Source organism: Stenotrophomonas sp. UBA7606 (genome assembly GCF_002477705.1).
Taxonomy (GTDB): Bacteria; Pseudomonadota; Gammaproteobacteria; order Xanthomonadales; family Xanthomonadaceae; genus Stenotrophomonas.
Genome location: NZ_DLJW01000084.1, coordinates 1 through 49,640 on the forward strand (window position 1 = coordinate 1; position 49,640 = coordinate 49,640).

The 49,640-nt window shown below is 65.8% G+C and carries 35 protein-coding genes; 24 read left to right on the plus strand and 11 right to left on the minus strand.

Going from position 1 to position 49,640, the window contains the following annotated elements; all coding sequences use genetic code 11:
* From B2527_RS10560 to B2527_RS10590, 7 genes are all read left to right on the plus strand, one after another.
* Window positions 1-321 (plus strand): TRAP transporter large permease subunit (locus B2527_RS10560; RefSeq protein WP_293711716.1); only part of this gene is annotated, 321 nt, incomplete at its 5' end.
* A gap of 88 nt (window positions 322-409) precedes the next feature.
* A complete protein-coding gene (locus B2527_RS10565) occupies window positions 410-1,987 on the plus strand; it encodes a family 43 glycosylhydrolase (protein ID WP_414717068.1) in 1,578 nt (525 codons plus the stop codon).
* Between the two features lie 42 nt (window positions 1,988-2,029).
* A complete protein-coding gene (locus B2527_RS10570) occupies window positions 2,030-3,088 on the plus strand; it encodes a LacI family DNA-binding transcriptional regulator (protein ID WP_293711807.1) in 1,059 nt (352 codons plus the stop codon).
* 219 nt (window positions 3,089-3,307) lie between these two features.
* Window positions 3,308-4,063 (plus strand): 2-dehydro-3-deoxy-D-gluconate 5-dehydrogenase KduD, encoded by a 756-nt coding sequence (kduD, locus tag B2527_RS10575; protein ID WP_293711722.1) that lies wholly within the window; start codon window positions 3,308-3,310, stop codon window positions 4,061-4,063.
* Between the two features lie 418 nt (window positions 4,064-4,481).
* Complete coding sequence (locus tag B2527_RS10580) at window positions 4,482-5,120, plus strand: RpiB/LacA/LacB family sugar-phosphate isomerase (protein WP_293711724.1); 639 nt, start codon at window positions 4,482-4,484, stop codon at window positions 5,118-5,120.
* Window positions 5,121-5,474: 354 nt separating this feature from the next.
* A complete protein-coding gene (locus B2527_RS10585; RefSeq protein WP_293711727.1) occupies window positions 5,475-6,659 on the plus strand; it encodes a GDSL-type esterase/lipase family protein in 1,185 nt (394 codons plus the stop codon).
* A gap of 237 nt (window positions 6,660-6,896) precedes the next feature.
* The gene (locus B2527_RS10590; RefSeq protein WP_293711730.1) at window positions 6,897-7,628 is read left to right on the plus strand and encodes an outer membrane beta-barrel protein; all 732 of its coding nucleotides are present in this window, start codon (window positions 6,897-6,899) and stop codon (window positions 7,626-7,628) included.
* Between the two features lie 49 nt (window positions 7,629-7,677).
* Here B2527_RS10590 and B2527_RS10595 read toward each other — a convergent pair whose 3' ends face one another.
* Window positions 7,678-8,592, minus strand: coding sequence for a LysR family transcriptional regulator (locus B2527_RS10595; RefSeq protein ID WP_293711733.1), 915 nt, complete (start codon window positions 8,590-8,592; stop codon window positions 7,678-7,680).
* 139 nt (window positions 8,593-8,731) lie between these two features.
* Here B2527_RS10595 and B2527_RS10600 point away from each other — a divergent pair, with 139 nt between their 5' ends.
* Window positions 8,732-9,442 (plus strand): pirin family protein, encoded by a 711-nt coding sequence (locus tag B2527_RS10600; protein ID WP_293711736.1) that lies wholly within the window; start codon window positions 8,732-8,734, stop codon window positions 9,440-9,442.
* A gap of 387 nt (window positions 9,443-9,829) precedes the next feature.
* On the opposite strand, the gene B2527_RS10605 is transcribed toward B2527_RS10600, so the two are convergent.
* The 3 genes from B2527_RS10605 to hemH form a co-directional block, all read right to left on the minus strand.
* Entirely contained in the window at window positions 9,830-11,638 is a 1,809-nt protein-coding gene (locus B2527_RS10605) for a methyl-accepting chemotaxis protein (protein WP_293711738.1), read from the minus strand.
* A gap of 314 nt (window positions 11,639-11,952) precedes the next feature.
* The gene (locus tag B2527_RS10610; RefSeq protein WP_293711740.1) at window positions 11,953-12,822 is read right to left on the minus strand and encodes an alpha/beta fold hydrolase; all 870 of its coding nucleotides are present in this window, start codon (window positions 12,820-12,822) and stop codon (window positions 11,953-11,955) included.
* Window positions 12,819-13,781 (minus strand): ferrochelatase, encoded by a 963-nt coding sequence (gene hemH / locus B2527_RS10615; RefSeq protein ID WP_293711743.1) that lies wholly within the window; start codon window positions 13,779-13,781, stop codon window positions 12,819-12,821. The genes B2527_RS10610 and hemH overlap by 4 nt, the downstream gene beginning before the upstream one ends.
* Window positions 13,782-13,936: 155 nt before the next feature.
* On the opposite strand from hemH, the gene B2527_RS10620 reads away from it, so the two are divergent.
* From B2527_RS10620 to B2527_RS10655, 8 genes are all read left to right on the plus strand, one after another.
* Window positions 13,937-14,836, plus strand: coding sequence for a lipid-binding SYLF domain-containing protein (locus B2527_RS10620; RefSeq protein ID WP_293711746.1), 900 nt, complete (start codon window positions 13,937-13,939; stop codon window positions 14,834-14,836).
* Window positions 14,837-14,909: 73 nt separating this feature from the next.
* On the plus strand, window positions 14,910-15,137 hold the full coding sequence (gene tatA / locus B2527_RS10625) for a Sec-independent protein translocase subunit TatA (RefSeq protein WP_293711749.1): 228 nt from the start codon (window positions 14,910-14,912) through the stop codon (window positions 15,135-15,137).
* A gap of 15 nt (window positions 15,138-15,152) precedes the next feature.
* Window positions 15,153-15,617: a Sec-independent protein translocase protein TatB gene (gene tatB / locus B2527_RS10630; RefSeq protein ID WP_293711752.1), complete on the plus strand. Its 465-nt coding sequence runs from the start codon at window positions 15,153-15,155 to the stop codon at window positions 15,615-15,617.
* On the plus strand, window positions 15,614-16,363 hold the full coding sequence (gene tatC / locus B2527_RS10635; protein WP_293711755.1) for a twin-arginine translocase subunit TatC: 750 nt from the start codon (window positions 15,614-15,616) through the stop codon (window positions 16,361-16,363). Before tatB ends, tatC begins: the two co-directional genes overlap by 4 nt.
* Before the next feature lie 102 nt (window positions 16,364-16,465).
* The gene (locus B2527_RS10640) at window positions 16,466-20,068 is read left to right on the plus strand and encodes a response regulator (RefSeq protein ID WP_293711758.1); all 3,603 of its coding nucleotides are present in this window, start codon (window positions 16,466-16,468) and stop codon (window positions 20,066-20,068) included.
* The gene (locus tag B2527_RS10645; protein ID WP_293711761.1) at window positions 20,053-20,919 is read left to right on the plus strand and encodes a CheR family methyltransferase; all 867 of its coding nucleotides are present in this window, start codon (window positions 20,053-20,055) and stop codon (window positions 20,917-20,919) included. Before B2527_RS10640 ends, B2527_RS10645 begins: the two co-directional genes overlap by 16 nt.
* Window positions 20,916-21,497, plus strand: a complete 582-nt coding sequence (locus tag B2527_RS10650; RefSeq protein ID WP_293711764.1) for a chemotaxis protein CheB — start codon at window positions 20,916-20,918, stop codon at window positions 21,495-21,497. The genes B2527_RS10645 and B2527_RS10650 overlap by 4 nt, the downstream gene beginning before the upstream one ends.
* Window positions 21,488-22,492, plus strand: a complete 1,005-nt coding sequence (locus B2527_RS10655; protein WP_293711767.1) for a diguanylate cyclase domain-containing protein — start codon at window positions 21,488-21,490, stop codon at window positions 22,490-22,492. The genes B2527_RS10650 and B2527_RS10655 overlap by 10 nt, the downstream gene beginning before the upstream one ends.
* Window positions 22,493-22,607: 115 nt before the next feature.
* Here the strand turns inward: B2527_RS10655 and B2527_RS10660 are convergent, their stop codons facing one another.
* The 4 genes from B2527_RS10660 to B2527_RS10675 form a co-directional block, all read right to left on the minus strand.
* Window positions 22,608-23,510: a BPSS1780 family membrane protein gene (locus B2527_RS10660; protein ID WP_293711770.1), complete on the minus strand. Its 903-nt coding sequence runs from the start codon at window positions 23,508-23,510 to the stop codon at window positions 22,608-22,610.
* Window positions 23,511-24,040: 530 nt separating this feature from the next.
* Window positions 24,041-24,574, minus strand: a complete 534-nt coding sequence (locus B2527_RS10665; RefSeq protein WP_293711773.1) for a 2'-5' RNA ligase family protein — start codon at window positions 24,572-24,574, stop codon at window positions 24,041-24,043.
* Window positions 24,575-25,300, minus strand: a complete 726-nt coding sequence (locus B2527_RS10670; protein WP_293711776.1) for a glutamine amidotransferase — start codon at window positions 25,298-25,300, stop codon at window positions 24,575-24,577.
* Window positions 25,297-27,081 (minus strand): GspE/PulE family protein, encoded by a 1,785-nt coding sequence (locus B2527_RS10675; protein WP_293711809.1) that lies wholly within the window; start codon window positions 27,079-27,081, stop codon window positions 25,297-25,299. The genes B2527_RS10670 and B2527_RS10675 overlap by 4 nt, the downstream gene beginning before the upstream one ends.
* Window positions 27,082-27,194: 113 nt before the next feature.
* Here B2527_RS10675 and glyQ point away from each other — a divergent pair, with 113 nt between their 5' ends.
* From glyQ to B2527_RS10690, 3 genes are read left to right on the plus strand one after another with little or no spacing between them, the layout of a single operon-like run.
* Window positions 27,195-28,106, plus strand: a complete 912-nt coding sequence (gene glyQ, locus B2527_RS10680; RefSeq protein WP_293711779.1) for a glycine--tRNA ligase subunit alpha — start codon at window positions 27,195-27,197, stop codon at window positions 28,104-28,106.
* Window positions 28,103-30,175: a glycine--tRNA ligase subunit beta gene (glyS, locus tag B2527_RS10685; RefSeq protein WP_293711781.1), complete on the plus strand. Its 2,073-nt coding sequence runs from the start codon at window positions 28,103-28,105 to the stop codon at window positions 30,173-30,175. Before glyQ ends, glyS begins: the two co-directional genes overlap by 4 nt.
* Before the next feature lie 3 nt (window positions 30,176-30,178).
* Entirely contained in the window at window positions 30,179-31,741 is a 1,563-nt protein-coding gene (locus B2527_RS10690; RefSeq protein ID WP_293711784.1) for a tetratricopeptide repeat-containing sulfotransferase family protein, read from the plus strand.
* Between the two features lie 47 nt (window positions 31,742-31,788).
* Here B2527_RS10690 and B2527_RS10695 read toward each other — a convergent pair whose 3' ends face one another.
* Window positions 31,789-34,563, minus strand: a complete 2,775-nt coding sequence (locus B2527_RS10695; RefSeq protein WP_293711787.1) for a TonB-dependent receptor — start codon at window positions 34,561-34,563, stop codon at window positions 31,789-31,791.
* Window positions 34,564-34,909: 346 nt separating this feature from the next.
* On the opposite strand from B2527_RS10695, the gene B2527_RS10700 reads away from it, so the two are divergent.
* Both B2527_RS10700 and B2527_RS10705 read left to right on the plus strand, forming a co-directional pair.
* A complete protein-coding gene (locus B2527_RS10700; RefSeq protein ID WP_293711790.1) occupies window positions 34,910-36,709 on the plus strand; it encodes an autotransporter assembly complex protein TamA in 1,800 nt (599 codons plus the stop codon).
* A 77-nt stretch (window positions 36,710-36,786) separates the two neighbouring features.
* Window positions 36,787-40,566 (plus strand): translocation/assembly module TamB domain-containing protein, encoded by a 3,780-nt coding sequence (locus B2527_RS10705; RefSeq protein WP_293711812.1) that lies wholly within the window; start codon window positions 36,787-36,789, stop codon window positions 40,564-40,566.
* Between the two features lie 28 nt (window positions 40,567-40,594).
* On the opposite strand, the gene B2527_RS10710 is transcribed toward B2527_RS10705, so the two are convergent.
* Both B2527_RS10710 and B2527_RS10715 read right to left on the minus strand, forming a co-directional pair.
* On the minus strand, window positions 40,595-41,977 hold the full coding sequence (locus B2527_RS10710; RefSeq protein ID WP_293711792.1) for a hypothetical protein: 1,383 nt from the start codon (window positions 41,975-41,977) through the stop codon (window positions 40,595-40,597).
* On the minus strand, window positions 41,974-43,659 hold the full coding sequence (locus tag B2527_RS10715) for an Hsp70 family protein (protein ID WP_293711794.1): 1,686 nt from the start codon (window positions 43,657-43,659) through the stop codon (window positions 41,974-41,976). Before B2527_RS10715 ends, B2527_RS10710 begins: the two co-directional genes overlap by 4 nt.
* 155 nt (window positions 43,660-43,814) lie before the next feature.
* On the opposite strand from B2527_RS10715, the gene B2527_RS10720 reads away from it, so the two are divergent.
* The 3 genes from B2527_RS10720 to B2527_RS10730 form a co-directional block, all read left to right on the plus strand.
* On the plus strand, window positions 43,815-45,959 hold the full coding sequence (locus B2527_RS10720; RefSeq protein WP_293711798.1) for a S46 family peptidase: 2,145 nt from the start codon (window positions 43,815-43,817) through the stop codon (window positions 45,957-45,959).
* A 149-nt stretch (window positions 45,960-46,108) separates the two neighbouring features.
* The gene (locus B2527_RS10725) at window positions 46,109-46,840 is read left to right on the plus strand and encodes a winged helix-turn-helix domain-containing protein (RefSeq protein ID WP_293711801.1); all 732 of its coding nucleotides are present in this window, start codon (window positions 46,109-46,111) and stop codon (window positions 46,838-46,840) included.
* A 329-nt stretch (window positions 46,841-47,169) separates the two neighbouring features.
* Window positions 47,170-49,640 (plus strand): hypothetical protein (locus B2527_RS10730; protein WP_293711804.1); only part of this gene is annotated, 2,471 nt, incomplete at its 3' end.

The following is a 49,640-nucleotide window of genomic DNA, read 5'->3' on the forward strand; positions in this document are numbered from 1 at the left end:
GTGATGCTGCTGTTGCTGGGTACCTTCATGGACCTGGCACCGATGATCCTGATCTGCACGCCGATCTTCCTGCCGGTGGCCAAGGCCTATGGCATCGACCCGATCCACTTCGGCCTGGTGCTGGTGCTGACCGGTGGCCTGGGCCTGGTCACGCCGCCGGTGGGCTCGGTGCTGTTCATCGGCACCGCCATCGGCAAGATCAGCGTGGCCGAGAGCATGAAGACGATCTGGCCGTTCTGGCTGGCCGGCCTGGCCGTGCTGCTGGCGGTGACCTTCTTCCCGGGCATGTCGTTGTGGTTGCCCACCCTGCTGCGTAGTTGATGGATACCGGCGTGGGCGGGCCCGGCCTGCCCACGCCCTGGATACCGCGACGGCGCCTGCGCCGGTCGCCTTCACTGTGGAGATGATGATGAACGTGACCCGTACCCTGGCCGCGCTGGCCACCGCATGCCTGCTGGCAGCCGCACCGGCCTGGGCGGCCGACGCACCGGTCCTCGCCAAGCGCGGCATCGAGCACCAGCGCATGGCCGACCTGGGCAATGGCAGCTACCTCAACCCGGTCCTGGCCGGCGATCACCCGGACCCGTCGGTGCTCAAGGACGGTGACGATTACTACCTCACCCTGTCCTCGTTCGATGCCTACCCGGGTCTGCCGATCTGGCACTCGCGCGATCTGGTCAACTGGCAGCCGCTGGGCCACGCCATCACCACCAATGTCGGTGCGATCTGGGCGCCGGACATCATCAAGCACAAGGGTCGCTACTTCATCTACTTCCCGGCCCGCACCGCCGAGGCGCGCAGCAACTTCGTGGTCTGGGCCGACGACATCAAGGGCCCGTGGAGCGAGCCCATCGACATGGGCCTGGCCGGCTACATCGACCCCGGCCATGCCGTGGGCGAGGACGGCAAGCGCTACCTGTTCCTGTCCGGTGGCGACTATGTACAGATCAGCGACGACGGCCTGAGCGTGGTGGGCACGCCCAGGCATGTCTATGACGGCTGGCGTTACCCGGAAAGCTGGGACGTGGAGGCCTACGCCCAGGAAGGCCCGAAGATCAGCCAGCGCAACGGCTGGTACTACATGACCACCGCCGTTGGCGGCACCGCCGGCCCGCCGACCGGGCACATGGTGATCACCGCGCGCTCGCGGTCGATCCATGGCCCGTGGGAAAACGCACCCAACAACCCCATCACCCGCACCGTGAATCGTGACGAGCCGTGGTGGTCGCGTGGCCACGCCACCCTGATCGAAGGTACCGATGGCCGCGCCTGGATGATGTACCACGGGTACGAGAACGGTTATTGGACGCTGGGCCGGCAGATGCTGCTGGAGCCGATCGAGTGGACCGACGATGGTTGGTTTGTCGCCAAGGGCGGCGACCTCGGCCAGCCGCTGGCCAAGCCGTCGGGCCAGGCCGTGGCGCATGGCATGGCGCTGTCCGATGACTTCAAGGGCGGCAAGCTGGGCCCGCAGTGGTCGTTCTTCAACCCGACCCGCGAGGAATACCAGCGCCTGTCCTTCGGCAGTGACGGCATGACCCTGCAGGGCAAGGGCAGCACCCCGCGCGATGCCTCGCCGCTGACCGCTATTGCCGGCGACGTGGCCTATGAGTTCGAGGTGGAGATGGACATCGAGCCGGGTGCCTTCGGCGGCGCCCTGCTGTTCTACAGCGACCGCCTGTATGCCGGCGTGGGCAGCAACGGCGAGCAGTTCATCCTGCACCGCTACGGCGAGGAGCGCCCCACCCGGCCCCAGCCCAGCGCCACCGGTGGCAAGCTGTGGCTGCGGGTGACCAACAACCGTCACATCCTCACCGTACACACGTCCAAGGATGGCAGCAGCTGGCAGAAGTACCCCGTTCAGATGGAAGTGTCCGGCTACCATCACAATGTGGCGGGGAAATTCCTTGCGCTGAAGCCGGCCATCTATGCCGCTGGCAATGGCAAGGTGCATTTCCGCCAGTTCCGCTACCGCGCGCTGGATTGAGCGCGGCCCGATAGAATGCACGTAATGAACGGTTTCAAGGACATGCCCTTGCGCAAGAAAGCCGACGCCGCCGCCACGCCCCAGTCGCTGGGGCGGCCCGCCACCATCAACGACATCGCGCGGCTGTCGGGGGTCTCCAAGAAGACGGTCTCGCGGATCATCAACAACTCGCCGCTGGTGCGCAAAGACACCCGCGACAAGGTTGAGGCCCTGATGCGCGAGGTCGGCTACACGCCCGACCCGCTGGCCCGCGGGCTGGCGTTCCGGCGCTCGTTCCTGATCGGCATGGTCTACGACAACCCCACCGCGCAATACGTGGTGGACATGCAGAACGGTGCACTGGACGCCCTGCGTGGCTCCAGCTTCGAGCTGGTGGTGCACCCCTGCGATACCCGCAGCCCGGGCTACATCGAGGGCGTGAAGCGCTTCGTGCAGCAGCAGAAGCTGCACGGCGTGATCCTGGTGCCGCGTGCCTCCGAAGACCAGGCGCTGGCCGACATGCTGGACGAGATCGGCTGCCGCTTCACCCGCATCGCCTCGCTGCCGCTGGATGAAACCTCGCAGATGGTGATCACCCACGACCGTGACGGTGCTGCCGAGGCGGCCGATTACCTGCTGTCGCTGGGCCACCGCGATATCGCCCTGATCACCGGCCCCACCGCTTACCGCTCGGCCCACGAGCGTACCGCCGGCTTCATCGATGCCCTGCAGCGGCGCGGCATCGAGCTGCCCAGCGAGCGCATCATCGAGGCCGGTTACACCTTTGAGTCCGGTGTGGCCGCGGCCGAGAAGCTGCTGCTGGGCAAGCAGCGGCCCACCGCCATCTTCACCGGTAACGACGAAATGGCGGCCGGCGTCTACAAGGTGGCCATGCGCGCCGGCATCAACATCCCGCGCGAGTTGTCGGTGGTCGGTTACGACGACAGCCCGCTGGCCTCGCGGCTGTGGCCATCGCTGACTTCGGTGCGTCGCAATACCCGTGACACCGGGAGAACAGCGGCTGCCATGCTGATCCAGCCGGAGGGCAAGAACGCCCTGCCCCTGGCCAGCGTGCGCCCGCATCTGATCGTGCGCGATTCCTGCCAGCCGCCGCAGGACTGAAGAAACCCAAGTTTTTGTTTTGCAAAGAAAACCGGATATCTTGCAGTGCAAAATGACACCGGTTTCCATAATTGGCTATCATCGCCCGGCAGGCCCGCACTGCAAACCTGGCGGGCCACTGGACAGATGTGTTGACCGGGCCTGACCCGGCGCCATCGCACCGCTGCGGCGCCAACCGCTGACAGCACCATCGAACTACCGCTCTGGGAGAGGAACAGCATGACGAATCCATTCAGTCTCGAAGGCAAGGTCGCCCTGGTAACCGGTGCCAATACCGGTCTGGGCCAGGGCATCGCGCTGGCGCTGGCCGCCGCCGGTGCCGACATTGCCGGCGCCGGCATCGTCCCGGCCGACGAGACCGCCGAGAAGGTGCGCGCACTGGGCCGCCGCTTCCTCAACATCGAAGCGAACCTGATCAGCATCGAGCCGGTTGAGCGTGTGGTTGCCGAAACCATTGCCGGCTTGGGTCGCCTGGACGTCCTGGTCAACAACGCCGGCCTGATCCGTCGCGCCGATGCCGTGGATTTCAGCGAGAAGGACTGGGACGACGTGATGAACGTCAACATCAAGTCCGCGTTCTTCATGAGCCAGGCCGCCGGCAAGCATTTCATCGCCCAGGGCAGCGGCAAGATCATCAACATCGCCTCGATGCTGTCCTTCCAGGGCGGCGTGCGGGTGCCGTCGTATACCGCTTCCAAGAGCGGCATCGCCGGCATCACCCGCCTGCTGGCCAATGAGTGGGCCGGCAAGGGCGTGACCATCAACGCCATCGCCCCGGGTTACATGGCCACCGACAACACCGCACAGCTGCGTGCTGACGAAGACCGCAACAAGGCGATCCTGGACCGCATTCCGGCCGGCCGCTGGGGCAAGCCGGAAGACCTGGGCGGCACCGCGGTGTTCCTGGCCTCGAGCGCGTCGGATTACGTCAACGGCGCGATCATTCCGGTCGATGGTGGCTGGTTGGCGCGTTAAGGATCGAAGGTGGTGAGGCGGAAGCTGAAAGGCAGGTACGAAGCGTAAAGCTGAAAAGCCAGAAGCGCCCTCACCCCTACCCCTCTCCCGCGTGCGGGAGAGGGGAAAGCAAGAGCCGAGGCAGGAGCAGAAGCAACAGCCGAAGCCGAAGCAACAGTCGAAGCAACAGCCGAAGCAAAGGCCAAAGCAAAGGCCAAAGCAAAGGCAGATGCAAAGGCAGATGCAAAGGCAGATGCAAAGGCAAAGGCAGATGCGACAGCCAAAGCGATAGCGAGCGCAGGCAGCCAAGCTGCAGTCGCGAGCAGCACAAATTTCCCTTCTCCCGCATGCGGGAGAAGGTGCCCCGACGGGGCGGATGAGGGGAGCTCTTGCTCCACCCCATCAACAACAACGTTTCCCCCTAATCGAGAGTCACGCAATGAAAATCGCATTGATGCAGGAGTTCAGCCAGGCCGCCAAGAACCCGGTGGTGCTGGAACAGCTCAACACCGTCGCCGCTGCACAGGGCCACGACGTGTTCAACGTCGGCATGGACGGTGACAACGATCACCGCCTGACCTACATCCACCTGGGCATCTGCGCAGCGCTGCTGCTCAACGCCAAGGCCGTGGACTTCGTGGTGGCCGGTTGCGGCACCGGGCAGGGCGCGATGATGTCGCTCAATGCATGGCCGGGCGTGTTCTGCGGCTACTGCATCGAGCCGACCGACGCCTTCCTGTTCGCCCAGGTCAACAGCGGCAATGCGCTGGCCCTGCCGTTCGCCAAGGGCTTTGGCTGGGGCGCGGAAATCAACATCCGCTACATCTTCGAGAAGGCATTTGCCGGTGAGCGCGGCCAGGGTTACCCGGCCGAGCGCAAGGAATCGCAGATGGCCAACGCCGGCATCCTGGCGCAGGTCAAGCAGGGCGCTTCGAAGGACTTCGTTGAAGGCCTGAAGTCCATCGACCAGGAACTGGTCAAGCAGGCTGTCGGCGGCGAGCGCTTCCAGAAGGCGTTCTTCGACAATGCCAAGGACGACGCCATCGTCGCTTACGTGAAGAGTGTGCTGGGCAAGTAAGCCCACGCATGCGGTAGCGCCCTTGCGGGCAGACAAGGGCGCCTGCGGGCGCCTTTGTTGTTTGCGGATATCGATGCACTCGACGACGCATTTGTAATGCCGGATACCGGCCCTTCTCCCCTTGCGGAATGACAACCCGGCAGGATTGCCGGGTTGCACGGCGAAGCCGCCCGCAGTGTGAGGCACATGGATGTGCCGAATGCAGGTGCCCCGAAGGGGCGGAAGAGGGAAGGCGTGCATCGCACGCATGCTTCCTGGTGCTGGAACCCATCAAGCCAGCGATCTTCGATCGCGTCTCCTCTCCCCCAACTCCTCCCCGCAAGGGGAAAGTGGTTTCAAGGCACACAGCAGAGCATGAAGATCCCAGCGCTTTTCCTCATCGTCCTTTGCGCTCTCTTTTCCAGCGCCCACGCCAACGAACCCACCCACCGCGTCTTCATCGCCGCAGACTCCACGGCAGCCAGCTATGGCCCGGAGCGTGCGCCACAAGCCGGCTGGGGCCAGGTGTTGCAGAGCTGGCTCGATGAAAGCCAATGGCAGGTACGCAACCACGCCGTCGGCGGCCGCAGCACCCGCAGCTTCATCAACGAAGGTCGGCTTGCCGCGATCGAAAAGGAATTGCAGCCCGGCGACGTGCTGCTGATCCAGTTCGGCCACAACGATGCCAAGCAGGAAGACGCCACGCGTTACACCGATCCGGACAGTGACTACCCGGCATTCCTCTCACGCTACATCGCCAGCGCACGCGCGAAAGGCGCAACGCCCATCCTGATCACGCCGGTGGCGCGCCTGCTCTATGACTTCGGTGCGCTGCTGGATACGCACGGCCGCTACACGCAGGCGATGAAGCAGGTGGCCACGGAACAGAACGTACAGCTGATCGACCTCAACGCCAGCTCGATGGCATGGATACGCGCGCTGGGCGAGCAGGGCGCCAAGCCCTATTTCATGTTCGTGCCCGAGCAGAACAAGGCTGACGGCACCCACTTCAGCGTGGCCGGCGCAACCGCGGTGGCGTGCCTGGTGATGCGTGGCTGGGTCGGGATCACGCCGCAGCTCAAACCCACGCTCAAGCGCGATATCGACTGCGGTGCGATAGGGGCAGGGCAGGGTGCGGTAGCCGCCACGCCCAGCGCCGCCGCCCCGGCGGTTGCCAGCGCAAAAGCGCAAGCCGGCAATACGCACGGCTCGCAGGTCATCCGCGAGCAGGACATCGGTCGCCAGCAACCGGGCCCACACGGCGGCGCCGGACCGACCACCGCCTACTCGTTCTTTGCCGACGTAAGCGATCTACCCTTCGTCATGCGCAAGCGCGTGCTGCACAAGGGCGCCGGCATCGGCCTGCATCCGCAGCACAAGGACGAGATCTATTACATCGTCAGCGGGCGTGGTCTGTACGTGCTTGATGGCACGCAGTACGAAGTCGGCCCGGGCCACGCCCTGCTGACCCGTAGCGGCAGCACCCACGCCCTGCAGCAGAGCGGCGAAGAGGACCTGGTGGTGATGCTGGCGTATCCGGCGGCAGCCGGCGCACGCTGAGCCTGTTCCGTATGGCCTTGGCGACAGGCAAGGTCGGATCTGCGGGACAGTTGACAGCCCTTCCTGCTGCCCGCAATGTGCCGCCCACAGGGGGGCACGTAGCGCGGATTCCGTCGGCAGTTGGCCGGGGATCGGGAAGGCTGCGGGCAAGTGATGCGGGCGCCGGCAGGTGCCATGTGCACGGCAACTCCTGCGGAATGCACCAAGGATGTTCCGTATCACTTCAAGGGAATGCTCATGAACAAGTTGACGGCAGTTGCCGTATCCGTTTTGTTGCTCAGTGCTGCGCCGGCACAGGCGCAGTCGATACCTGGCTGGAAGGCCTACCGTGCCCAGCAGACCGGGCAGCAGGCCGCGCCTGCGGCCAATGCCGGGCAGGCTCCGGCTGCACCACCGCAGGCGACCGACCCGCAGCCTGCAGCGCTGCCGCAGCCGGCTTACCAGACCGCTGCTGCGCCCTATGCCACGCGCCCGGCGCCCAAGCCGGCGCCGAATGGCGGGCTTTTCGTGGGTGTGCAGGGAGGCAGCGGCTGGGTCTATGAGGATGTCGACCAGCGTGCGGTAGCGGTCAGCGCCGGCTATCGCTGGCAGGCCGGTGACTACAGCCAGGTTGGTATCGAGCTGGGCGCTGGTCGGCTGGACGAAACCACCTGGCGCGACTACGGAATTCCCGAGGTCAAGTTCAACACCATCGGCGCCAACGCGCGCTTCAACTTCGGCAACAGCCCGTGGTTCGGTGTTGCCCGGTTGGGTTACTGGCATGCCCGTAGCCGGGACGGCTGGGACCGCAAGGTCACCGCCGACGGTGCCTACGGCAGTCTGGGCGTAGGCGTGGATCTGGGTCGCCACTTCAACCTGCAGCTGATGTACACCGGCTACACCTATGCGGTGGACAGCTACTACGGCGACGATGAGTACGACATCAATCGTGCCGACACTGTCACCCTCGGCGCCGAAGTCCGCTTCTGAGCACTGATGCCGGTGAAGGCCCAGGTGCCCGCACCGGTGGCGCAGGTCCTCAGGCCACTGCCCATGGCTCCTTCTCCAGGCGCAGGGCCAGGTAGTCGATCAGTGCCTGCACCCGCGCCGGCCGGTGCAGGCCGGGTGGGGTGATGATGTTCAGTGCCAGCGGCTCCACCTTCCAGTCGTCCAGCGCGGTCTGCAGCGTGCCGTCCCGCAGCTGTTCCCAGACCAGGAACTCCGGCTGCAGGGCCAGCCCCAGCCCGGCCTGCAGGGCGGCATCGAAGACCTCAGCGTTATTGGCCTGCAATTGGCGCGGTACGGTCTGCGCGAACTCGCCGTGGCGCGGGTGGCGGAAGCGCCAGGTGTTGCCGCCACGGGTATAGCTGTACTGGAAGCCGCGGTGCCGGGCCAGGTCGCGCGGGTGTTCCGGCCGGCCATGCTGCTGGAAGTAGGACGGCGCCCCCACCAGCAGGATGCGCACCTGGCACAGGCGGCGGGCACGCAGGCTGGAGTCGGCCAGGGTGGAGATGCGCAGTGCCATGTCGAAGCGCTCGGCGACAAGGTCCACCATGCCGTCGCTGAGCTGCAGGTCCAGTTCGACATCGGGATGGTCCAGCATGAAGCCGGGCAGCAGCGGCGCCAGCCGCGACACCCCGAACGACATCGGTGCCGCCAGCCGGATGAGGCCGCGCAGCGCCGCCGAGCGATCGGCCACTTCGGCCTCCACCGCCTCGCCTTCGTCAAGGATGCGCGACGCGCGTTCCAGTGCGGCCTCGCCAGCGGCGGTCAGCGACATGCGCCGCGAGGTGCGGTGGAACAGGCTGGTACCGATGCGTGTCTCCAAGCGGGTGATGGCCTTGGACACCGTGGCCTGTGACAACTGCAGTTCTTCGGCGGCGCGGGCAAACGAGCCGGCTTCGGCCACCTTGGCAAAGATGGCCCAGGCTTCCAGGTCAGGCAGGCGGTTCATGCGGGGCACGCTGGGCAGGGGATGAGGCTCAATCATGTCACATATGGAATGAAAGAATTTCCATTGTTTCCATTCTCAACATGCAAGCCCAAGCCTAGACTGGCCCCCATCGAAACCCCACCCGCACCAGGAGAACGCCATGATTGAACGTCGCCCGTTTGCCAGCCTTGGTGGAGCCAATCATGGTTGGCTCGATGCCAAGCACCATTTTTCCTTTGCCGAGTACCACGACCCCAAGCGCATGAACTGGGGCGCGATGCGGGTCTGGAATGACGACACCATCCAGCCCGGCACCGGCTTCCCGCCGCACCCGCACGCCGAGATGGAAATCATCACCTATGTGCGTGAGGGCGCCATCAGCCACAAGGACGACCAGGGCAACCAGGGCCGTACCGAGGCCGGCGACGTGCAGGTGATGAGCGCCGGCACCGGCATCCGTCATGCCGAATACAATCTGGAGCCGGGTGTCACCCGCATCTTCCAGATCTGGATCTTCCCCGACCAGCGCGGTGGCAAGCCGTCCTGGGGCACCAAGCCCTTCCCCAAGGGCGAGCGCTCGGGCCGCTTCATCACCTTGGCCAGCGGCATGGCGGGCGATGACGATGCCCTGCCGATCCGTGCCAATGCACGTGTTTCCGGTGCCACCCTGAAGGCCGGCGAGAGCACCGAGTACCGCTTCACTGATTCCAGCCGCCACGGCTACCTGGTGCCGAACACCGGCAAGGTGGAAGTGGACGGTGTGCTGCTGGAGGCCCGCGATGGCGCCGCCATCACCGGCGTGGACAGCATCCGCATCACCGCGCTGGAAGACTCGGAGCTGGTGCTGGTCGATACGGCGGCCCTGCAGTAAGCAGAGCCGGGGTCGGCTTCTGGATCCAGCCTGATCTGACCCTTGAGCGGCGAAGGCGCGATTTTTCGCGCCTTTGTCGTCTGCCGGTTGCGCGCACAAACACGCCTGGATGCGGTCCACCGCTGATCAGGTGCCGGCATGGCCGGCAGCGGACGAGGCGATATTGGCCACCGAGCCGCCGTGGTCGGCACTGTTACCTGGACGCACCGCACGGAACGCGTGCTTCATGTCCAATGCGGTGCCGATGATGTTGGACGCGCACACAAGGCGCAGACCGTCGGGCTCACCGCCCTCGTGTAACGCAGGCGCGCTGCCGGGCGTATGCCCGGCGCGGCCAGGGATTCACCGGTTCGCGGCACAGCTACTGGAGCAGGCCGCCGGCCGGGCTCAACCGTAGCGCTGCAGCTGTACAGCTGGCACGTTGCTCCCGCTGTAGCGGAACACCGAGACAGCACTGGCCAGGGCATCGGCCTGTTGCTCCATGGACCGTGCCGCCGCGCTGGCTTCTTCCACCAGCGCGGCGTTCTGCTGGGTGGTTTCGTCCATCTGCACCACGGTGTGGTTGACCTGCTCGATGCCGGCGGACTGTTCCTGCGAGGCGGCAGCGATGCGCGCCATGATCTCGGTGACCTGGCGTACCGAGCGGACGATCTCGTCCATTGTGCTGCCAGCTTCGCCAACCAGGCGGGTGCCGTTGCCTACCTTGTCCACCGAATCACTTATCAGCGCCTTGATCTCCTGCGCGGCGGTGGCCGAGCGCTGTGCCAGCGTGCGCACTTCCGATGCCACCACCGCAAAGCCGCGGCCCTGCTCACCGGCGCGCGCAGCTTCCACCGCGGCGTTCAAGGCCAGGATGTTGGTCTGGAAGGCGATGCCGTCGATCACGCTGATGATTTCGGCGATGCGCTGCGAGGACTGTTCGATGGCGCGCATGGTGTCCACAACATGGTGGACCACCTCGCCTCCGCGTGCGGCGACATCGGCCGCGCCAATCGCCAGCTGGTTGGCATGACGGGCGGAGTCCGCATTCTCCCGCACGGTCGAGGTGAGCTCTTCCATGGACGCGGCGGTTTCCTCCAGGCTGGCGGCCTGCTGCTCGGTGCGGCGCGACAGGTCGTCGTTGCCGCTGGCAATCTCGCGTGCGGCGGTGGTGATGGCCTGGGAACAGTGCTGGATCTGTTCGACGATGCTGGCCAGGCGCTCGGCAGTGAGGTTGGCATCCTGCTTCATCGCCTCGAAATCACCCGCATAGCTGCCTTGCATGCGATGGTCCAGGTTGCCTGCGGCCAGCGCGGCCAGCATGCCGCGCAGTTCGCCGCTGGTACGGGTGACGGTGTCCAGCAACTGGTTGATGCCCAGGGTCAGCGACTGGATGAAGCCCGGTTCCGCCACCGGTGCCAGGCGCTGTTCCAGGTCGCCGGCGGTGGCGGCGGCAACGATATCGGCCACGCTGTTTTCCAGCAGCAGCTCGTGGGTGCGGTCATGCCACTCCACGGCAAAGCCGCTGCGGCTGCCATCGGCGTGGAACACCGGCGTGACTACCTGGCTGAAATGCACCGGCCCGATCTGCACGCGGCCGATATGCTGGCTGCTGAGCTGGTCGAGCAGGGCGCGGATGCGCACCGGGTTGGCATGGAAGCGGTGGATGCTGCTGCCGACCAGCGTGTCCACGTCGAAATCCGGGAACGCCTGACGCAGGGTCTGCTGCTGGTTGCGCAGCAACGCCACCACCGAGCGGTTGACGTAGCGGATGATGTGATCGTTGTCGGCAATCATCATGCCGGTGCGCGAGGCATCCAGCGAGGCACGGATCTGGATGTTCTCCTCGTGCAGGGCCTGCTCCTGCTGCTGGCGTTGTTGCAACTGCGCCTGCACCTGCTGCAGCTTGCCGGCCAGGCTGCCCGCAGCGTAGCGCGTGCTGCCGTCGCCGCCGACGCCGGTGCCGATCACCGAGGCAAGTGCGTGCAGGGTGAGGGGCGGTGCGCCCAATGCCTGTTGCTGGCGATGCAACTGCCAGGCCAGCACCATCACTGCCGGTACACCGGCCGCCAATACCGGCAGCCATTGCCCGGTCCACAGCCCGAGGCCGACCCACAGTGCCGTCAGCGGCAGCGCCACCGGCAACAGCTGGCGGGCAAGGGGACGTGACGGTGAGCCGGCAGGCGAAGGCGGTTGGGAAAGCGGGTGTGGCGACATCGTGGACTCCGGTTCAGCGGCAACGGCAGGAAGGGGGAGCGATGAAAATGGCCGCCCGGCCAGCGGCATGATCTGCGCGTTCATCCCGGCACGGCCGGGCTGCGGCGCGCGATGGGAGCGCCGTGGCAGTCCGGTGCCGGCAAGTGGCGCGCAGGCGCGATCCGGTGCTGGCACCGGTCGCTGGGGTGGGGGCGGGGAACATGCGGTGGTGGGGCGCACAGCACCCGTTGCGGGGCTGCGGGACTTCATCTCGATAACGGCTGTAAACCGGTTATCGGCCGCGCGCGGTGGTCCTGAACCGCGCGGTGGCCTGTTCAGTCGCCGTCGGGCAAACCGGCGATGAAATTCCCGATCACCACGGCAACCTCCGCGGCCTGGTCCATGTGCACATGGTGGTGGCCAGGCAGGGTGTGCAGGCGGCCATCGGCCAGCAGGGCCGCACGGCGGCTGCGCTGTGGTTCCGGAAAGTACGCCTGTGCCGGGGTGGCGTAGATCACCTGCACCGGGCACTGGATGGCGCTGATCACGTCGCAGACCTGTTCGTCGGTCATGCGAACTGCCGTGGGCAGCATCAGGCGGGGATCGCTGCGCCAGCTCCAGCCTCCCTCCACTGGCTTGACCCCGCGCTCGATCAGCAGCCGTGCCGAGGCCTCACCGAGCTGGTTGACCATCATCCGCGCGCGTACCGGTGCGGCCAGGTCGGGGAAAACCCGCAGCTGCTTGTCGCCCAGCTTGAGCATGGCGTCCACGTAGCCGCGCAGGCGCTGCACGGTCTCACCGGCCGGTGCGCTCAGTCCGCCCAGGGCCTCGATCGACACCAGCCCCTGCACCCGCTCGCGGGCCACCGCCGCCACCAGGCTGGCGATGGCCGCACCCATCGAGTGGCCAAGCAACACGAAGCGCTGCCAGCCCAGGGCATCGGCGATGGCCAGTGTCTGCACGATGGCATTGGGTGCGGTATAGGGCGTGGTCAACGGCAGGTGGGCGCTGAGGCCGTGGCCGGGCAGGTCGACCATCACCAGGTCCAGGCCCGGCAGGTGCTCGGCCAGGGGCAGGAAACTGGCCGCGTTGTCCAACCAGCCATGCAGGGCCAGCACCTTCAGGCCACCGGGTTTGCCGGCGCGCAGGCCGGCCACCCGCAGGCCGTCGCAGTCCAGCTCGAACGGAATTGCGTTGGCACTCACTGCGACTGCGCCTGGGCCAGCTGGGCCAGGGCGCTGGCGTGCGCGTCGCTGGCATTGAGGCAGGGGATGTAGCGCATGCGTGCACCGCGCTCGGCAAGGGTGGCGGTGAAGCCCATCTCCACCTCCTCCAGGGTTTCCAGGCAGTCGGTGGCAAAGCCGGGACAGACCACGTCGAGGGTCTTGATGCCGCTCTGTGCCAGTTCCCACAGGCGCGGTTCGGCATAGGGCTGCAGCCAGCGCTCGCGGCCAAAGCGCGATTGATAGGCCAGCTCCCAATCGTCGTCGGCCAGGCCCAGTGCCGCGGCAATGGCGCGGGCGCTGGCTTCACAGCGCTGCGGGTAGGGGTCGCCGGCGTCGGCAAGGCGTTGCGGGATGCCGTGGAAGGAGAACAGCAGCTTGCCGCCGCGGCCATGCGCCTGCCAGTAGCCGGCAATGGAGCTGGCCACCGCCGCCACCCACTGCGGGTGCTCGGCGTAGTCGCGGATGGTCTGCACCCGCACGCCCGGGTTGCGGGCTTGCCACAGCTGCACCTGGTCCTCGATCGAGGCGGTGGTGGTGGTGGAGTACTGCGGATAGAGCGGCAGCACCACGATGCGCTGCATGCCCTCGGCAGCCAACGCGTCCAGCGCAGGCAGCAGCGCGGGTTGGCCGTAGCGCATGGCCTCGCGCACCCGCCAGTGCGGCAGCTGTGCCTGCAGGCCCGCGGCCAGTTGGCGCGTGTAGACCGCCAGCGGCGAGCCGTCCGGCAACCAGACCTGGGCGTATTTATGTGCCGATCGGCCTGCGCGCAGGGGCAGGATCAGCCCATGCAACAGCGGCTTCCACAGCAGCGGGGGAATGGACACCACGCGCGGATCGCCAAGAAATTCAGCGAGATAGCGACGTACCGCGGGGGCGGTGGGGGTATCCGGCGTACCTAGATTGACCGCGAGCAACGCGGTGGTGGGGGCGTTGGACATGGCCATATTCTCGCAGGTGGCTGCGCCCACGGCGACGTCATTGTTCCTATTCCAGCGATAGCCGGGCGCTCCCCCGCTCACTACAGATTCAGAGCGGTGCCCATAATTTCAGGTACTTGCTTTATCTTCCTGTGTATCGACCTACGGAGTTCACCATGCGCCGCCTGCCGTGCCTTGTTCTGCTGTTGTCTGCCGGCCTGTTGTCCGCCAACGCCGTTGCCGGTCCCCAGGAAGACCAGCGTGCCCGCAACGCCGTGCGCGTGCTCAACGAGATCCAGAACATCCCCGAGCAGGCCATTCCCGACAAGTTGCTGGATGAAGGCCGCGCGATCCTGGTCATTCCCGACACGATCAAGGCTGGCCTGGTGATTGGCGGGCGCCGCGGACACGGCCTGATGTCGGTCAAGGCCGCCGATGGCAGCTGGTCCAACCCGGTCTTCGTCAAGCTCACCGGTGGCAGCATCGGCTTCCAGGCGGGCGTGCAATCCTCGGACGTGATCCTGGTGTTCCGCAACGACCGCAGCCTGGACAACATCGTCAACGGCAAATTCACCCTGGGCGCCGATGCTGGCGTGGCCGCCGGCCCGGTCGGGCGCAGTGCCGCCGCTGCCACCGACGGCCAGCTGAAGGCCGAGATATGGTCCTGGTCACGCGCCCGCGGCCTGTTTGCGGGCGTCGCGCTGGACGGTGCGGTGCTGCAGATCGACGACGAGGCCAATCTCGACGCCTATGGCCCCAACACCACCCCGCGCATGATCCTGGAAGGCCGGCTGAGTGCGCCGCCGTCCAGCGACGTGGTCAGCTTCCGTGATCGCCTGGAGGAATCCACCTACTCGGCGCGCGAGAAGCGTGGCACCCAGGGGGGCGTGGCACCGGTGGCCTCCACCGCACCGCGCGCCGATGCGGTCAATGTGGCAGCGCCGGTGCAACCGGCCGCGGATACCGCAACCACCGCACCGATGCTGCCGGCGCCGGCCGAAACGGCACCCCAGCAGGGCTTCCAGCCTGTTTCGGAAGGTGAAATCCGCACCGAAACGCTGGATGGCGGCAACTGACCTTTGGCATAGCGAACCGTTCCGGCGGGTGCGCTATGCTCAACAACCTCCACACAGATAACGCGAGCAGATCATGGGCGGTTTCAGCATCTGGCACTGGTTGGTCGTGCTGGTCATCGTGCTGCTGGTGTTCGGCACCAAGCGGTTGACGAGCGGTGCCAAGGATCTGGGCAGTGCGGTCAAAGAGTTCAAGAAGGGCATGCGTGATGACGACAAGCCGGCTGCACAGCTGAGCGACGAATCACGTGATGGCGACAAGAGCGGCGAGAAGCAGGCCGAGCGCGATCGCGACGCGCGCTGATTCCGGGCGTTCGACGTGTTTGATATCGGCTTCAGCGAACTGCTGCTGATCGCAGTGGTGGCCCTGGTGGTCCTTGGCCCGGAACGCCTGCCCAAGGCAGCGCGCTTTGCCGGGTTGTGGGTACGCCGTGCGCGCAACCAGTGGGATTCGGTGAAGCAGGAGCTCGAGCGCGAGCTGCATGCCGAGGAGCTCAAGCGCAACCTGCAGGATGTGCGGCAGTCGATGCAGCAGGCCGAGGCCGGCCTGCGTGAGCAGGCGCAGCAGGTACATGACGGCGCCGATGCCTTCAAGCGTGAAGTGGAACAGCCGGAAACCGCACCGGAGCGCGTGATCGAGCCGCGCCCGATCCCGCCGGCAGCCACCGACGCGGCGACCGCGGCTGATAGCGGCGACAACAGCGCCGATAACCGCGCGATTCCGTTCGACAGCCTGCAGGTGCCTGCCGATGCACCTGCCGATGCCGTGGAGCGCAAACCGTGAGTGGGCAGGACTTCAACGAAAGCACGCTGGTCGAGCACCTGATCGAGCTGCGTGCGCGGCTGGTACGCGGGCTGCTGGGGCTGGGCGTGGTGCTGCTGGCACTGATGCCTTTCTCGCGCACCCTGTACACGCATCTGGCCACGCCGCTGATCTCGCAGCTGCCGGCCGGGCAGTCGATGATCGCCACCAACCCGGCGGGCGCTTTCTTCGCGCCGCTGAAGCTGACCTTCTTCGCCGCGCTGTTCATTGCCGTGCCGTGGTTGCTCTACCAGGCCTGGGCATTTGTCGCTCCTGGCCTGTATGCGCGCGAGAAACGCCTGGCGGTGCCGTTGCTGGGCTCGGCGGTGGCGCTGTTCTACATCGGCTGTGCCTTTGCCTACTTCCTGGTGTTGCCGGCGGTGTTCCACTTCCTCACCACCTTCCGTCCGGATGTGATCGCCATCACGCCTGATGCCAATGCCTACCTGGATTTCGTGCTGGCCATCTTCTTTGCCTTCGGCGCCAGTTTCGAGCTGCCGGTGGCGATGGTGATCCTGGTGCTGCTGGGTTGGGTGAGTCCGCAGCAACTGCGCGAAGGGCGCGGCTATGCGGTGGTGGGCATCTTCGTGCTGGCTGCGGTACTGACCCCACCGGACGTGGTTTCGCAGCTGATGCTGGCGATACCGATGTGCTTCCTCTATGAACTGGGCATCCATGCGGCGCGATGGTTACAGCCACGTGACCGGGGTACAGCGGCCGCGCCCTGATTCATCAGGCGGGCGAAGGCCAGCAATCTGCGCTATTTTCTCCGGATACAGGCCACTGGGTAGCTCCCGGTGGGCCATGGCGCATCCAGGGGAACCGTCCGCATGACGCAGCAAAAAGACAATTGGCTCAACAACGTGCCCCTGCTGGGGAAAATGCTGGCGGCATTTGCGTTGGTGTTCCTGTGCTTCCTGGCCACCAGCCTGATGAGTTATCGCACCTCCGGCCAGGACGACGATGCGCGGCGCCACGAGGGCGTGCAGATCGAGGTGATCCGCCAGGTCGAGGATGCGATCCAGGCCGTGCGCTTGCAGCAGATCGCCATCCGCAATTACCTGCTAGGCGATGGCGAGGGCCACCTGCAGACCGTGACGAAGGAAAGCGAGCGGCGCGACAACGCACTGGCTGCGGCGCTGGCCGCGGCCGGTACCAGCCCGGTTGCCGAGCAGGTGCGGCGGGCCCAGGTGCAGGCAAGGACCTGGGATAGCGAAGTCACCGCGGTCCTGCGCCCCGCTGCAGATGCGGTGCCACTGAGCCAGGTTGAAAAGCTGCATGCGCTGAGCAATGGCGGCCAGGGCAATACATTGGCCGATGCGCTCAACGAAATCTACGATTCCGAGGTTGCGCAGATGCTGGCCGACCGTGGCCAGATGAGCGCATGGATCGCCCGTGCACACACCATTTCGCTGGTGTTGCTGGTGCTGGGCTTCGTCATCATCGTAGGCACCTTGTGGATGATCTCGCGGCTGGTGGTCAACCCGATCAACCGCCTCACCGACAAGATGACGCGCCTGTCCAACGATGACCTGGACGTGGAGATCAGCGGCCTGGGGCGTGGTGACGAGATCGGCCAGATCGCCCGCGCGCTGGAGGTGTTCCGGCGCAACTCGGTGGCCTCGCGCGATGCCAACTGGGTCAAGCTCAGCGTCGGTGAGGTGGGCGCAGAGCTGCAGACCGCGCAGACCCCGGACGAATACGCGCAGGCCCTGGTGTCGCAGATCGCGCCACGCATCGACGCCGCCATCGGCGTGTTCTTTGCATGGGACGAAAGCGAGAACCTGCTGCGCCTGCAGGGCAGTTACGGCTTCCAGCGGCGCAAGCACCTGGGCCTGCAGTACGGCCTGGGCGATGGCCTGATCGGGCAGGCGGCACTGGAGCGCAAGCGGATCAGCGTGCAGCAGGTGCCGGACGAGTTCTTCGGGGTGCACTCGGCACTGGGCGAGGCGCAGCCGCGCAACCTGGTCGCGGTGCCGCTGTTGCTCAAGGGGCGCCTGCTGGGCGTGTTCGAATTCGGCACCTTTGCCCATTTCACCGCCACCCAGGAAGCCTTTGTCGACAGCGTGCTGCCGACTGTGGCGCTGGGGCTGGACAACATCCGCCGCGCCGACGAGACCCAGCTGCTGCTGGACCACACCCGGGCCCAGGCCGAAGAGCTGCAGCGCTCGCAGACTGCATTGCAGGCGCAGGAAGAAGAACTGCGCGCCACCAACGAGGAGCTGCAGGGCAAGACCGTGGAGCTGGAAGAACAGGCCCAGCGCCTGTCCGCTTCCGAAGAAGAACTGCGCGTGCAGGCCGAGGAGTTGCAGGCCTCCAACGAGGAACTGCGGCAGAAGACCGAGGTGCTCAACGAACAGAAGGAAGTGCTGCAGGTGCTGCAGCGCGAGACCGAGTTCAAGGCGCAGGAGCTTGCACGCGCCAGCCAGTACAAGACCGACTTCCTGGCCAACATGTCGCATGAGCTGCGCACGCCGCTCAACAGCCTGCTGATCCTGTCCAAGGAGCTGGCCGAGAACGAAAGCGGGCACCTGGACGTGGAGGAAGTGGAAGCGGCCGCGGTCATCCACGACTCCGGCTCCAACCTGCTGCGGTTGATCAACGACATCCTGGACCTGTCCAAGATCGAAGCCGGCAAGATGGACGTGCACCGGGAGGAAGTGCGGGTGGACGCGATCACCCGCGAAGTGCTGCGCCACTTCCGCCATATGGCGGTGGAAAACCGTCTGGAGTTCGTCATCGACCTGGACGACAGCGTGCCCGAAACCGTGGTCACCGATCGCTCCAAGCTGCAGCAGGTGCTCAACAACCTGCTGGGCAACGCCTTCAAGTTCACCCGCGAGGGCAAGGTGACGCTGCAACTGGGCATGGCTGACAACGCCTTGCTGACCCGCATCGGCGCGGCCGCGGACGAGCAGCACCTGGCACTGGCGGTGCGCGATACCGGCATCGGTATTCCCGAGGAACGCCTGGATTCCATCTTCGAGGCCTTCGAGCAGGTCGACTCCAGCACCAGCCGGCATTACGGTGGCAGTGGCCTGGGGCTGGCCATTGCCCGCCGCCTGGCACAGCTGCTGGGTGGCCAGCTGGTGGTGGACAGCGAGCAGGACAAGGGCAGCTGCTTCACTCTGGTGCTGCCGATCCTGTCGGCCGCCGCCCATGGCATCAAGGCCGAGGAGGCCTTGCCTGTGACGACGCGGCCGGCGCCGACGCCGGGCCCGGCGCGCGCTGCCACTGCCCAGCTCATTGACTGGATCCCCGACGATCGCCATGCCGTTGCCGCCGGCGAAACGGTGATCCTGACCATCGAGGACGATCCGGCGTTCGCCCGTATCCTGGTCGACCTGATCCGCCGCAAGGGCCACCGCGCGCTGGCCGCGGCCGACGGCGAAAGTGGCCTGGAACTGGCACGCCGGTTCCGCCCCACCGGTATCCTGCTGGACGTGATGCTGCCGGGCATGGACGGCTGGTCGGTGCTGCAGCACCTCAAGCACGACCCGGTGACGGCCGCCATCCCGGTGCACTTCATCTCGGCCGTGGACGAAGCCGCCAAGGGCGTGGCGCTGGGCGCGGTGGGTTACCTGACCAAGCCGGTGGACCGCAAGGCGTTGATCGCCGCCTTCGACCACCTGCTGGATGTGGCCGGCAAGATCGTGCGCAAGCTGCTGCTGGTCGACGACGACCACGATTCACGGCTGGCGCTGACACGCCTGCTGCAGGCCGACAACGTCGAGATCGACCAGGTCGCTTCCGGCGAGGAGGCACTGGAGCGCATTGCCACCCACAGCTACGACTGCATCGTGCTGGACCTCAACCTGGGCGGCATTTCCGGCATCGAGTTCCTGGAGAAGGCCGCCACGCTGGTGGCGGTGCCGCCGGTGGTGATCTATTCCGGCCAGGACCTCAGCCGCGAGGAAAGCCTGAAGCTGCGCCAGTACACCGACAGCATCGTGATCAAGGGCCAGCGTTCGCCCGAACGCCTGCTCGACGAGGTAAGCCTGTTCCTGCACAGCATCGGCTCGCGCGGTGCCAACGCCACTCCGTCCGACGACCAGAACCTGGGCGGGCGCCAGGTGTTGCTGGTCGATGACGACATGCGCAACCTGTTTGCCCTGTCCAAGTCGCTGCGCGCCCGCGGGGTCAACGTGCTGATGGCGCAGGATGGCTACAAGGCACTGCAGCAGCTGGAAGAAAACCCCGCCATCGAACTGGTGCTGATGGACATCATGATGCCGGGCATGGACGGCTACGAAACCACCCGCGAGATCCGCAAGCGCGCCGAATGGGCCAACCTGCCGATCATCGCGGTCACCGCCAAGGCCATGCATGGCGACCGCGACAAGTGCCTGGACGCCGGCGCCAATGATTACCTCACCAAACCGGTGGACCTGGACAAGTTGCTGTCGATGATGCGCGTATGGCTTCAAAAGTAGGCCCGATCACCCCGCCACCCAGCCGTGACGAGATCGACGACATCGAGGTGGATGCCTTCATCCATGCCATGTCGCGACGCCACGGCTATGACTTCAGTGGCTACGCGCCGTCATCATTGAAGCGGCGGGTGCTGCAGCTGGTGCAGACCCTGGACGTGGCGCATGTGGGCGAACTCACCGCGCGCGTGCTGCGCGACGATGAGATGGTGCCGCAGGTGATTGCCAAGCTGTCGGTGCCGGTGTCGGAGATGTTCCGCAACCCGGCGGTGTTCCGGAAGCTGCGCGACGAAGTGTTCCCGGTGCTGGCCTCCTACCCGCAGATCAATATCTGGCAGGCTGGTTGCGCGCATGGCCAGGAGGTCTACTCGCTGGCCATCCTGCTCAAGGAGGCGGGCCTGTACGACCGCTGCCAGATCTACGCCACCGATTTCAGCGACGAGGCCCTGGCCAAGGCCCAGGAAGGTATTTTCCCGATCCGTGATGCAAGGCTGTATTCGGAGAATTACCTGGCGGCCGGTGGCCGCCACACGCTCTCGGACTACTACCATGCCCGCTACGACTTCATGAAGCTGGATGCCCGTTTGCGCGACCGGGTCACCTTTGCCAACCACAATCTGGTCTGCGACGGGGTCTTCTGCGAGGCGCAGCTGATCCTGTGCCGCAATGTGCTGATCTATTTCTCCGATGCGCTGCAGGACCGGGTGCTGGGCCTGTTCCGCAACAGCCTCAGCCGCGGCGGCTTCCTGTGCCTGGGCAACCGCGAATCGATCCGCTTCGCCCCCAGCGCGCGCGATTTTGCCCCGCTGGACGCTGAGCTGCGGCTCTATCGCAACGCCGGTGGCTTGCTGTGAAAACCGCCTCCGGGTTGCCGCCACATGCCATCGTGGTGGGCTGCTCGGCCGGTGGCCTGTCCGCCCTGCACCAGTTGCTGGGTGCGTTTGCCGGGCCTTTGCCGGTGCCGATGGTGGTGGTCTGCCACAGTGGCTCGGAAGACATGCGGGTGTTCTGCGAGCTGCTGGCCAGCCGCAGTGGTCTGTCGGTGGTCGAGGCCGAGGAGCGGCAGCAACCGGAACCTCATCACATTTATGTTGCGCCCTCGGGCTATCATCTGCTGATGGAGCGCAATGGCCGTTTTGCGCTGAGCGTGGATCCCCGGGTGGCTTTTTCCCGCCCTTCGATCGACGTCCTGTTCGAGTCCGCGGCCGAAGTATGGGGGGAACACCTCATTGCCGTGTTGCTGACCGGTGCCAATTCCGATGGCGCCGAGGGCTGCGCGCGCGTGCGGCGTTGTGGTGGCACACTGATCGTGCAGGACCCGGAAACAGCGCAGGTGCCGGTGATGCCGGCCGCTGCACTGGAACTGGCCGGCGCCGACCATTGTCTGCCCTTGCCCGAAATTTCCTTTTTGCTGGAAGCCTTATGTTCGTAGCCAAGCCACCCGCCCTGCAGCGCCCGAAGATCCTGGCGGTGGATGACAATCCGGCCAATCTGCTGGTGATCCGTCGGGTATTGGCCAAGCTGGACGTGGATGTGGTGGAGGCCGCATCGGGCAACGATGCGCTCAAGGCAACCCTGGACGACGAGTTCGCCCTGGTGCTGCTGGACGTCTACATGCCGGACATCAACGGCTTTGAAGTAGCCGAGATCCTGTCGCAGGAAGAAACCACCCGGCAGACCCCGATCATTTTCGTCACCGCCACCTATGCCGACGACGTGCACCGCCTCAAGGGCTATGGTTTCGGCGCGGTCGATTACATGGCCAAGCCGCTGGAAGCGACCATTCTGCTGTCCAAGGTGCAGGTGTTCCTGGAGTTGTACCGCCACCGCGTGGCACTGCGCGATGCATTGAGCGAGTTGTCCGAGCGCAACCGGCAGCTGGAGATCGAGGTCGAGCAGCGCAAGCAGATGGAGCAGGAAATGCGCCACCTGGCCATGCACGACATGCTCACCGGCCTGCCCAACCGTGCCTTGTTCATGGACCGGCTGGAGAGCGCGCACCATCGCGCGCAGCGCAACGGTGGCATCTTCGCCCTGGTGTATGTGGATGTGGACCGCTTCAAGGAGGTCAACGACACCTGGGGCCACGGCGCCGGCGATTCGTTGCTGGTGGAGCTGGCCGCGCGTCTGCGTGGCACCCTGCGCGAGAACGACACGGTCGCCCGCCTCGGCGGCGACGAGTTCGCCCTGGTGCTGGAGGAGCTGGACAACATCGACGACGCCCACCGCCTGCTGGAGCGGGTGGCGCGCGCCCTGCAGGCCCCGCTGTATTACCTGCGCGATGGCGAGGAAGTCACCTTGGCGATCAGTGCCAGTGTTGGCGTAGCGGCCTATCCGGCCGATGGTGCGGAAGTCGATGCGCTGCTGCATGCCGCCGACCAGGCCATGTACCTGACCAAGCGCAGCCGGGAAGAAGCCAGGAGCTAGAAGGCAGGAACTAGACGTTGGGAACCAGAAACGAGTGAGAGCAACAGCAAAGCGGCAGTTCGCGCGCTGTTGCATTTACTCGTTCCTCGCTCCTGGTCCCTCGTTCCTGGCTATTTCATGCTTCGAACACGTGGCCGCTGCTTACCGGCGGCGGGGTGGTGCCGGCCGCATCTGCCGGTGCCAGCATCTGCTTCCATGCCGCATAGACCGCACCGGCGAAGGTGGGCATCAGCACCGCCATCAGCAGCAGCTGTGCCACCGCCAAAGCCGCGGTCTGGCCGGCGATCAGGCCGATGATCAGCGCGACGATCATCACCGCGAAATAGATCGCGAAGATGGCGATGAAGGCCAGCACGAAGAACACCAGCATGGCCGGCAGGTTGTGGATGCTGGCGCGCAGGCTCTGGCGCAGGGCATGCACGCCGCCGGAACGCTCGAACATCACCTGCGGCGGCATCACGAACAGGGCCAGGGTCAGGGCGACGAAGCTGGCCAGCAACAACAACAGCCACAGCAGGATGCGCCCGGCCGGCAGCGTCGCCACCAGCGCCTCGATCTGCGCCGGGTCCGGTTGCGCACCGGACTGGCTGATCTCATTGAGCTTGACCATCACGACCGACAATTGTTGCAGGCCATCGGTGCCGACCAGTACCAGCAGCAGCGTGCCCAGCAGCAGGGCGGCGAACAGCTGTGGCAGCAGGGCCACCAGCAGGTGCGGCGCGCGGCCTTCCTGCACGCCCTGCAGCAGGTGCGAAGGCTTGGCGGCGCGGCCCTGATCGACCTCGCGGATGGCCCACAGCAGGCCGCCCATGAACAGCGGCCCGGCCAGCAACAGCAGCAGCTGCACCACCGTGCCAAGTGCGGGCACCAGCATCGACAGCGACAGCACCAGCGAGGTGCCGACGCCCCACAGGATGCCCAGCGAACCCAGGGCCAGGGGCGCGCGCTTGAGCAGGCCGAAGCCGGTCAGCAGCCATTCCGCGCCGGCCGAGGCAGGTACCTTGCGAATCTCGCTCATTGCAGTTCCGAAACAGGGGAGGGCACCGGTGACAGACCGGCGCTGGGACGATTATCGCCTGAAACCCGGGCGGGGTTATGAGGAACAAGTAACGGTGGGGGGAACAATGAGTCCGCCGCTGCAGCTGCCGCCGGTAGTGCCGAACCATGCTCGGCAGGGGGCAGGGGGCAGGGGGCAGGGGGCGTTCCCGGTAAGGCCGCAGCCGAGCAAGGCTCGGCTCTACAGGGCGCTTCGCGTGGATCGTCGCTGTTGGTAGTGCCGAGCCATGCCCGGCAAGGGGCCTTCCCGGCAAGGTCTCAGCCGAGCATGGCTCGGCTCTACAGGGCGGTTCGCGTGGATCGTCGCTGGTGGTAGTGCCGAGCCATGCTCGGCAAGGGGCGTTCCCGGCAAGGTCTCAGCCGAGCATGGCTCGGCTGTACAGGCCGGTTCGCGTGGATCGTCGCTGTTGGTAGTGCCGAGCCATGCTCGGCAGGGCGTTCCCGATAAGGCCTCAGCCGAGCATGGCTCGGCGCTACCGCATCGTCGCCGGCTCAAGGCGCCTGACGGCGCTCCACCCGATGCAGCAACTGCGGGCTGCCGTCCACCACCGCGTACAGCACCAGCCGGCTCAGCTCGAACGTCCCGGCCGGCACCGGTTCGGCCAACAGCCGCGCTTGCTGCGCCGGGTCCAGCGCACTGCTGCAGACACTGCAATGCGGGGTGAACTCGAAACGATGCGGTGCAAACGCAAGCCCGCTACCCGCCAGGCGCTGGTGCAAGGCCAACAGGGGGGCCGGATCGGCCGGTGCCAGCCAGATCACCGGGCCGCTGGCAAAGCGCCGCAGGCCGGCAAACCGCAGGCGGACCGGCAGGCAGGTATCGGCGATGTGCTGCAGGCATTCGAGCACGGGCTCCAATGCCTGTTCCGCCATCAACGGCCCGACGCCGGAGGACCCGGCCACGGTGATTTCGGCGGGGAAGCCCGCCAGGCGCGGATCGTATCGGCGGCGTATCGTCAGTACCGCGGTGGCGGCAGGTTCGGGCAGTTCCAGCACCACATAGATGGGGTGCCCGACCATCTGCATTCAGTGCACTTCGCGCCGTACGTGGCGGACAAAACGGCGCAACAGCTGGCGGGCCAAGGGTGCGGCGCTTACGTCGCGGGCCACGCTGCGGGCGCAGCCGCCATGGCGGGCGATGCAGTCGGCGCGGGCGCGGACGTAACCGCGCATGTGGTGGGTGGCGAACTCGGGGTGGAACTGCAGGCCCCAGGCCTGCTCGCCCCAGCGGAAGGCGTGGCAGTTGTCCTGCACCGAACGCGCCAGCACGGTGGCGCCTTCGGGTGCGCGCAACACCGTCTGCAGGTGGGTGGCGTGGGCCGGGAAGCTGGCCGGCAGGCCGGCGAACAGCGGATCGGCCGAGGCCGGGGCTTCCAGCTGCAGGCGGATGGTGCCGGATTCGCGCCCGGCCGGGTTGTAGGCCACCTCTCCGCCCAAGGCATGCGCCAACAGCTGGTGGCCATAGCAGATGCCCAGCAGCGGCATGCCGGCGTGGGCCGCGTCGCGCAGCCAGTCGGCGCTGCGCTCGCTCCACTCGGCACGGTCGGTGACGAAGGCGGCCGAGCCGGTGACGATGGTGGCGGCGAAGTTACCGCGCTCCGGCAACTGCTCGCCGTGCTCGACGTTGACCACCACCGTCTCGGCTACTTCCAGCCCGGCGGCGACGCGGATCCAGTGCGGGAAGCGGCCATAACGGCGCAGGGTCGGGAACGGTTGCCCGGTTTCAACGATCAAGAACGGCTGGGGCTTCATTCCGAGGGCGGCAGGACTGACAGGACTTCCTCGATTGTAGTCAGCCCTGCGGCCACCTTTTCAAGCCCGGTACGGCGCAGCGTGCGCAGCCCTTCGGCAGCGGCCGCCTGGCTGAACCCAGCCAGATCCATGTCGCGGGTGATCCGTGCGCGCAGCCGCGAACCCAGTGGCAGCAGCTCATACAGGCCGATCCGGCCCATGTAACCGGTGCGCCGGCACTCCAGGCAGCCGACCGGCGCATATGCCGTGACCACATCTGGTAATGCTTCATGGGCATGACGCAGCGGTGCCCAATCAGCGTCTGTCAGCGTGTCTGGCGCCTTGCAGTGTGGGCACAGGGTGCGCACCAGGCGCTGTGCCAGCACGCCGTTGACGGTGGAGGCGATCAGGTAATGCGGCACGCCAAGGTCGAGCAGGCGGGTGATCGCCGAGGGCGCATCGTTGGTATGCAGGGTGGACAGCACCAGGTGGCCGGTCAGCGAGGCCTGCACCGCCATCTGCGCGGTTTCCAGGTCGCGGATTTCGCCGATCATGATGATGTCCGGGTCCTGTCGCAGCAGGGTGCGCACGCCGGAGGCGAAGTCCAGGTCGATGTTGGTCTGCACCTGCATCTGGTTGAACTCGGGCGCGATCATTTCGATCGGGTCTTCGACCGTGCACACGTTGACGTCCGGCGTGGCCAGCCGCTTGAGTGTGGAATACAGGGTGGTGGTCTTGCCCGAGCCGGTGGGGCCGGTGACCAGCACGATGCCGTGCGGGCGCGCCACCAGCTCGTTCCAGCCGGCTGCCTCTTCCGGGCTGAAGCCCAGCTGCTCGATGCTCTTGAACGCCGAGTCCGGGTCGAAGATGCGCATCACGCACTTCTCGCCGAAGGCGGTGGGCATGGTCGACAGGCGCATCTCCACCTCGCGCCCACCCGGCGAACGGGTCTTGATGCGGCCGTCCTGCGGGCGCCGGCGCTCGGCCAGGTCCATGCGCCCCAGCACCTTGATGCGGCTGACCACGGCGGTCATCACCGACGGCGGCAGCTCGAACACCTTGTGCAGCACGCCGTCGATGCGGAAGCGCACCCGGCCCTTGTCGCGCCGCGGCTCCATGTGGATGTCGCTGGCGCGCTGCTCGTAGGCGTACTGCAGCAGCCAGTCGACGATGCTGACCACATGGTGGTCGTCGGCATTGACGTCGCCACCGCTGCCCAGCTCCACCAACTGCTCGAAGCTGGGCGGGGTCACCCCGTTGCTGTTGTCACGGGCGTCGCTGCGGGCACCACGGACAGAGCGGGTGACGCCGAAGAACTCCATCGAATACCGGTGCAGGTCCAGCGGGTTGACCATCACCACGTCGATGCGGCGCCGGCTCAGGTGTTGCAGGTCGGGCACCCAGTCGCGCGCCATCGGCTCGCTGGTGGCCACCAGCACGCGCTCGCTGTCCACCGCCAGGGGCAGGATGCGGTGGCGGCGGGCATAGGCATGGGAGACCACGGCGGTGGCGCCGGCCACGTCCACCCGGGTGGGGTCGATGCGCAGGTAGCGGCAGTGGGTGCGCCCGGCCAGCCACTCGGTCAGCCGCTCCAGGCCCAGCTCGCCGCTGGCCGGCGGGGCGGCGGCCAGTTTCAGGTTGGCCAGCAGTACCAAGGGGTGGACTTCGCTGGCGTTGCGCGCGCCCTGGGCGGAAAAACGGATGCGTTCCTGGTCCTGCGCGGCCACCAGGCCGTCGCCCAGCAGGGCCGCCACCACATTGGCAAACTGCAGCCTGCCAGCGCTGATGGCGACCTGTGCCAAGGGTTCGTAAGCGCTGTGCGCGGCCGGTTGTTCCACCCCAAACCCCTTGCTGGCGCGGCCATCGCGCGGTCGGTCGTTATACTAACGCACCCCTTACGTACGGCTCAGGCAGCATGTCCGCGACTCCCCCCGTTTCGATTACCTTCCAGGGACTGATCCAGACCCTCAATGATTTCTGGGCGAAACAGGGCTGTGTCTTGATCCAGCCGCTGGACCTGGAGGTCGGTGCCGGCACCTTCCACCCCGCCACCTTCCTGCGCTCGATCGGCCCGGAAAGCTGGAATGCCGCCTATGTGCAGCCCTCGCGCCGCCCCACCGACGGCCGCTACGGCGAGAACCCCAACCGCCTGCAGCGCTACTACCAGTACCAGGTGGCGATGAAGCCGAGCCCGGACAACATCCAGCAGCTCTACCTGGACTCGCTCAAGGCGCTGGGCATCGACCCGCTGGTGCACGACCTGCGCTTTGTCGAGGACAACTGGGAATCGCCGACCCTGGGCGCCTGGGGCCTGGGCTGGGAAATCTGGCTCAACGGCATGGAAGTCACCCAGTTCACCTACTTCCAGCAGGCCGGCGGCCTGGAGTGCAAGCCGGTGCTGGGCGAGATCACCTACGGCCTGGAGCGGCTCTGCATGTACCTGCAGAACTGCGACAACGTCTATGACCTGATCTGGACCTACGGTCCGGACGGCACCCCGGTCACCTACGGCGATGTCTACCACCAGAACGAGGTGGAGCAGAGCACCTACAACTTCGAGTACGCCGACGTGGAAGAAATGTTCCATCGCTTCGACGCCTGCGAGAAGGAAGCGCAGAAGCTGGTGGAAGCCGGCCTGCCGCTCCCGGCCTATGAACAGGTCTGCAAGGCGTCGCATTCGTTCAACCTGCTCGACGCACGCCGCGCCATCTCGGTGACCGAGCGCCAGCGCTACATCCTGCGCGTGCGCGCGCTGGCCCAGGCGGTGGCCAAGCTGTACGAGGCCAAGCGCCTCGAAGCGGTCGCAGCGAAGGAGGTGCAGGCATGAGCATGCAACCGCTGCTGATCGAACTGGGCGTGGAAGAATTGCCGGTCAAGGCGCTGCCGGGCCTGGCGCAAGCCTTCTTCGATGGCGTGATCGACGGCCTGGCCAAGCGTGGCGTGGCTTTCGAGCGTGGCGATGCCAAGCCGCTGTCGACCCCGCGTCGCCTGGCCGTGCTGTTGCCGGGCGTGGAAACCGAACAGCCCGAGCAGCACTCGGAAGTATTCGGCCCGTACCTGAACATCGCCCTGGACGCCAACGGCGAGCCGACCAAGGCGCTGCAGGGCTTTGCCGCGAAGGCCGGCATCGACTGGACCGCGCTGGAGCGCACCACCGATGCCAAGGGCGAGCGTTTCGTGCTGCGTTCGGTGACCCCGGGCGCGCAGACCGCCAGCCTGCTGCCGGAGATCCTGCGCGAGGCCATCGCCGCCATGCCCATCCCCAAACCGATGCGCTGGGGCAACCACGAATACGCCTTCGCCCGCCCGGTGCATTGGCTGGTGCTGCTGCACGGCAACGACATCGTGCCGGCCGAGCTGCTGGGCCTGACGTCTGACCGCTTCAGCCGTGGCCACCGTTTCATGGCCGACAAGCAGGTGTGGCTGAGCAACCCAGCCGACTACGTTGAATCGCTGAAGGCCGCCAATGTGCTGGTCGATGCCGACGCGCGCCGCGAGCGCATCGTCGCCGAGGTCAATGCCGCCGCCGCGCAGGCGGGTGGCGTGGCCCGCATCACCGACGACAACCTGGAACAGGTGGTCAACCTGGTCGAATGGCCGGCGGCGGTGCTGTGCAGTTTCGAGCGCGAATTCCTGGCCGTGCCGCAGGAAGCGCTGATCGAGACCATGGAGATCAACCAGAAGTTCTTCCCGGTGCTCGATGCCGGCGGCAAGCTGACCGAGAAGTTCATCGGTATCGCCAATATCGAATCCAGGGACGTGGCCGAGGTTTCCAAGGGCTACGAGCGCGTGATCCGCCCGCGTTTCTCCGATGCCAAGTTCTTCTTTGACGAAGACCTCAAGCAGGGCCTGGTGGCAATGGGCGAGGGCCTGAAGACCGTCACCTACCAGGCCAAGCTGGGCAGCGTGGCCGACAAGGTGCAGCGTGTCAGCGCGCTGGCGCAGATCATCGCGCCGCAGGTGGGCGCCGACCCGGTGCAGGCCAAGCGTGCCGCCGAGCTGGCCAAGAACGACCTGCAGTCGCGCATGGTCAACGAATTCCCGGAACTGCAGGGTATTGCTGGGCGTCACTACGCCGTTGCCGGTGGCGAATCGCCGTCGGTGGCGCTGGCCATCGACGAGAGCTACCAGCCGCGCTTTGCCGCCGATGACATCGCGGCATCGGCGCTGGGCAAGGTACTGGCCATTGCCGAACGCCTGGACACGCTGGCCGGCGGCTTTGCCGCAGGCCTGAAGCCGACCGGCAACAAGGACCCGTTCGCGTTGCGTCGTAATGCGCTGGGTCTGGCCCGCAGCATCATCGAGTCGGGTTTTGATCTGGATCTGCCGGCGTTGCTGGCTTCGGCAAATGCTGGCTTGGCCGAGCGCAAGGTGCAGGCTGATGCCGGTGAGCTCTACGACTTCATCATCGACCGCTTGAAGGGCTACTACGCCGACAAGGGCGTGCCGGCCACCCACTTCAATGCCGTCGCCGAGCTGAAGCCGGCCTCGCTGTACGACTTCGACCGTCGCATCGATGCCATCGGCACCTTTGCCCAGCTGCCGGAAGCCGAAGCGCTGGCCGCCGCCAACAAGCGCATCCGCAACATCCTGCGCAAGGCCGAGGGCGCGATCCCGGGCAGCATCGATCCGTCGCTGCTGCGTGAACCGGCCGAGAGCGAGCTGGCCGAGGCGGTGACCGCCGCCATCGACGACACCGGTGTGGCACTGGCACACAAGGACTACGTGGCCGTGCTCGGCCGCCTGGCCCGCCTGCGCCCGCAGGTGGATGCGTTCTTCGACGCGGTGATGGTCAATGCCGAGGATCCGGCGCTGCGTGGTAACCGCTTGGCGCTGCTGCGCACGCTGGGTGACCGCCTCGGCAGCGTGGCTGCGATCGAGCACCTGTCCAACTGAGGCATGGACACCGGCGCCTCCTGGCAGTCCGCACAGGCCGCTCTGGCCCGGCGTGACATACCGGAGGCGCAGCGGCAGCTGCGCGCCGTGGTGGATCAGCAACCCGCGCACGCCTATGCGCGGGTGATGCTGGCCGGCACCGTCCTGGCACAGGGGCGGCTGCGCGAGGCCGTGCAGCAACTGCAGCAGGCCGCCAGCCTGGATTATCGCGACCCGGCGCTGCTGCTGCGCGTCGCCCAGGCCTTGCTGCGTGTTGGCGACAGCGAGGGCGTGGCGCGGTTGATGCGCAACGCCTGCGTGGCCCGCTGCAACGACAGCCCGACGCTGGCGGCCCTGGCCCACGTGCTGCAATCACTCGGGCTGCATGCCGATGCCCTGCAATTGATGCAGCGTGCGGCGGCGGTGGGATTCGACAGTCCCGATTTCCACTACTTCCTTGGCGTGCAGCTGCAGTTCAACGGTGAGCTGGACGCGGCCGAGCAGGCACTCACGCGCTGCCTGCTGTTGAACCCCGGCCACGGCCGCGCCGCGCTGACACGTGCACGCCTGCGCCGCTGGCGTGCAGACGACAACCATGTCGATGGCCTGCGCAGGCAGCTGCAAACAACGGCAACGGACAGCGAGGACACCGCCGCGCTGTGGTTCGCGCTGTACAAAGAACTGGAAGACCTCGGTGATTTTCCTGCGGCATGGGATGCGCTGCGGCAAGGCAATACCGCGATGTGGCGGCGCCTGCGCCACGATCGCCTGGCCGATCATGCGCAACACGAGGCGATGGCGCGGCTGGCGGCAGCGGGCACGTTCGCGCCAATCGAATCTGCGGATGAGGAAGAGGGCGCACAGCCCATCTTCATCATCGGCATGCCGCGTTCGGGCACCACGGTGCTTGAGCGCATGCTCGGCAATCATTCGCAGGTAGCGTCTGCCGGCGAACTTGGCGATTTTGCCCAGCAATTGCGACTGGCCGCCGACCAGGCCGGGCGCGCGCTGCTTGACCCGGCCTTGCTGCAGGCGCTGCCAACGCTGGATTACGCGGCCGTCGGCAACGGTTATCTGCGGCAGACGCGCTGGCGCCTGGATGGGCAGCGCCGTTTCATCGACAAGCTGCCACCGAATTACCTGCTGGCAGGCCCGATCGCGCGCGCGTTGCCGCAGGCGGTGATCGTCTACGTCAGGCGCGATCCCATGGCGGTGTGTTTTTCCAACTACCGCGCCATGTTCGGCGACTCCTATGCTTACAGCTATGAGCTTGACGCCCTGGCTGCGCACCACGCGGCGCATGCGCAGCTGATGCAGGCCTGGCAGCAGCATCTGCCGGGGCGGGTGCTGGAGATCGACTACGAAGCGATGGTGCACGACCCGGATGCGGCCTTGGCACAGGTGCTGCAGCGCTGCGGACTGGCCACGGAAAGCGGTGGCAGTGACCTGACCCGCAATGCGGCCGCGACTGCCACCCTGAGCAGCGTGCAGGTGCGCGAGCCGGTGCACGCACGCAATATCGACGAATGGCAACGCTATGCCAGCGAGCTCGCGCCGCTGCGCGAGCGCTTGCAGAAGGGTAGATAGCACAGGAGCGGCCGTGGCCGCTCCTGTTCATTGCTGCTGCATCGTGTTTACTGGTTACGGCCAAAGCGCCAGTTCATCTCCAGCATGTACGAGCGGCCATAGCCGTTGTAGTTGAAGATGTTGTAGTACGGATACGTGGTGTAGGTGCGGTCACGCGGCGGCCGTTCACCGGTGAGGTTGTTGGCGGTCAGGCTCAACGAGACATCATCGGTTACCGCGTAGTCCACGGTCAGGTTGAAGGTGGTCCAGGCCTTGACCTTGCCTGCGTCATCGGCGGCATAGCCGTCGGTGGTGTCCTGGGCGGCGAAGTTGGGCGTGCGGCCATAACGGATGCCATACAACGTCGTGGTCCAGTCGCCCATCTGCCAGCCCAGGGTGCCGCTGAAGATGTTCTTGAACTCCGAGGAGTAGTAGGGATTGCGCAGCAGGTCGATCACCGGGTCCTCCGGATACTGCTGGCTCTCATGCTTGAGGGTGACGTTGTAGCGCGCGCCCAGCATGAAGCTGCCCCAGCTGTCGGTAGCCCAGCGGTAGTCCAGGTTGGCGGTGACGCCGCTGACATCCTCCTTGGCGACGTTGATCGGGTTGACCGCCACGGTGTTGAGCTGGTTGGGCTGCGGTGCGTTCGCGCCGGCACGGCCGATGCGTTGCAGGGCGTCGACGCAGGTCGGGGAGTTGGCATCCAGCTGGCCCTGGCGGCATGCCGACTCATTGCGCAACAGCAGGTCCAGGTCGAGGTCGGCGACCTTGTTGTCGATCTTGATCCGGTAGTAGTCGGCGCTGACCGTGAAGCTGCTGTTGGGCGACCAGACCACGCCGCCGCCCCAGGACTTGGCGGTGATCGACTTCAGGTCACCGTTGCCGGAGCGGGAGCCGCGGACCTGCTCATCGTTGAGCGTGCACTGGGCAATCGGAACGCCGGGTTGCTCGGTGGCACAGCGGTAGTAATCAGGCACGAAGGTGTAGAAGCCGCTGTCGCCGGCAAATACATAGGACATGTCCGGCGATTTGAACGCGGTGGCGTAGTTGCCGCGGAACAGCAGCGAGTCGATCGGCCGGTACTCCAGTGCCGCCTTCCAGGTGGCGCGGGAGTCGCTGCCGCCGCCATCGTTCTTGTAGTCGTCATAGCGCCCGGACAGGCTGGCGGTGAGCTTGCTGAAGATCGGCACGCGCAGTTCCACCGCCGCCGCCCAGTTGTCGCGCTTGCCCTTGCCCTGGGTGCCGCTCAGGCCCCAGAACTGGTCGGTGACCACACGCGTGTCTGTCGGGTTGCTCCACGATTGCTGGCCGGCCTGCAGCACGCCGGCGAAGCCGACGTCACCGGCGGGCAGGGTAAACAGCGAGGTGTTGGTGAACTGCAGGTTGACGTTCTGCGTCCAGGTCTTGGACTTGGTGCGGATCTCACCCTGGAAGCTGCGGTACTGCTCCGGGGTCAGCGCCTGGTAGAAGCCGGCATCGTTCGGCTCGTAGATCGGATAGCCGTAGTAGTCGCCCAACTGCGGCCCGAGGAAATGCTCGCGGAAGAAGTCTTCCATCTTGTCCTTCAACGGCCACCACTGGCGGCTGTCGATGTGGTATTCGGAGCGCGCGTAGTAGGCGTTGTAGTCCCAGTTCGACTGGCCCAGCGCGCCCTTGATGCCGATGGCGACGTTGTACGAATCGGCGGTCTGGCGCTCGTTGTTGAAGTCGACGTCACCGGTCTCCTCCGGCGAGAAGATGCGCTGGTAGCTCTCAAGGTCGCCGGTGAGGTTGTTGAAGATATAACCGCTGGTATCCAGCGATGGCTGCCAGAAACGCGAGCCGGAGTTGCTCTCGTTCTTGGTGCGGTTCATCAGCAGCGTGGCATAGATGTCGGTGCTGTCGTTGAGCGCGTAATTGAGGTTGGCGTAGCCTGACGCGCTGCGCTCCTTGTTGAGGATGGTCGAATAACCCGGTTCATAGCGGCTGCCGCAGTAGTTGCCGCGACCAGGGCGGGTGTCGTAGAAGGTCGTACCCCCGAACAGGCCAGCCAGCGGTGCGCAGGCTGCGGCGCCGGGGTCGATGTAGGCGCCGCTGCTGCTGTTGTGCACGAAGGTGCGGCTGCCATAGCGCGCGGCGACGTCGGGGTTGTCGTTGGTGGAGTCGAAGTCCTTGCGGTTGAAGCCGTAGATCGGGTCCTGGTTGCTCAGCTGCAGGCCGGCAGTCAGGTCAAGCTTGTCCCAGCTGTGGCCGCTGGTCAGCTGGAAGCGCTGGTTGCCGCCACCGCCGCCGTCGTAGCTGCCCATGCGGAAGCTCAGCTCGGTGCCGTCCAGCCGCTTCTTGAGGATGATGTTGACCACGCCGGCGATCGCGCTGGAGCCGTAGATCGAGGACTGGTTGCCCGGCGCGATGTCGATGCGTTCGACCATGGCGGTGGGGACGCTGGCCAGGTCGACGAAGTTGCTCTGGCCATTGTAAAGCAAGGGGTAATCGGCCATCGGCCTGCCGTCGATCAGCACCAGGGTGAAGCCCGGGTCCAGGCCGAGCAGGCTGATGGGTTTGGCCGCCGAGGTGAAACCGCCGGAGAACTGGCTGTCCTGTACCGCACCGGTCGCCAGTGGCTGCGAACGCAGGACCTCGTAGACATCCTTGAAGCCCTGCTTCTGGATGTCCTGGGCGGTGATCGAGGTGATGGGCGTGGCCGTCTCGACCTGCACCTGCGGAATCAGCGAGCCGGTGACGGTGATCTTGTCGAGGGTCTCAACATTCCTTTTGTCCGCATCGGTCTGGGTCTGGGCGAAGGAAAGGGACGAATACGCGGCAATGGCGGTGCACACGGCCGCGCTGAGGAGTTGTCGTTTCATCATGGGTACCTGGACTTGTGGAAGTGCCTGGGGCCCAGTCAACCGGCTGCTCCTTCATGGAGCACGTAACCCGGGACAGCATCACCACGTGTTCTAGGAACCGGAGCGGCTGGGTGTTTCACGATAGTTTAACCGTACCCGTCAATATGGCGTGATGGTCCGTACAGCGTGGTGGAGGCGGGTGAATCGAACGTAGTGCCGAGCCATGCTCAGCTGGGGCATTCCCGCTACGGCCTCTGCCGAGCATGGCTCGGCACTACACGGGCCACCCCCGCCGCGTGGATCACCAGTGCCGCAGGCAGCTTCATGACAGCCGTGTGATTTTGCCGGTCATGTTCGGACCGGTATGCTGACGCGCATGCAGCTATCTCGAATCACCCCGCTCCTTCTGTTCCTGGCGTCGCTGGCAGCAGTTCCCCTTGCCCATGCCCGCGGCACCATCGAAAAAGTCCAGATCAAGGGTCTGGACAAGGGCGATGACGCCGAGATCATCGAGAACATCGAGGTGTCGCTGTCGGTCTACGACGCGATCGGCAAGGTGCAGGGGGAATCGCGCCTGGAGTACCTGCTGTCGCAGGCCGAACGCCAGACCCGGCAGGCGCTGGAGCCATTCGGTTTCTACAACCCCACCATCACGGTCGACGCGCCGCGTACCGGCGAGACCCTGCAGGTGGTGATCCAGGTCGACAAGGGCGCCCAGGTCAAGGTGCGCCACGAGGAAGTGGGCATCACCGGCCCGGCCTCGCGCGATCGCTACCTGCGCGAGGACCTGGAGGCGTTCAACCCGCAGGTCGGGGACGTGTTCGACTCGGTCAACTACGAGGCCAGCAAGATCACCATCAGCCGCCGCCTGTCCGAGCGCGGTTACTTCGATGCCGATTTCACCCAGCGCAAGGTGGAAATCACCCGCGCCGAGAACGCTGCCGACATCTTCCTCACCTGGGACAGCGGCCGCCGCTACAACATGGGGCCGATCACCTTCGAGCAGGATTATTTCCGCGACGGCCTGTTCGAGCCGCTGGTGTACTGGGAGCAGGGCAGCTACTGGCATGACGGCAAGCTCGATCGCCTGCGCGAATCGCTGACCAAATTGGACTACTTCAGCGTCATCGACATCCAGCCGCACCCGGAACAGGCCGACGACAACGGCGAGGTGCCGGTCAACGTCAAGCTGACCCGCGCCAAGCGCACCATCTACACCGCCGGCCTGAGCTACGGCAGCGAAAGCGGCGCCGGTGTGCGTGGCGGCGTGGAGCGCCGTTACGTCAACCGGCGCGGGCACAAGCTCAACACGCAGGTCGACTATGCGCAGAAGCGCAAGAGCCTGATCACCAGCTACCGGGTGCCGGGCTTCCGTTGGCTGGACGGTTGGTACACCTATGCGGTCAGCGCCTACGACGAGCAGACCGACTACATCGACCTGCGCAACCTCAAGCTGATCGCCAGCCGCAGCGGCGAAATCAACGAGAACCTCACCGCCATCGTCTCGATGAACGCGCTGCGCGAACGCTGGCGCTACAGCTCGGGTGACCAGTTCAACGACGCGGTGTACCAGTACTCCACCCTGGTCTACCCGCAGCTCACCGCTGACTACGTCAATGTTGACGACAAGAGCTTCCCGCGCCGGGGCATCAGCGGCAATGCCACTCTGCGCGGCGGCATCGAGGGGGCCGGTTCGGACACCAGCTTCATCCAGGCCGACGCCACCCTGCGCTGGTACATACCGCTGGGCGAGAGCGACCGGCTGATCCTGCGTGGCCAGGCCGGTACCACCTGGACCAGCGACCTGGTGGCCATGCCGCCCAGCCTGCGTTATTTCGCCGGTGGTGACCGCTCCATCCGCGGCTACGCCTTCCGCGAGGTGGGCCCGCGCACACCGGCCCCGGACAAGTACGCACTGGGCGCGAAGAACCTGGTGGTTGGCTCGGCCGAATATGAGCATTACTTCGGCGGCGGCCCCTGGGGCGGTGCGGTGTTCGTGGATACCGGCAGCGCCTTCGACAACACCATCGACCTGCATACCGGCGTCGGCTTCGGCGTGCGCTGGAAGTCGCCGGTGGGGCCGGTGCGCATTGACATCGCGCACGGCCTGAACAGCCCGGATTCGCAGTTCCAGCTCTACCTCAACATCGGAGCGGACCTGTGAGCACACGTCCCGACGAGATCAACCCGGAAGAACGCGAAGCCCGCATCGCCGAGCTGCGTGCCAAGCGCAGGGCGCGCATGCGCAAGCTGGCGGTACGCAGCGGCATCACCGTCACCGTGCTGGTGCTGCTGGCCCTGTTCGCGCTGTACTGGCTGCTGCAGACCGTGGCCGGGCGCGAAGTGCTGATGGCGCAGGTGGTTGCCCGCTTGCCGGCCGGCTCGTCGCTGACCTGGAGCAAGGCCGAGGGCCCGCTGGCCGGGCCGTTGATCCTGCATGACCTGGATTTCCGCTACGAAGAGCTGCATTTCACCGCCGCCAAGGCCTACCTGGACCCGGATATCCGGCCGCTGCTGGGCCGCAAGCTGCGCCTGGATGCGCTGCGCATCACCGACGCCACGCTGGAGCTTGGGCCTTCGGAAGACAAGCCGTTCGAACTGCCACGCTGGCCGGATGTGCTGCCGGCCATCGAGCTGCCGCTGGCGCTGCAGGCCGACACCATCGTCGTCGATGGCCTGCGCATCACCCAGCTGCAGGAACCGATCATCGACATCACCCGCATCCGCGGTGGCCTGGAAGCGGCCAATGGCGAGTTCACCGCCAGCCAGCTGAAGGTCAACAGCAATCTGGGTGATTTTCGCATCGATGGCCATTACCTGCCGCGCAAGGACTACGCCACCGATCTGACCGTGCGCGCACTGATGCCGGCCCGCCCCGGCCAGGTGCCCGCCCGCCTGGGACTGGTGGCGCGCGGTGACCTGGCGCATATGGAAGTAGCCTTGGCCGGTTACGCGCCCAAGCCGTTGCATGCCAGCCTGATCCTGGACGGGCGCAATGATCCGGTGTGGAACGTGGCCGCACGCAGCGAGCAACTGGACCTGGGGCAGCTGGTGCCGGCGCAGTTCCTGGCCGAGGCCCCGGCGCCGCTGGCGCTGGATTTCACCGCGCGTGGCCGTGGCGGCAAGGCGCAGTTGCAGGGCCGTGCGCGCCAGGGCGAGAACGAGCTGGTGCTGGCACCGTCCAATGTCGCCATCGAGAACCAGGTGCTGACGGTGTCGCCGCTGGTGGCCGAGGCCTTTGGCGGCACCGTACGCCTGCAGGGCACCGCCGATTTCAGTGATGCGCAGAACCCGGGGTTCAATTTCGCGGTGGTGGCCAACCAGCTGACCTACACGCCCGAACCGGACCCGACCCAGCCGGACAGCACGCCGGTGCCGCTGTACCTGCAGCAGGCGCGCTTGGGCGTGGCCGGCAACCTGAAGAACTGGGCCGCCATAGGCAAGGCCGAGGTGGCCCGTGAGGCACAGGACGCCAAGCTTGATTTCGATGTGCGCGGCAACGACCAGCAGGCGCATATCCAGCACCTGAAGGCGACCACCCCGGGGGGCGAACTGACGCTGGCCGGGTCCGCCGCATGGGCGCCGGAACTGAGCTGGGACGTGGACGTCAAGCTGGCCAATTTCGATCCCGGCTATTTCGCCCCGGGTTGGGAAGGCAACCTGTCCGGCAGCGTGGCCTCCAAGGGCAAGCAGCTGCCGCCACCGGCCGGCACCGAGGATCTGCGCTTTGAAGCCACTGCCGACATCCCCCAGCTCAAGGGCCGGTTGCGCGGGCGCAACGTGGACGCACGCGCCAAGCTGGCGCTGCAGGGTACCCAGGGCGAAGGTGACGTGCGCCTGGTGATGGGCGACAGCCGCATCGAGGCCAAGGGCAAGGTGGGCGACCGCCTGGACGTGGATGCCCGGCTGGAGCCGTTGCACCTGTCCGATCTGCTGCCCAGTGGCAGCGGCAGCCTGGCCGGTACCGTGCAGCTGCGGGGTACCCCCACACAGCCGGATATCACCGCCGACCTGCGCGGCAGCGGTCTGCAGTGGGACGACTGGAAGGCGCAGCAGATCAGCATCAATGGCCGCCTGCCATGGCAGGGCAGCAACGGTGCGCTGGAAATCCAGGGCAGCGCGATCGAAGTCGGCATGCTGCTGGACCAGGTGCGTATCAACGCACGCGGCAGCATGCAGGACCTGCAGCTGGAGGCCGACACCCGCAACGACATGGGCGCGCTCGCGCTCAGTGGCAGCGTGCGCCAGCAAGGGCAAGCCTGGCGTGGCGAACTGGCCTCGCTGCGGGTTGCCCCGGTCAAGGGCGCGCCGTGGCAGCTGCGGCAGGCTGCTGCGTTCAACGTGCAGGGCAGCAATTTCACCCTGTCCGATGCCTGCCTGGGCTCGGACACCGGCGGTGCGTTGTGCGTGGCTGCCAACTGGCCGCGCGAGGGCCTGCAGCTGCGCGGTGACGCCCTGCCGCTGGCACTGGTGCAGCCGTGGCTGCCGCCCAACGAGGGCCGCCGCATCCACCTGCGTGGTGAGGTGACCATCGACGGCAACATCCGCCCGCGCGGCAATGCCTGGGAGGGCGCGTTCAAGCTGGCCTCGGCCGAAGGCGGCATCCGCCTGGGCGACAACGCCCGGGGCGAGCTGGTGCGTTACGACCACTTCTCGCTCAACGTCGACATGCAGCCCAATGCGATCAAGGGCTACCTCGGTGTGGGCTTCCAGGGCGATGGCTTCGTCGATGCCAAGGTGCAGACCGGCTGGGAGCCCAATGCGGCACTCAACGGCGAGCTTTACCTCAACATGTCGCGGCTGTACTGGATAGAGCTGTTCTCGCCGGACATCGTGCGCCCGCAGGGCCTGATCGAGGGCCACGTGAGCCTGCGCGGCACCCGCTCGCAGCCCAGCCTGGGTGGCGAGGCCACGCTCAGCAACTTCACCGGCGAGTTCCCGGCACTGGGCCTGACCCTGAGCGAGGGCAAGGGCAACTTCATCGCCCAGCCTGACGGCTCGGCGCGTATCCGTGCCTCGGCCAAGACCGGTGGCGAAGGTGCCTTGCAGGTGGACGGTGGCCTGTCCTGGTTCGGTGACGCGCAGCCGCTGCAACTGCATATCTTTGGTGACAACGTGCTGTTGGCCAACACCAGCGAACTGCGCGTGGTGGCCAACCCGGATCTGAACTTCACCCTGGCGGGCACCGCGATGGAGCTGCGTGGCAGCGTGCACGTGCCCGAGGCCGACCTGGACCTGGAACGCCTGGACCGTGGCACCTCGGTCTCCGAGGACATCGTGGTGCTGGACCCGGTTGACCCGGAGGAAGGCCCGTCCTCGCCGCTGGACATGGACCTGACAGTCAGCCTCGGCAACAAGGTCAAGATGAGCGGCTTCGGCCTGAAGGGTGCATTGACCGGCAAGATGCAGGTGCGCGCCCGCCCGGGCCGCGAGATGACTGCCAATGGCGGCCTGGAAGTCAGTGGCCGCTACAAGGCCTACGGCCAGGACCTGACCATCACCGACGGGCAACTGCTGTGGAACTACGGCGTGGTCTCCGATCCGCGCATCAACATCAAGGCGCAGCGCGAGATCGGTGATGTCACCGCCGGTATCCACGTCACCGGCCGCGCCCAGGCACCGAAGGTGGAGGTGTGGTCGGACCCGGCGATGTCCCAATCCGAATCGCTGGCCTACCTGGTGCTGGGGCGCAGCCTGAGCATGGCCAGCAGCGACCAGGCCCAGCAGGTGAACGCCGCCTCGGCGGCGCTGTCGGCCGGCAGTGGCCTGCTGGCCGCGCAGGTCGGTGCCAAGCTCGGCCTGGATGATGCCGGTGTCAGCCAGTCGCGTGCACTGGGTGGCTCGGTGATCGGCGTGGGCAAGTACATCACGCCCAAGCTCTACATCGGCTATGGCGTGTCGCTGGTCGGCAGCGGTTCGGTGCTGACCCTGAAGTACCTGCTGCGCCGCGGCTTCGACATCGAAGTGGAATCGTCCACGGTGGAGAACCGTGGTTCGGTGAACTGGCGCAAGGAAAAGTAAGGCGGGCCGGCCAGGGCCGGCCGTTGGATCAGCGGCTGGTGCGGCGTTCGCGCCAGCTGTCCAGTGCTGACAGTGCCGCTGCCAGGAAGGCGCTGAGCTGGCCGTACGGGGCCTTCAGTGTTGGCAGCGCCGAGGCTGCCAGGTACACCGCGAACAGCAGCAACGGCGCATAGCGGACCACGTTGGGCTGGTTGCGGAAGGTCACCGTGAAGCTCAGCCACAGCGTGCCTGCGGCCAGAAAGCTGCCGACCAGGTTGTAGTCGGTGAACCGGATCAGTGCCAGTGCCAACACCGCCGCCAGTGGGATGGCGGTGCTGCGCCGGGTGGGTGCCACCAGCCATTGCAGGCCCAGTTTCCATGGCAGCCAGCCGATGCCCAGGGCCAGGATAAGCACGAAGCCGCCCGCGCCCAGCGCCAGCAGCGGGGCAGGGTCGGGCGTGGGCTTGTCGGGCTTGGCGGCTTCCACCAGGTAGACCGCCAATGGCAGCAGCAACCACAGGCAGCCAGCCAGCACGCCGCGCAGCAGGCCCAGCTTCAGGCGATTGCGGGTCAGCCGGTCTTCGCGTGCCACGTCGTCCCAGAAGCGCACTTGTTCGAGTTGCACAGGAGGCTGTACCACCTCGTCTGGCACCAGCACCTGCAGGGTGCTCTTCATGGCGGTGACGCGTGAGGGATCCAGGGCGGAGAACAGTGCCTGCGCAGGTCGCCAGGGCCGGGTCAGCAGGCGCCGGCGCTTGCGTACCTCGGGCAGGGTAACGCCGGCGGGGCCCACGCGGCGCAGCTCGGCCAGCAGCGCCAGTTCATTGGCTTCGTCTGCCAGCCAGCGTGCATGCAGCTGCTCGCGCAGGCGCAGCAGGGCGTAGGCATCGATGGGGCCATCCACCTGGTTCCAACCGAAGGCCTCGGTGATCTGCTCGAAGTTGTCCGTGCCAATTGCGATATCGGGGGCATTGAAAAGCAGTTCGGCCAAAGGGCGCGCAATGCACTGTTTGGCAGACAGCGACCAGAGTTCCGGGCGCTGTTGCAGCCACTGGGCAAAGCCGTCCTCGTCCAGATGGCTGGCTGCGCTGGCGATGTGCTGCGGCAGCGTTGCAAGTGGCAACAGGTCCTCGTGCAGGGACGGTGCATCCACGTGAAGCGCGATGGCCGCAGGCGCATCCGTGGCGACGGCTGCAGGTGTGAATGCAGGTGCGTGGGCGGCCAAGGCCTCTTGGTGGTGGCTGTCCGGCTGCTGCTGGTGTTGGCGTTCGCGATACCACGCCAGCGCCGTCTGGTAGGCCGCATGCAGCTGCTGGAAGGCTTCGGCGTCGTCATCGGGCCGGTTGCTGCGCAACAAGCGCGCATAGGCCCGCTTGATGGCGCGCTCATCGGCACTGGCATCCAGCTCCAGCAACTCCAACGCCCAGCTCACAGCACCTGCTCCAGTTCGTCCAGGGCGCGGCCCAGCTCTTCGCGGTGCCGTTCGATGCGGTGCAGGTCCTGGCTTTCCAGACATTGCTGGAACTGCAGCAACCAGCCCTGCAGCTGGTCACGGTGCATCACATGTTCGGCGTACAGGCGCTCGGTGCGCGCAACCAATGCCAGGTTGGCCTGCTGCTCACGCGGGTGCACCTTCAATGCGTCCAGCGCCTGCAGGCGTTGACGGATCTGCGCCGGTGACAGCACCCCGGGGTTCTGTTCAAGGACCAGCTCGTAGTGCTTGCCGGTGGCATCCTCGGTCACCTCCACCTGCAGGATGCCGTCCACGTCATAGGTGAAGCGCAGCGTGACCGAACGCTGGGTACCACCGGCCGCCGCCAATGGCACCTTCAGCTCACCCAGGCGGATGTTCTTGTCCACGGTTGGGCTCTCGCCCTGGTAGACATCGATCAGCAGGAACGCCTGTTCGGCGGTGAGCGGAAACAACTGGTCTTCACGGCTGATGGGCACCACGCTGTTGCGATGGATGATGGGGTGGAAATAGCCGCTACGCTCCCTGCCATCCGGGCCGATACGCGAGACCTGGGTACCCAGGGTGTAGGGGCAGACATCGGTCAGCACCACTTCGTCCAGGGCGCTGTCGCGTGCCTTCATGCCGGCCGCAACGGCGGCCCCCAGCGCGATGGCCTGGTCCGGGTCGATGTGGCGCAAGGGCAGGAGGCCGAACATGCGGGTCACCAGGCGCGCAATCATCGGCATGCGTGCGGCACCGCCGACCAGCACGATGTCGCCCAGGGTCTGGTGGTCCAGCCGGGCGTCGCGGATGGCACGCTCAATGGGCAGGCGCATGCGCTGCAGCAAGGGCTCGCACAGCTGCGCGTAGCGGCTTTCGTTGATCGACCACTGCAGTTCGCGGCCGGCCAGTGTCAGCGCGAGGTTGGCATCGCCACGGCTGCTCAGTTCGCGTTTGAGCTGCTCCAGGTGCTGCTGCAGGCGGGCGCGATCGGAACGTTCCAGCTTGTCGAGCTCCAGCCCGAGATCGTGGCAGCAGGCCTGGCTGAGCACCGCCAGGAAATCCTCGCCGCCCAGGAAGTTGTCACCGGCGCTGGCGTGGACTTCGATGACACCGTCGAACAGCTCCAGGATGGAAACGTCGAAAGTGCCACCGCCCAGGTCCAGCACCAGAATACGGCCCTCCTTGTCCTGCTGCTGCAGGCCATAGGCCAGTGCAGCGGCGGTGGGCTCGTTGATCAGTCGTTCGACGCGGATGCCGGCCAACTCCCCGGCCGCACGGGTGGCCTTGCGCTGCGCATCGGAGAAGTAGGCCGGCACGCTGATGATGGCCTCCTCCACCTTGTGCCCCAACGCGGCTTCGGCATCTGCCAACAGAGCGCGCAGCACCAGCGCGGAAAGCTCTTCCGGGCGGAACCGATGCGGGCCCAGCCGGGTTTCGCGGTCGCTGCCCATCCAGCGCTTGAAATGGGCGACGCTTTCACCGGGGTGGCTGACCAGTCGATCACGCGCCGCCTGCCCCACCAGCACCGCCCCATTGGCAACGCTGACCACCGACGGCGTGAGCACCTGCCCATGCGGGTTGGGAAACAGTACCGGGCCGTCGGCGCCATACATGCCAATCAATGAATGCGTGGTGCCCAAATCGATGCCGACAATCATCCGTGACGCCCCAGTCCTGGTTGTTGCACCGATTGTAGGCATGCGCGCGGCGCGCGTGCGATCTTGCCGAGGATGCGCACATGACTGCCGGCGGTTGCCGGCCCCGGACGGGGCGGCTACTGTCGGCGGCTGTTCTGTAATCCGCTGGAGTTCCGATGACGCGCAAACCGCTTACCGCCGCGCTGGCGCTGGGCATGAGCCTGGCTGCTGCCGCCCACGCCAACGAGGGCATGTGGATGCCCACGCAGCTGCCGGAACTGGCCAGGACGTTGAAGGAAGCCGGCTTCAAGGGTGACCCGAAGCAGCTGGCCGATGTCACCGCGCCACCGCTCAGCGCGGTGGTGCGGGTGGGCGGTGGTACCGGTTCGTTCGTCTCCGACGAGGGTCTGCTGCTGACCAACCACCACGTGGCCTATGGCGTCATCCAGTACAACGCCAGCAAGGAGCACAACTATATCGACGACGGCTTCATCGCCCAGGGCCGCGACGACGAGCGCGCCGCCAACCCGGATTACCGGGTGCTGGTGACGGTGGGCTTCGACAAGGTCACCGATGACGTCCTCAAGGACGCCCGTGGCAAGACCGGGCGTGACTACTACGACGCGGTCGAGAGTGCGCGCAAGCGCATCGTCGCCGACTGCGAGGCCGAGGGCGGCGTGCGCTGCTCGGTGGCCAACATGTATTACGGCAGCGATTTCTACCGCATCCGCCAGCTGGAGCTGACCGACATCCGCCTGGTCTATGCACCGCCGCGCGCCATCGGCAACTACGGCGATGAAATCGACAACTTCATGTGGCCGCGCCACACCGGTGATTTCACCCTGCTGCGTGCCTACGTGGGCAAGGACGGCAAGCCGGCGCCGTACAGCAAGGACAACGTGCCCTACCACCCGCCGGCACACCTGAAGATGTCGCTGGAAGGCCCGAAGGAAGGCGATTACGCGATGCTGGCCGGCTACCCGGGCATCACCTACCGGCTGCGTACTGCCGACGAATTCGCCAGCCAGATCGACACCGTGCTGCCGCGCCGGGTCGAGGTGTTCCAGCAGCTGATCGACGTGATCGAGGCGCAGGGCAAGGGCAATGCCGATGCCCGCACCCGCTATGCCTCGCAGCTGCAGTCGCTGAAGAACAACCGCAAGCGCGCCGCCGGTGAACTGGAAGGCCTGCTGCGCAGCGACGCCAAGAGCCAGCGCGCACAGGACGAGCAGGCCATGCTGGCCAGCGCCGACGGCAAGTACAAGGCCGATATCGATGCCTTGTTCGCCTCGCTGGCTGCAGACCGCGAAGCCGGCAGCAGCGAGTTCCTGATCGGGCTGATGTCCAGCCAGACCCAGCTGCTGCGCTCGGCCTTGCTGCTGGAGCGCCTGCGCGTGGAGTCGCTCAAGCCCGATGCCGAGCGCGAAGCCGGCTACCAGCAGCGCGACCAGGCCTTGATCGAAGGCGTGCTCAAGCAGGTGCAGCGCCGCTACGACCCGGCGGTGGAAAAGGCGCTGTTGACCGCGCTGCTGACCCGCTACCAGCAGCTGCCCGACGCGCAGCGTGATGCGCATTACGACAATCTGTTCGGGCGCACCCCGGCCGAGCTGGCCAAGCATCTGGATGAACTGTACGCACAGACCAGGCTGGGCGACGAGGCGCAGCGCCTGTCGCGCTTCGAGGCCGCACGCAAGGGCGGCTTCATCGAGGCCGATCCGCTGGTCTCGGTGGCCTCGGCCCTGGTAATGGCCCAGCTCAACGCCGAACGCGAGAGCAAGGCACGCGAGGGCGAGCAGCTGCGCCTGCGGCCGTCCTACATGCAGGCGCTGTTTGCCTGGCGGGCCAGCCAGGGCCGGGCGGTCTACCCGGACGCCAACAGCACCCTGCGCATCAGTTACGGCAAGGTCGAGGCACTGCACCCGCGCGACGCGGTCAGCTACGCGCCGGTGACCACCGTGGCCGGCATCGTCGAGAAGAACACCAATACCGTGCCGTTCGACGCGCCCAAGCCGCTGTTGGCCGCGATCGCCAAGGGCGACTTCGGCAGCACCGCCGACCCGGTGCTCAGCACCCAGACGGTCAATTTCCTGACCAATCTGGATACCACCGGCGGCAACTCAGGCTCGCCGGTGCTCAATGCCAAGGGCGAGCTGATCGGCCTCAACTTCGATTCCAACTGGGAGTCGGTCAGCGCCAGCTGGTGGTTCGACCCGCGCTACAAGCGTGCCGTGCACGTGGATATGCGCTACCTGCGCTGGCTGCTGGCCAAGGTGTATCCGGCACCGGCACTGCTGCAGGAAATGGGTGTGCCGGCAGAATGAACAGGGGACGGGCGTCACAAACGTGGCGCCCGTCGCGTTCAGAAATTACCTGTACCTCATTACTTCGATAACTGACATTACGCTGAGCTAGAATTCTGGACACACGAAGGCTATCAAGCCTCTGTCCAGGAGCGTGTGTGGCATCACAAATGCATCTGAATACGGCGCCGCCTTTTGGCGGTGCCTCGGCATTGCAGCCGTTGCGGATATGGATCGTTGGCAAGCTGGACGTGGTGTTGCCGCTGGAGCACTACGGTGCCCAGGTTCATGCATTGGACAATCTGCAGTCGCTGTACCGCGAACTGGCCATCGTGCCCTGCGACATCGTTCTCATTGATGTCGCCTATGCGGAAGACAGCCTGGCAGTGACGCTGGAACACCTGCGCCGCCGTGAGGATCTGGGCATCGTCCTGCTGGTTGACGGGGAAAACCCCCAGGCTATCAGCCACGGACTGTGGGCCGGTGCCGATATCTGCCTGTCGCAGCGCACCGATCCCGATCTGCTGGCAGCAAAGCTGTACAGCCTGCGCAGGCGCCTGCCGGGTGAGCCGGCCCAGGTGCAGGAGGCCAACAGGGCTGTCGAGCCGGCCAACAGTGGCTGGGCGCTGGAATCCGATGGCTGGGACCTGCGGGCGCCCAGCAACCAGGTGTTGGCGCTGACCGAGGCAGAACGGGCATTTCTGCAGCTTGTTTTTTCAAACCCTACTGAGACGGTGGCACGTGAGAGCCTGATCGCCGTCCTGACCGACCAGCCCTGGAATTTCGATCCGCACCGGATCGAGGTACTTGTCCACAGGCTGCGCAACCGGGTGAAGTCCGGCACCCAATGCACCCTGCCCATCCGCGCAATCCGCGGCGCTGGCTACCGCCTGACGCTGTAGTTCACACTTTTTTATTTAGCTTGGATTCATGGACTTGAAGGCCGCCCGTTCAGGTGTGGCCTGTGGATAGTTTTGTGAATAACCCGTGAAATCAGTGTGATAAGACCGTGATGAAATCTGCTGCCAAGTTGCGCTGCAAGCAAATGAGAGCGTTTGTCACTTGGTGGAACTGAATAGGCGTGAGGGCGCCGTAAGAATCGCGGCCATCACGCGCACCTGACGGTGCTGAATGCGGATTCCGTTTTTGGGGCGGACCGCGAACTCAATGAAATGATCCGGGCTGCCACTAGTGGCGGCCCGTGTGCGCAGCGTTTGCAGAGGCTCACCCGGTGAACAACGAAATCCAGCAGCAGTGCACTTCCCCCGTGCGAAACCGGGGCGTCAAAGCACCCACGTTCAAGCGAGGGTTTTCGCAGTTGTTTGCCAAGTTTGCATCTGTGCTGACTTCTTGCGGCCTCACGACAATGTTGATGCCGCTTGTGCTGGCAGGGTCGGGGTTGATAGCTATCGACACCGCCGCAGCAAACAACAAGTGTGCAATGGCCAACCCGAACTCCAAGGGCGATCACGTCTCGGAGATTTGTTGGCTGCAGCTTGATGGTGTGAGTTTTACCGCGAACGGCTCTACACCGCTAACTTTTGATCTGCCCGATGGATCCACGATGCAGGTCAATGTGGTGGTTTCGGGTAGCTCGGGTGGCGGATTGTCCGCTGCCCAGGCGCCAAGCTGGTCCGGGTCCCAGTTCAGTGGCTCAACCGGCTACTACACAATCTATACGCCCAACAGGGCCGTCCTCTATACGCCGGGGACATCCGCCAATACCACCAGTGTAAAACTGGAAAACATCCGCCTTTTCACCCCTAACGGTTCGTTGGTCGATCATGCCTACGAACTGATCATGGCTGACGGTGAATCCAGCAACACGGGCGAGAACCTCGACTTTGGCGTGCAATCAGGGGGCAGCGAACTGTCGCTCCTGGAATGGTTGGGGGCATCGCCAAGTAACAATTTGTCTATCGAAGCGCATAAAGGCAGCGCCACCGCCTGTGGCGGTTTCGGGGCCATTGATTGTCGTCGCCTGGTCGGCAAGGCAGATACTGCCAATGCGGCGGTATTTACTACCACGCGCGTGCCCGGTGTCAGTCCGTTTACCGTTGTGGGACAGGTGCGCACGAGCGGCACGAACAAGCAGGGCTTCGCATTTGGCCTGCGTTGGGGTGGTGTGAAGCTGCGCAAGCAGATTGCTGGATTGCTCGATACCGCTGATCGCTTCAGGTACGAGACGATCAACATCAAGGGCTCGCAGATGGACACGGCGACCAGCGCAGCCGGCGCCAGTGGTGCGCTGAGCTATGTCACGGCGCAGGCAGTAATGCCTGGTAACACGATCACGCTGAAGGAATCGATAGCGGGTGGTTCGTCCACGTTGGCGCAGTACGACAAAACCATCAGTTGTACCAACACGAATGTAGGCAGCAGCACGCCGTTGCCGACGGGTGCCTACGAGCCAAGCTCTCCACCGACAATCGACCTGCAGAACAAAGGCGATAACGTCGCCTGCACGATCACCAACACCCCCCGCATCGTTGATCTGGCGATCACAAAAAGCGCGCCACCGACGGTGGAGGCGGGCAAGCCGTTCGACTATGTATTGAAGATCGAGAACATCGGTACGCATGCCGCCACTGCCGCCACCTACCTCGATACATTGCCAACGGAATTCGCCGACCTTGTTGCTGGCGCTGTGACATGCCGTGTAGTCCTCGGCGGCGCACTATGTGGCACCAACCACGTTGCAAGCGGAAAGACGGCCAGCGGCTCGATTGCGAGCCTGCCGCCCGGGGCGGCGGTTGAGATTGTCATAAAAGTAACCGCGCCTGCCATCAAGAAATCGGTGACCAACACCGCAACCGTTTCCCTGGCGACTACCGATACGACGGTGGGCGAGCCCAGCACGAAGCGTGCGAACAATACCGCCAACGCGACGACCCAGATACTGTCGCCGGTACTGGCGTTGACCAAGACCGCTTCGCCCGCCAGCTTCGTCGAGGGGGTAGAGGGCAGTTATACCCTGACGGTAACCAATACCGGAGACCTGGCCACGACAGGTTCGATCGAAGTCGTCGACGTCTTGCCCGTTGGGCTGACGGCAGGTGTCATGCCCTCCGAATGCGCCTCCGTCGGGGGCACCGTGACATGTACGTACATCGGTGTATTGGCGCCAGGCGGGACGAAGCAATGGACCATTCCGGTAACCGCTGACGTCAGTCTGGTCGGGACCTCGGTCACCAATACCGCGGCCGTCTCTGGTGGCGGCAGCAGCTGTACAAGCAGCGCTGCCTGCAACAGCAATACCGTTACGACGCCGGTTGTCGGCGCGCCTAAGCTGTCCATCGCCAAGAGCCACGTGGGGGACTTCATTCCTGGCGTGGCCGGTATCTATACGCTGACCGTCAGCAACAACGGAACGGCTGCGACGAGCGGCATGGTTACGGTGACTGACACGCTTCCCACCGGGCTCAGCTTTGTTTCGGCATCCGGTGCTGGTTGGGCATGCAGTGCAGCGGGCTTGACGGTGACTTGTACGCAGTCAGCCGCAATTGCGGTTGGCGGTTCGGCGCCGAGCATCGCGCTTACCGTGGCTGTCGCACTGGGCACGGCCAATAGGGTGACCAACACTGCCAACGTTGGCGGTGGTGGTGACACCGCATGTCCGGCAGCGTCACGCTGTACTACCACTGACATCACCACGGTCAACACGGCTGCCAGCTTCACGGTAGCCAAGCACGCGGCGGTGGC

Bases quoted from the DNA above. Each gene is read 5' to 3' on its own strand.
- B2527_RS10565 (WP_414717068.1), top strand. From the start codon at position 410: ATGAACGTGACCCGTACCCTGGCCGCGCTGGCCACCGCATGCCTGCTG.
- B2527_RS10570 (WP_293711807.1), top strand. From the start codon at position 2,030: ATGCCCTTGCGCAAGAAAGCCGACGCCGCCGCCACGCCCCAGTCGCTG.
- kduD (WP_293711722.1), top strand. From the start codon at position 3,308: ATGACGAATCCATTCAGTCTCGAAGGCAAGGTCGCCCTGGTAACCGGT.
- B2527_RS10580 (WP_293711724.1), top strand. From the start codon at position 4,482: ATGAAAATCGCATTGATGCAGGAGTTCAGCCAGGCCGCCAAGAACCCG.
- B2527_RS10585 (WP_293711727.1), top strand. From the start codon at position 5,475: ATGAAGATCCCAGCGCTTTTCCTCATCGTCCTTTGCGCTCTCTTTTCC.
- B2527_RS10590 (WP_293711730.1), top strand. From the start codon at position 6,897: ATGAACAAGTTGACGGCAGTTGCCGTATCCGTTTTGTTGCTCAGTGCT.
- B2527_RS10595 (WP_293711733.1), bottom strand. From the start codon at position 8,592: ATGAACCGCCTGCCTGACCTGGAAGCCTGGGCCATCTTTGCCAAGGTG.
- B2527_RS10600 (WP_293711736.1), top strand. From the start codon at position 8,732: ATGATTGAACGTCGCCCGTTTGCCAGCCTTGGTGGAGCCAATCATGGT.
- B2527_RS10605 (WP_293711738.1), bottom strand. From the start codon at position 11,638: ATGTCGCCACACCCGCTTTCCCAACCGCCTTCGCCTGCCGGCTCACCG.
- hemH (WP_293711743.1), bottom strand. From the start codon at position 13,781: ATGTCCAACGCCCCCACCACCGCGTTGCTCGCGGTCAATCTAGGTACG.
- B2527_RS10620 (WP_293711746.1), top strand. From the start codon at position 13,937: ATGCGCCGCCTGCCGTGCCTTGTTCTGCTGTTGTCTGCCGGCCTGTTG.
- tatA (WP_293711749.1), top strand. From the start codon at position 14,910: ATGGGCGGTTTCAGCATCTGGCACTGGTTGGTCGTGCTGGTCATCGTG.
- B2527_RS10640 (WP_293711758.1), top strand. From the start codon at position 16,466: ATGACGCAGCAAAAAGACAATTGGCTCAACAACGTGCCCCTGCTGGGG.
- B2527_RS10645 (WP_293711761.1), top strand. From the start codon at position 20,053: ATGGCTTCAAAAGTAGGCCCGATCACCCCGCCACCCAGCCGTGACGAG.
- B2527_RS10655 (WP_293711767.1), top strand. From the start codon at position 21,488: ATGTTCGTAGCCAAGCCACCCGCCCTGCAGCGCCCGAAGATCCTGGCG.
- B2527_RS10660 (WP_293711770.1), bottom strand. From the start codon at position 23,510: ATGAGCGAGATTCGCAAGGTACCTGCCTCGGCCGGCGCGGAATGGCTG.
- B2527_RS10665 (WP_293711773.1), bottom strand. From the start codon at position 24,574: ATGCAGATGGTCGGGCACCCCATCTATGTGGTGCTGGAACTGCCCGAA.
- B2527_RS10670 (WP_293711776.1), bottom strand. From the start codon at position 25,300: ATGAAGCCCCAGCCGTTCTTGATCGTTGAAACCGGGCAACCGTTCCCG.
- glyQ (WP_293711779.1), top strand. From the start codon at position 27,195: ATGTCCGCGACTCCCCCCGTTTCGATTACCTTCCAGGGACTGATCCAG.
- glyS (WP_293711781.1), top strand. From the start codon at position 28,103: ATGAGCATGCAACCGCTGCTGATCGAACTGGGCGTGGAAGAATTGCCG.
- B2527_RS10690 (WP_293711784.1), top strand. From the start codon at position 30,179: ATGGACACCGGCGCCTCCTGGCAGTCCGCACAGGCCGCTCTGGCCCGG.
- B2527_RS10695 (WP_293711787.1), bottom strand. From the start codon at position 34,563: ATGAAACGACAACTCCTCAGCGCGGCCGTGTGCACCGCCATTGCCGCG.
- B2527_RS10700 (WP_293711790.1), top strand. From the start codon at position 34,910: ATGCTGACGCGCATGCAGCTATCTCGAATCACCCCGCTCCTTCTGTTC.
- B2527_RS10705 (WP_293711812.1), top strand. From the start codon at position 36,787: ATGCGCAAGCTGGCGGTACGCAGCGGCATCACCGTCACCGTGCTGGTG.
- B2527_RS10715 (WP_293711794.1), bottom strand. From the start codon at position 43,659: ATGATTGTCGGCATCGATTTGGGCACCACGCATTCATTGATTGGCATG.
- B2527_RS10720 (WP_293711798.1), top strand. From the start codon at position 43,815: ATGACGCGCAAACCGCTTACCGCCGCGCTGGCGCTGGGCATGAGCCTG.
- B2527_RS10725 (WP_293711801.1), top strand. From the start codon at position 46,109: ATGCATCTGAATACGGCGCCGCCTTTTGGCGGTGCCTCGGCATTGCAG.